The organism is Pseudomonas sp. URMO17WK12:I11, assembly GCF_007677725.1.
Taxonomy (GTDB): Bacteria; Pseudomonadota; Gammaproteobacteria; order Pseudomonadales; family Pseudomonadaceae; genus Aquipseudomonas.
The window spans coordinates 1-57,671 of sequence record NZ_VEDF01000001.1 but is presented as its reverse complement, the minus strand read 5'-3'; the positions used below and the strand labels follow the sequence as shown (position 1 = coordinate 57,671).

Below are 57,671 nucleotides of genomic sequence, written 5' to 3'. Positions count from 1 at the left end.
CGATCCGGCTATGGCGTTCGCTGGCCAGCAACTCGAAGCGCTGGCGCAGCTGTTGTTTGTAAAACGCCTGCGCAGCCATGGCCAAGGCCGCCGACAACAGGGCGCCGGCAACCAGCGCCACCAGCGCCACTGCCCAGGCAGCCATCGTCTCGCTGCAGAAACCCAACACCTTCGCACGCACGCCCCACTTCGACATAGATCAATCTCGTCACGTCAGCGTCCTGCGAATTCTCGGGCCCTGAGCTCAGTTATAGCTATTGGCCATTAGCCCCGCAATGCGCCTCGTCCAATCAGCGCAGCTGCAGGCGCCAGGCACGGTGGATACGGTTGTTGCGCGCGAAGTCCGGATCCAGGGTCTGCGCGCTGATTTCCTCCACCGCATAGCGCGTGCTGATGTGTTCATCGAGCTGGAACTTGCGGAAATTGTTGGAGAAGTACAGCACCCCGCCCGGCGCCAGACGCGCCATGGCCAGGTCGAGCAGCTGGACATGGTCGCGCTGCACATCGAACACGCCTTCCATGCGCTTGGAGTTGGAGAAGGTCGGTGGGTCGATGAAAATCATGTCGTAGCTGTCGCGATGCGCTTCCAGCCAGGCCATCACATCACCCTGCTCCAGGCGATTGCGCTCGGAGAACCCGTTCAGCGCCAAGTTGCGCCGCGCCCAGTCCAGGTAGGTTTTCGACAAGTCGACGCTGGTGGTGCTGCGCGCCCCGCCCTTGGCCGCATGCACGGTGGCCGTGGCGGTGTAGCAGAACAGGTTGAGGAAACGCTTGCCGGCAGCTTCGCGCTGGATACGCATACGCATCGGGCGGTGGTCGAGGAACAGGCCAGTATCGAGGTAGTCGGTGAGGTTGACCAACAGCTTGACGCCGCCTTCGCTGACTTCCTGGAAGCGCCCTTCAGTGGCCTGGCGCTCATACTGGCGGGTACCGCTCTGACGCTCGCGGCGCTTGAGCACCACGCGCTGCGGGTCGATGTTCAAGGCCTGGGGAATGGCCGCCAGGGCATCGAGCAGGCGTGCCTGGGCCTTGTCCGGGTCGATGGATCGCGGCGCAGCATATTCCTGTACGTGGACCCAGTCCTGGTACAGGTCGACCGCCAGGGCATATTCTGGCATGTCGGCATCGTACAGACGGTAGCAGCTGACCTGCTCGCGGCGCGCCCATTTGCCCAATTGCTTGAGGTTCTTCTGCAGGCGGTTGGCGAACATCTGTGCGCCTTCGGAAAGACGTGCCGGCTCGCTGGCCGGCGCGCCCTGTGGACGCTGCTGTGCGTGGTCGCCCTGGTTTTCGCGGCGCTCGCCGGTCACGAACTGGTCGGGCTGCACCTTGAACAGCAACAGCTTGCACGGCAAGGCGCCGTTCCAGAAGGCATATTGCTTGTGGCTGCGAATGCCCATGCGCTTGCCCAGCTCCGGGGCACCGGTGAACACCGCAGCCTCCCAGCCCATGCACGCCTGGCGCAGGCGCTCACCGAGGTTCTGGTAGAGGTACAGCAGGCTGGCTTCATCACCCAGACGCTCGCCGTAGGGCGGGTTGCTGATCACCAGGCCCTTCTGGTTCTGGTCCGGACGCGGCTCGAAGCTGGCCACCTCACCCTGGTAGATCTTGATCCAGTCGGCAAGGCCGGCACGTTCGACGTTGTTGCGCCCTGGCTGGATCAGCCGCGGGTCGGCTTCGTAGCCACGGATCCACAGCGGCGGCTTGGCCAGGCCCGCTTGGGCGCGGGCTTGGGCCTCCTCGAAAACCTTGCGCCAGGTGGCTGGCACGTGGCCCAACCAGGCAGTGAAACCCCACCGCTCACGCTTGAGGTTGGGCGCGATGTCGGCGGCGATCATCGCCGCCTCCACCAGGAACGTACCCACGCCGCACATCGGGTCCGCCAGCGCCCCGCCCTGCGCGGCCATGCGTGGCCAGCCGGCGCGGATCAGCACCGCCGCCGCCAGGTTTTCCTTGAGCGGCGCGGCACCTTGCTGCAGGCGGTAACCGCGCTGGTGCAGGCTGTGGCCGGACAGGTCGAGGGAGAGGATCGCCTCACCGCGATCCAGGCGCAGGTGCACGCGCACATCCGGGTCGATCTTTTCTACCGAAGGACGCAGGCCTTCGCGGTTGCGCAACTTGTCGACGATGGCGTCCTTGACCTTGAGCGCACCGAAGTGGGTGTTGTCGATGCCCGAGCCATGACCACTGAACTCCACGGCCAGGGTACCGTCGGCGGCGAGGTGATCCGCCCAATCGAGGGCGTGTACACCATCGTACAGATCGTCGGCGTTTTTCATGGCGAAGCGCTTTAGCACCAGCAACACGCGGTTGGCCAGACGCGACCACAAGCACAGGCGGTAAGCGGTTTCCATATCGGCGACGCCGCGAATGGCCGAGGTGTGCTCGCGTACATCGTCGAGGCCCAGGCCCCGGGCTTCATCAGCGAGCAGGCCTTCCAGGCCTTTGGGGCAGGTAAGGTAGAGTTCGAAACGGTCCGACATGAGTATTCCAGCGCCTTTGGCTTAAAGAGGTGACCAGGCGACGCATCGCCTGACCGATGTTTGCCCGAATGCCCTTTCAACAAGCATTCGAGTGGCTCTGCCTGTGCGTTGAGCAGCAGCAGAGCCGGGCCACCTGATCCATCCGCCGTTTGCCAGGGGGCAAAAACAGCTTAGATCATCAGGCAGTACCAATAATTTCTCGCAGCGACGGTGACAGCGTGACCCTTCGTCGCATTACCTGATATTTCTGCTAGGTAGCACCGACGCTGGCAAAATGACGCCAAGGATCGGCAAACCCCTGTGACAGCGGGACTATCGGTTAATAAGGTTGAGTCGCATTTATTTACTTATCCCCTCACCCTTGGAAAGGTTACGTGCTTATGACAAAACGATCATTCACAGGGTCACTTGCTTTGGTTAGAACTGGGCTCAGGCCGCTTCGCAACGAAACGGCACTTTCAGCCCGCCACGCCGGCAGCGGGCGCTACAACCGGCAGAAAGACTCTGCCCGGCCTCGGAGAGGTCGACGGGACATTACAGTCAACAAGTGAGGGCAACACCCTATGAGAAGACTTAAGCGTGATCCGTTGGAAAGAGCATATTCACGTGGCTACCAATACGGGGTAACCGGCAAATCCCGAGAACTGTGCCCTTTCAATCTTCCTTCTGTTCGCCAAGCCTGGATCAACGGCTGGCGAGAGGGTCGCGGTGATAACTGGGATGGCATGACAGGCACCGCGGGCATCCATAGACTCAACGAAAATCACGCCGTTGGCTGAACGAGGACACTGAATTCGAGTCACCATGCGCGCCCTATCCGGGCGGCGGGCTGCGGCCCAAGGGCCCCTTTTCAGGGGCCCTTTTTATTGCCGCGCTCAGGCCCTTGGCATTGCCGCGATGGCATCCACCGCCTCACGAATCAGCGCCGGCCCCTTGTAGATGAAACCTGAATAGATCTGCACCAGGCTGGCCCCTGCGGCGATTTTCTCAGCAGCGTGGCGACCCTCGGTGATGCCGCCAGCGGCGATGATCGGCAGCTTGCCCGCCAGCTCTGCAGCCAGCACCCTGACGATATGGGTGCTCTTCTGCAATACCGGCGCCCCCGACAGCCCACCGGCCTCCCCGCCCTGTTCCAGCGCTTCGACGCCTTCACGGCCCAGCGTGGTGTTGGTGGCGATAACCGCATCCATTCCCGAGGCCAGCAACGCGCTGGCGACGAGGGCGGTTTCCTCATCGCTCATGTCCGGCGCGATCTTGATCGCCAGCGGCACCCGCTTGCCATGGCTGACAGCCAGTTGCTCGCGGCGCTCGGCCAAGGCGTCGAGCAGCTGCTTGAGTGAGTCACCGAACTGCAGGCTGCGCAGCCCAGGCGTATTCGGCGAGCTGACATTGACGGTGACATAACTGGCGTCACCGTAGACCTTGTCCAGGCAGATCAGGTAGTCGTCGACGGCGCGCTCGACAGGCGTGTCGAAATTCTTGCCGATATTGATCCCCAGCACCCCGGCGTAACGCGCGGCGCGCACGCGCTCGAGCAGGTGATCGACACCGAGGTTGTTGAAACCCATGCGGTTGATGATCGCCGTAGCCTCGGGCAGGCGGAACAGCCGCGGTTTGGGGTTACCCGGCTGCGCACGAGGGGTCACGGTGCCGATTTCGACGAAGCCGAAGCCCAGCTGAGCGAAGCCATCGATCGCCGTGCCGTTCTTGTCCAGACCTGCCGCCAGCCCTACTGGGTTGGCGAAATTCAAACCCATGACCGTCACCGGCAGCGCAGCCGGCTGCTTGCAAAGCTTGCCGTTGAGACCCAGGCGGCCACCGGCACCGATCAGGTCCAGCGACAGGTCATGGGAGGTTTCCGGGGAAAGCTTGAACAGCAGCTGGCGGGCCAGGGTATACATGGGCGGGCAAGGCTCGGGGCAAGTGAGGCAGCGATTATAGCCAGCACGCGTGCACCATGACAGGGGCTTGGCACATCGGTTGCTACTTCCCTGGCAAAAGCCGATGGATTGCGAGGCCAGACTTACGTGAACACTGCACCACTTGCCTGGGTCAACGGCAGCGACGCGCCAGAGAAACCCAGCCTGGAGATCGGCTTCATGGCGTTGAGCGACTGCGCCTCGGTGGTGGTTGCGGCCACCCAAGGTTTTGCCCAACAGCACGGGCTGACGCTGAACCTCAGGCGCCAGGGGTCATGGGCCAGTCTGCGCGACAAGCTGGCCAGCGGTGAGCTGGATGCCGCCCATTGTCTATACGGATTGGTCTATGCCGTACACCTGGGTATTGGCGGCGTACCGGCACGCGAGATGGCGGTGCTGATGGGACTGAACCAGAATGCCCAGGCCATCAACTTGTCGCCCGCACTGCAGCGCCAGGGCGTGACCAGCCCTGGCGCATTGGCTAGACGCGTGCACCAGAGCGGCGCACGCCTGACCTTTGCCCAAACCTTCCCCACCGGCACCCACGCCATGTGGCTCTACTATTGGCTGGCCAGCCACGGCATCCATCCGTTGCACGACGTGCACAGCGTAGTGGTGCCGCCTGCGCAGATGGCTGCTCACCTCGAAGCCGGGCGCATCGATGGCTTTTGCGTTGGAGAACCGTGGGCGGGCGCCGCCGTGAGTCGCGGCCAGGGCTTCACCCTGGCGACCAGTCAATCGGTATGGCCAGATCACCCGGAAAAGGTACTGGGCTGCGCACGCGCCTTCATCGAGCAATACCCCAACAGCGCACGGGCGCTGATCAAGGCAATCCTGGCGGCCAGTCGGTTCATCGAACAAACCCCGCAGAATCGCCAAAGCACCGCCCGCTTGTTGAGCGGCGATGCTTACCTCGACATGCCGCTAGACACGGTCGAGCCACGCCTGCACGGCGATTATCAAGATGGCCTGGGCAACCGCTGGCATGACGCCCATCCCTTGCGCCTGCACGATGATGGCCGCGCCAACCTGCCGTACCTGTCCGATGGCATGTGGTTCATGACCCAGTTCCGCCGCTGGGGCCTGCTGCGCGACGACCCCGACTATGTGGCCGTGGCCGGTCAGGTGCAGCAACTGCAGCTCTACCGCGAGGCCGCCAGCGCCGTGGCGGTGCCCTGCCCTGCCCAGGCCATGCGCAGCAGTGTGCTGATCGATGGCAGCCACTGGGATGGCAGCGATCCGTTCGCCTATGCCCGCAGCTTCCGCCTTCACGCCATGAGCGACACGGGCGCTGCGCAGATCAGCCTATGAGGAGCCTGGCGATGCTGCGAATCCTGCTGATCGACGATACCCGGAATAAACTCGGTCGCCTCAAGGCGGCTTTGTGCCAGGCTGGCTTCGAGGTCATCGAAGCCCCCGAGCTGACCATCGACCTGCCCGCCTGCGTCGAAACAGTGCATCCGGATGTGGTGCTGATCGATACCGACTCCCCAGACCGCGATGTCATGGAACACGTGGTGCTGGTGAGCCGCGACCAACCGCGACCGATCGTGCTGTTCACCGACGAGCACGACCCGGCGATGATGCGCCAGGCCATCCAGGCCGGGGTCAGTGCCTATATCGTCGAGGGCATCCAGGCGGCGCGCCTGCAGCCGATCCTCGATGTCGCCATGGCCCGTTTCGAGAGCGACCAGGCGCTCAAGGCCCAGTTGCTGGCCCGTGATCAGCAACTGGCCGAACGCAAGCGCATCGAGCAGGCCAAGGGCTTGCTGATGAGAATGAAAGAGTGCAATGAGGAGCAAGCCTACACCTTGATGCGGCGTCAGGCCATGAGCCGCCAACAGAAGCTGATCCAAGTAGCCGAGCAGATCATTGCCATGCACGAAATGCTCGGCTGATCGGCCGGACACTGCCCAGGCAGGCGAGTTGGCCCGGCTCTTGCTGAACATATACCACTGGTAGCCAACGGCGGTTGCCGCCAAGCCCCCCCGACAAAGACGTCGCTCACCCTCCACGCCAGTGGCCCGGGTAGCGGCGTCTTTTCGTTTCCGTTGCAGTAACCAGTGAGGTGTTCAATGAGTGACAGTTTCTGGAAATCCGGACATGTGCCGACACTGTTCGCAGCGTTTTTATATTTCGACCTGAGCTTCATGGTCTGGTACCTGCTGGGGCCGCTGGCGGTACAGATCGCCGTTGACCTGGAACTCAGCGCCCAGCAACGCGGACTGATGGTGGCGACGCCTATTCTCGCCGGTGCCGTCCTGCGTCTGGTCATGGGCGTGCTGGTCGATCGGCTGTCACCGAAAACCGCCGGCCTGATCGGCCAGGTGATCGTCATCGTGGCGCTGACTGGCGCATGGTACCTGGGCATACAGACGTACCAACACGCCCTGCTGCTGGGCGTATGCCTGGGCGTGGCCGGCGCCTCGTTCGCGGTGTCGCTGCCGCTTGCCTCGCAATGGTACCCACCCCAGCATCAGGGCAAGGCGATGGGCATCGCGGGCGCCGGCAATTCCGGCACCGTGTTCGCCGCCTTGCTGGCGCCGCTGCTGGCCGCAGCGTATGGCTGGAACAACGTGTTCGGCCTGGCGGTGATTCCTTTACTGGTGGCCCTGGCTGTTTTCGCCCTGCTTGCGCGTAATGCGCCGCAACGGCCCAAGCCGAAGGCGGCAGCCGACTACTTAAAAGCCCTGGGCGACCGCGACAGCTGGTGGTTCATGTTTTTCTACAGCGTGACCTTCGGCGGCTTCATCGGCCTGGCCAGCGCGCTGCCCGGCTATTTCAGCGACCAGTACGCGCTGAGCCCGGTAACCGCGGGTTACTACACCGCTGCCTGTGTCTTCGCCGGCAGCTTGATGCGCCCGTTGGGCGGTGCGTTGGCCGATCGCTTTGGCGGGATCCGCACCTTGCTCGGGATGTACGCCGTGGCAGCCGTGTGCATCGCGGCGGTGGGATTCAACCTGCCCAGCGCCGCGGCGGCCCTGGCCTTGTTCGTCAGCGCCATGCTCGGCCTTGGCGCTGGCAATGGCGCCGTGTTCCAACTGGTGCCGCAGCGTTTTCGCCAGGAGATCGGCGTGATGACCGGGCTGATCGGCATGGCCGGCGGCATCGGTGGCTTTCTGCTGGCAGCGGGGCTCGGCGCCATCAAGCAGCACAGCGGTGACTACCAGCTAGGCCTGTGGCTGTTCGCCAGCCTTGGACTGCTGGCCTGGTTTGGCCTGCATGGCGTCAAGCAGCGCTGGCGCACTACCTGGGGCTCGGCTGCGATCACCGCGGCGCGTGTCTGAGCTAGCCCCATGCCCCTGCAACTGACTTTCGCCCAGGCCAGTGCCACCGGGCCTCGCCCTGAGAACCAGGACGCCCTGCGCCTGGTCACCCCGGCGCCTGAACTGGCCGCCAGCAAAGGCTACCTGCTCGCGCTCGCCGACGGCGTCAGTCAGTGCGCCGACGGCGGCCTGGCGGCGCGCGCAAGCTTGCAGGCGCTGGCCTTGGACTACTACGCCACCCCCGCCACCTGGGGCGTGGCGCAAGCGTTGGACCGTCTGTTGCTGGCGCAGAACCGCTGGCTGCGCGCCCAGGGCGGCCAGCCCTTGCTGACCACCCTCAGCGCGCTGGTGCTGCGCGGGCGACGCTTCACCCTGGCCCATGTCGGCGACTGCCGCGCCTACCGTTGGCACGCGCAACGGCTGCAGTGCCTGAGCACCGATCATGTCTGGGACCAGCCGGGTATGCAGCATGTGCTCAAGCGCGCATTAGGCCTGGACGAGCATCTGCTGGTCGACTACCTGGACGGCGAGCTGCAGGCCGGCGAATGCTACCTGCTGCTCAGCGACGGCGTCTGGGCGAGCCTGGGCGACCGGCACATCCAGGCCATCCTGCGCGATCAGCCCGACCTGCAGGTGGCCGCCGATACGCTGGTGGCCAGCGCTCACTTGAGCGGCAGCCAGGACAACGCCAGCGCCGTGCTGGTGCGCATCGACCAGCTCGGCGCGTCGGACCTCGCAGATTCGCTGGTGCAGGTGCAACAATGGCCGCTGCCCGGTGCCCTGCGCGAGGGTCAGCTCATCGATGGTTGGCGGGTCGAGCGGCGCCTGGCTCACAGCCGGCAATCACTGCTCTACCGCGTGCACGATGCGCAGGGCCGCCCATGGCTGATGAAAACGTTGCCAAGCGCACGCGAGCAGGAGCCGGGCGCCGCGCAAGGGCTGCTGTTGGAGGAGTGGTTTCTACGCCGCGTGGCAGGCCGGCATTTTCCTGAAGTGCATGCCGCCAGCCAACGACAACACCTGTATTACGTGATGTGCGAGCACCCCGGCAGGACGCTTGCCGAGCATTTCGCCGCACATGGGCCCCTGCCTGTGGGGCAGTGGCTGGAGGTGGCGCGCCAGCTGCTGCAAGCGGTTGGCGTATTACACCGGCGCAACGTGCTGCACCGCGACATCAAGCCAGACAACCTGCACCTGGGTGACGATGGGCAAGTGCGCTTGCTGGACTTTGGCCTGGCCTACTGCCCCGGCCTGTCCGAAGCGGGTGGGCAGCCATTGTCCGGTACGCCGTCCTTCATCGCCCCGGAAGCATTCGAAGGTCAGCCACCTTCGCCTCGCCAAGATTTGTACGCGGCCGGTGTGACGCTCTATCACTTGCTCACTGGGCATTACCCCTACGGCGAAGTCGAAGCCTTCCAGCGCCCGCGCTTCACCCAGGCACATAACCCGGCACGCTATCGTCCCGACTTGCCCGAATGGCTGCAGCACAACCTGCTGCAAGCGGTGGCGGCGAATCCAGCGCTGCGTTTTGAAACCGCCGAGCAATGGTTGCTGCTGCTTGAACGCGGGGAACGTCAGGAACTACCGGGCCGCCCTCGGCCTTTGCTGGAACGCGAGCCGTTAAGGGTGTGGCGCACGGTAGCGCTGGTATCACTGCTGATCAATCTGCTGCTGCTGATCGTTTGAGGTGATGGCCAAACCGGTACAGGCTAAATTGCAGGCAAAGAAAAACCCGGCCGGAGCCGGGTTTTTCTGTGGAAGCTTTAAACCAAATTACTTGGCTTGGGCTTCGACCTGAGCTTCAACGCGACGGTTGACAGCACGGCCTTCTTCAGTGGCGTTGTCGGCAACTGGACGGGTTTCGCCGTAGCCAACCGAGTCAACACGGCTCGATTCTACGCCGTACTGCTGGGTCAGCACCTGCTTGACAGCGTTGGCACGACGCTCGGACAGCTTCTGGTTGTAAGCGTCTGGACCTACGGAGTCAGTGTGACCTTCAACCACGGTGGTGGTTTGTGGGTACTGCTTCATGAAGTCAGCCAGGTTCTTGATGTCGCCGTAGCTGTTAGGCTTGACGACCGACTTGTCGAAGTCGAACTTGACGTCCAGCTCAACGCGAACGACTTCGGCAACAGCCGGGCAGCCATCAGCGTCAACAGTTACGTTGGCTGGGGTGTCTGGGCACTTGTCGACGTTGTCGCACACGCCATCGTTGTCGGAGTCGGAGCAAACTTCAGCAACTGGAGCTGGAGCAGGAGCTGGTGCTTTGCCACCGCTACCACCGAAGTTCAGACCAACACCCACGCTTGGACCCCACTCGGTCTGGTGGCTGTCGATGTTGTACATGGCTTCAACGCCGGCACGGGCGAAGAACATGTCGGTGATGTACCACTTGGCGCCAGCGCCGATGTTGGCGAAGGTGGAGTGGTCACGGCCGCTACGAGTGGCCTGACCCAGGCTCTCGTGAGCGAAACCAGCCGAAACGTACGGACGCAGAGCGTCGCCAACGGTACCGAAGTGGTAGGTGGCGTCCAGCTTGGCCTTGGAACCTTTGATGTCTTTGTTGAAGACTTCGCCACGAGCGTTGTGGGTCTCGTTGTAGCCCAGGTCCAGGGAAACGTCGTCAGTCAGGAAGTAACCGAGGCGAACACCAGGGTTGGTGCCGTCGTTCTTGAAGTTACGGTTGCTGTCGTAGTACTGCTTGGTGACGTTGCCTTCGATTTCGACCGCGCCTTGGCCTTGAGCCAGAACGCCGAACGAAGTAGCAGCGACGAGCGAGCCAATGGCCAGGCCCAAGGTGTTTTTCAGTTTCATCCGTTAAATCCCCATCTGGTGATAGTTAAGCAGTCCCACCAAATCCTGGGGGACAACTCGACGGCAAGTCTAGCAGAACTCACCGATCCGTTAGAGATATTTGCAAGGGACTAAGTTTCATCCAAACCTGCAAATTTCTCGCGAAGCTTGTCTAACGCACGCTTGTAACGCATTTTCGTTGCGCTCAGGCCCATGTGCATGATATCGGCGATTTCCTGGAATTCTAGTTCTGCGACGAAACGCAACACCAGAATCTCCCGATCGATCGGGTTCACATGCACAAGCCACCTGTCCAGCCCGCCTTTCTCCTCCGGTTTCGGTGCCTTGTCTTCGGACGCCTCTTCAATAGGGTCCAGACTCAAGGCATCCATCAGCCGGCGTTTACGACGCTCCTTGCGATACTGCGTGATGCACTCGTTGTAGGTGATGCTGTAAAGCCAGGTCTTGAACTTGGACTTACCCTCGAAGTTCTTCAGGCCATACAGCACCTTCAGCATCACTTCCTGACAGACATCGTCAGCGTCGCGGTCGTTCCCTAAATAACGTGCACAGACGTTGAACAGGGTCCGTTGGTAGCGCCGCATGAGTTCCTCATAGGCGCGGGTCACGTGGTACAGCTCCTCATGCGAACGCGCCACCAACTCCTCGTCGGTGAGTTCGCGGGGGTCGTAACGCATGGGCGGCGAATGCACTTTATTCAAAACGGATCTGGCCGACAGTCAGGTCAATGTCGCCGCTCAGCCCCCTCGGGGCCGATTTCGCGGCGGCATACATTAACAGCTTTGTGCGGTTAGCGGCTATCGACGCGCTGCTCGAGGAGCACGCGGTTGGACAGCGAAACCAACTCGCCCGCGTCGGTCAACAGCGTCGTCTTGACCGTACCGATTTCCTCGATCATGCCCTCGACCTCGCCAACACGCACCTGCTGGCCGACCTGATACAGCTCGCGCACATAGATGCCCGCCAGAATCTGCCCGGCCAATTCGCGACTGCCAAGGCCCATGGCAAGCGCAACGGCCAGACCAACGGTAATCAAGCCGATCACGATCACATGGTTGAGCAGGTCGGTCTTGACCTCGAGCTGACTGATGGCCACCGAGATACTGATGATGATCACCAGACCTTGGGTGATGCGCCCCAGCCCTGCCGAATACTCCAGGCCAATGCCTTCTGCCGCGCCGCGCACCAGGCCGTTGGCGACCTGCGCCAACAAGACGCCGGCCAGCAGCACCAGCGCCGCGCCGAACACCTTCGGCAGGTAGAGCGCCAGCATGTCGAGGGTGGCCGAGACCCGTTCCAGACCCAGCGACTCAGCGGCAGAAACCAGGAAGATCAACAGCACGAACCAGTAGACGATCTTGCCGATCAGGGTCGAGATCGGCACCTGGATGCCGACCCGGCCGAGCATCTTGGTCAAACCGGTGCCCGCCATCAGGCGGTCCAGGCCAAATTTGGCCAGCAGCTTGGACAACAGGGTATCGAGCAGCTTGGCCACGACGAAACCGAGCAGCACCACGACCAAGGCGCCGAACAGGTTGGGGATGAAGTTGGCTACCTTGGTCCATAGGGCGGTCATGGCGGTGACCAGGCTCTGGGTCCAGAGATCGAGTTCCATATTCAATCGGCCTTATCTGCTTTGCTGCCGCTGGCAGCGTTGCGGGGGGAATGTCGGCGCACCGGCGCAACATGCGCCGAGCCATTGTTCACGGCGATCAGCAACGCCTGGCTCCAGCGGCCAAGCAGGCTGAACAGATCGCCGACGCCAACCTGGCGGTTGGCCGTTTTCAGCACGCGACCCAGGCATGCGGCATCGTCTCGATCCTCACCGGACGGCGACGCCTTGAGCAGGTCACGCAAAGATTCTTCGAACGGATCGTGCATGGGCACCTCACGCAGTGTCAGTCAGAGACGAGGTGGCCGAGCAATCGGTCACACTCTGCAGCGCCGTCTTCATACCCAGCGCAGCCGCCTGAACATCCACCATTGCCCGACCGCCAGCGCCAGCACGATCAGGCAGGCGACCAGAAAGCCATACGGGCTGCTCGCACCGGGGATACCGCCGACATTGATGCCAAGCAACCCGGTGACAAAGCTCATCGGCAGGAAGATGCAGGTAATGATGCCGAACCGATACATGGTGCGGTTCATGCGCTCGCTGCGGCGGCGGTCTTCGCTCTCGAGCACCAACGCCGCGCGCTCACGGGCCAGCTCGAGCTCTTCGAGGTAGCGGATCAGGCTGTTGTTCAGCTCGTTCCAGTAGTCGGCGTCGGCGTCGCAGAACCAGCTCCATTTGCTGCGCGACAATTGCGCATAGATGTCGCGCTGCGGGGCCAGAAAACGCCGCAAGCCGGCAGCCCGGCGGCGGATCTGCTGCAAGCTGCCCTGCTCGGGGGTATAGCGCTCGTCGGACTCGACCTTTTCTTCTTCGAGGTCGACCCACTCGGCCAGATCGCTGACCAGCCCCTGAACCTTCTCGGTGAGCAACTCGCCCATCAGCAACAACAGCTCGGACGCCGACTTGGGCCCTCGGCCCTCCTCCAGCTGCTGCAAGATCTCGTCACTGGCCCGCAACGGCCGCAGGCGCAGCGAAATGACCCGCTGCGCCTGCGCGTGAATGCGCACCGAGACCATGTCTTCGGGTTCGGCGCCGGGGTTGAGGTTGACCCCGCGCAAAAACAGCAACAATTGCTCGCCCGCCTGAGGCAGCAGGCGTGGCCGGGTGTTTTCCTCCAACAGCAGGTCGCAGGCGAATTCACTCAGGCCACTTTGCTGCAACAGCCAGCTGCGCGTCTGTGGGTGGCTACGATCCCAATGCAGCCAGAGGCTTTCATGGGGTTGCAGGTGCAAATCGGCCAGCGCGGTCCTGGCGAGCGGACGCGCGCCGCCTTGGCCATCGAGCACCAGGGCATGCACCAGCCCCCACTGCGCGTTGTCTTCCTCTAACATCAACACTCCATCAGCGCATGCGGCGCACTACTGCGGCATAGCCAGCGGGCTGGGCGAGACCAACACGCCATTGTTGTCGGCATACAGGTACTCCCCAGGGCGGAAGGTGACGCCGGCAAACGTGACCGCCACGTTGAGGTCGCCAACGCCGCGCTTGTCGGTCTTCATCGGATGGCTGGCCAGGGCCTGGACGCCGACGTCGGTCTGGATCAGCACATCGACATCACGTACGCAGCCGTAGATCAGCAGGCCTTCCCAGCCGTTGCTGGCGGCTTTTTGCGCGAGCATGTCGCCGAGCAGGGCACGGCGCAGCGAACCGCCGCCATCGACTACCAGGACCTTGCCCTTGCCATCGAGCTCGACCTGCTCCTTGACCCGTGAGTTGTCCTCGAAGCACTTGATGGTGACGATCTGACCACCGAACGAATCACGGCCACCGAAGTTGCTGAACATCGGTTCGAGCACCTGAACCAGGTCAGGATAGGCATCGCACAGGTCGGGCGTTACGTAATGCTGCATGGCAAGCTCCTGTCAGTCATAACGAAAGCGGTTATGGGCCAAGGCTACACCGTCCAGGTCGTTGCAGTCATCCGAGACCGTTCAGTCAGTTCAGCGCCAGCGGTTGGGCCTGCGCCGTGGCGACATGCACGGCCAGCGCAGGCTCGCGCAACCAGCGCTCGACCAGTGGCCATACCTGCACCTGGGCCGCTTTGCTGACCAGCATGTCGACATGGCCAAACGCCTCGAAGCCCTCTTCGCGGCCCAAGCGCAAGAACTGCTTGCACGCCCCGCCCCACTGTTCATAGAGCTTGCGACACGCCCACACCGGGTCTTGCGCATCGCCGGCGCCAGCCACCGCCAGCAGCGGCGTGGACACCTGCGCAAGGCCCGCCCACCAGTCGTTGCGCGTGTCGCCGAAGCGGCCGAACAGCCCGTGCCAACGCAGGCTTTCGAACGCCAGGCCAAGGGGTTCGTCTTCTGGCCCGCGCTTGAAGCGCGGCCCGGAAATCTGCCCCCAGCGCTTGAGGATCAGTTTCGCCCCCCACACCAGTGGTGGCACTTTCAGCAGCCAGTACCTGCGGCTCACCTGGGTCCCGAACAGCGCCACGCTGGCGACCAGTTGCTCGCCCAGGAACCCACCACCCAACGCCGCCGCCAGCGTCGTTCCGCCCAGCGAGTGACCTATCCAGTGCGGGGCCTGGCCCGATTGCTCACGCACGAATGCGCCGATCACCGGCAGATCGTCACGGGCGTAGTCGGCGACGCAATTGCGCTGCCATTGCTGGTTGCGCGGCGACAGGCCGTGGCCGCGCATTTCGGCGATCCACACATCGAAACCGGCGCGCGCCAGGTACGCGCCAAGGCCAATCCCCTTGGGTGAGTACCAGAAACGCCGGTTGGAGAAACTGCCGTGCAACAAGATCACCGGCACGCCCTGGGGCTGCTCCTGGTCGGCCAGGCCCAGACGGGTTACGGCCAGCTCGACACTGGGGTCGGCAGCATTGCCGGCCTTGATTCGATAGACATCTTCACTGAGATCACCGCGACGCTCGGCACTGAGCAGGGCCACGGGAAACAAGTTGCTACTGCTTTGCATAAGGTTGCTTAACGCACAAAAAAGGGCGGGTTCCATTACTGGAGCTCGCCCTGGAAAAAAACCAGGCGAGGGTGCGCCAGATGCACCCTCGCATTTCACCGTATCACGCTGCGCCTGGGCCTTCGGCTAGGAAGAACCAGGTTTCGAGCACCGAGTCCGGGTTCAGCGACACGCTTTCGATGCCTTGTTCCATCAGCCACTTGGCCAGGTCCGGGTGGTCCGACGGGCCCTGGCCGCAGATGCCGATGTACTTGCCCGCCTTGTTGCACGCGGCAATGGCGTTGGCCAACAGCTTCTTGACCGCAGGATTGCGCTCGTCGAACAGGTGCGCAATGATCCCCGAGTCGCGGTCCAGGCCCAGGGTCAGCTGGGTCAGGTCGTTGGAGCCGATCGAGAAGCCGTCGAAGTACTCGAGGAACTCTTCGGCGAGGATGGCGTTGGACGGCAGCTCGCACATCATGATCACACGCAGGCCATTGTCGCCACGGGCCAGGCCGTTCTCGGCGAGCAGGTCGACGACCTGGCTGGCCTCGCCCAGGGTGCGCACGAACGGCACCATGATCTCGACGTTGGTCAGACCCATCTCGTTGCGCACGCGCTTGAGCGCACGGCACTCGAGCTCGAAGCAATCGCGGAACGATTCGCTGATGTAACGCGAGGCACCGCGGAAGCCCAGCATCGGGTTTTCTTCTTCGGGCTCGTAGAGCTTGCCGCCGATCAGGTTGGCGTACTCGTTGGACTTGAAGTCCGACAGGCGCACGATGACCTTTTTCGGGTAGAAGGCCGCCGCCAGGGTGCTGATGCCTTCGACCAGCTTCTCGACATAGAAGCCGACCGGGTCGTCGTAGCCAGCGATGCGCTTGTCGACGCTTTCTTTCAGGTCGGCCGGCAGGCCGGCGTAGTTCAGCAGCGCCTTGGGATGCACGCCGATCATGCGGTTGATGATGAACTCCAGGCGCGCCAGACCGACGCCTGCGTTGGGCAGCTGAGCGAAGTCGAAGGCGCGGTCGGGGTTGCCGACGTTCATCATGATCTTGAATGGCAGCTCGGGCATGGCATCGACCGAGTTCTGCTTGACGTCGAAGCCCAGCTCGCCCTCGAAGATGAACCCGGTGTCGCCTTCGGCGCAGGAAACGGTCACGCCCTGGCCGTCTTTGAGCACCTGGGTGGCGTTGCCGCAGCCAACCACGGCTGGAATGCCCAGCTCACGGGCGATGATCGCCGCGTGGCACGTACGCCCGCCACGGTTGGTGACGATGGCGCTGGCGCGTTTCATCACCGGCTCCCAGTCCGGGTCGGTCATGTCCGACACCAGCACGTCGCCTGGCTGGACCTTGTCCATCTCGGACACATCGTTGATCACGCGGACCTTGCCGGCGCCGATGCGCTGGCCGATGGCGCGGCCTTCGACCAGCACGGTGCCTTTTTCCTTGAGCAGGTAGCGCTCCATGACGTTGGCACTGGCGCGGCTCTTGACCGTCTCGGGACGTGCCTGGACGATGTACAGCTTGCCGTCGTCACCGTCCTTGGCCCACTCGATGTCCATCGGGCGCTGATAGTGCTGCTCGATGATCATCGCCTGCTTGGCCAGTTCGTTGACTTCCTCGTCGCTCAGGCAGAAGCGCGCACGTTCGGCGCGGTCGACCTCGACGGTCTTGACCGAGCGGCCGGCCTTGGCTTCGTCGCCGTAGACCATCTTGATCGCCTTGCTGCCCAGGTTGCGGCGCAGGATCGCCGGGCGACCGGCCTGCAAGGTCTGCTTGTGCACATAGAATTCGTCAGGGTTGACCGCACCCTGTACCACGGTTTCGCCCAGGCCGTAGGCGCCGGTGATGAACACCACATCGCGGAAACCCGATTCGGTATCGAGGGTGAACATCACGCCGGCAGTGCCGGTTTCCGAGCGGACCATGCGCTGCACGCCGGCCGACAGGGCCACCAGCTTGTGGTCGAAGCCCTGGTGCACGCGGTAGGCGATGGCGCGGTCGTTGAACAGCGAGGCGAACACTTCCTTGGCCGCGCGGATCACGTTGTCGACGCCACGGATGTTGAGGAAGGTTTCCTGCTGACCGGCGAACGAGGCGTCCGGCAGGTCCTCGGCGGTGGCCGACGAGCGCACGGCCACCGCCATGTTGTCGTTGCCTTGGGCCATTTCGGCGAACGCGCTGCGGATCTCGGCATCCAGGCGCGCCGGGAACTGCGCTTCCATCACCCACTGGCGGATTTGCGCGCCGGTCTTGGCCAGGGCGTTGACATCGTCGACATCCAGCGCATCGAGCGCGGCATGGATCTGGTCGTTCAGGCCACTTTGTTCGAGGAAATCACGATACGCCTGAGCCGTAGTGGCAAAGCCGCCCGGCACCGATACACCAGCACCGGCAAGGTTGCTGATCATCTCGCCCAGGGATGCATTCTTGCCCCCCACATGCTCCACATCGTGGACGCCGAGCTTATCGAGGGAAACTACGTACTCTACCAAGGTGATCTCTCCACTAACTGTATTGGAAAAGCTCAAGGGCGCCCGCCTGCCTGATCTGACTGGGCCGGACGCTTGTGGCCTGTACCTGGAAATTAGGTTCGTAAAATATGGCAGAATGCAAACTGCCGCATTCGGCAAAGCGAACTTATCATATCCAAGAAACGTCATCAGCTTAAGGCCCAGATCGCAAATGAAACGAACCGCGTTCTTCATCTCCGATGGCACCGGTATCACTGCCGAAACCCTGGGTCAGAGCTTGCTCGCTCAATTCGAGAGCATTCCATTCAATAAATTCACCCGTCCCTACATCGACTCGCCGGACAAGGCGCGGACCATGGTGCAGCAGATCAACGCTGCCGCCGAGCGCGACGGCATGCGACCGATCATCTTCGACACCATCGTCAACCAGGACATCCGCGAGATCCTGGCCACCTCGAACGGGTTCATGATCGACATCTTCTCGACCTTCCTGTCGCCGCTCGAACAGGAACTGACCGCCCATTCTTCCTATTCGGTGGGGAAATCCCACTCGATCGGTGGCAATTCCAATTACATGGAGCGCATCGAGGCGGTGAACTTCGCGCTGGACAACGACGACGGCGCGCGTACCCACTACTACGACAAGGCCGACCTGATCCTGGTTGGCGTGTCGCGGTGCGGCAAGACCCCGACCTGCCTGTACATGGCGATGCAGTTCGGCATCCGTGCGGCCAACTACCCGTTGACCGAGGACGACATGGAGCGTTTGCAATTGCCGGCGGTGCTGAAGAAGTACCAGCACAAGTTGTTCGGCCTGACCATCGACCCCGACCGCCTGACCGCCATCCGCCACGAACGCAAGCCCAACAGCCGCTATTCGAGCTTTGCCCAGTGCGAATTCGAAGTGCGCGAGGTCGAGAACCTGTTCCGCCGCGAAAACATCCCCAACATCAACTCCACGCATTTTTCCGTGGAAGAGATTTCAGCGAAGATCCTGGTCGAGAAAGGCGTGGAACGCAGGTTCAAGTAGCAGCGGCAAGCTGCAAGCTGCAAGCAAAACCCACAGGGTCAGCTTGCAGCGTGCAGCTAGCCATCGGCAGCTAGCTGCCAATGGCTCAGGAAGGCACGACCGCCGCCTGCCCGCTCATCGCCAGGTCGACCAGCTCGCGGTTGGCCACTGCGTACATCGCGTAGTCATTGCCCGTGGCGTTGCGCAGGTCATCGAGCATGGCGCGCCAGCGCTCGACCATCACCCGGTGCTGCTCGGCCCACAAGGCCACGCGCGCGTCCATGTCCTGCGGGGCGTCGGCCATCTGCAGGACAGAGATGGTGATGGCACGCTGCTGCAAGTCGATGTCGTCGCGGAACGCCTCACGGGCCAGGGCCTGCCAGTTGTTCTCCACCGGCAGGTTGCTGATCTCCTGCAGATACCAGGTCAGGTCCAGGGCGCTGCCAACGGCGAAGAACGCCTTGGCCACCTGCGCCGGGTCATGGCCGGTGACATCCGAGGCTTCGATGATCGGCAGCAGCGTGTACAGGTGGGTAGTGCCGGCCACCATGCGCGCCAGCAACTCAGGCACACCGGCATCGACGAAGCTCTGATAGCGCACCATCCAGCGCTCGCGAGTCGGGCCTTCGAGCAGCTCGTCGAGCTTCAGGCCCAACTGCGCGATCTTCGGCCCAAAGTGCGCGCTGTCGCGACCGGCATCCTGCTCGTTGCGGCGGCTGCGCAGGAACCAGCGGGTGGCGCGGCGGCCCAGGCGCATCAGCTCGTCCATCAGGGTCAGCTGAATTTCTGCGGGCACCTGATAGTCCAGGGACTCGATCTGGCGGAACCAGTGCGGCAAATGGAAGATGTCGCGCACGATCACATAGGCCCCGGCGACATTGGCCGGGCTCATGCCCGTGGACTCCTTGAGCCGCTGCACGAAGGTGATGCCCATGTTGTTGACCAGGTCGTTGGCGATCTGGGTGCTGACGATCTCACGCTTGAGGCGGTGGCGACGCATGGCCTCGGCGAACTTGCTGACCAGTGACGGCGGGAACGCGGTTTCCATGTCGCGGGTCAGGTAGTCGTCGTCCGGTACCTGCGACTTGAGCAACTGTTCCTTGAGGTCGATCTTGCTGTAGGAGATCAGTACCGACAGCTCGGCACGGGTCAGGCCATGGCCTGCCGCCAGGCGCTCGGCCAACTGCTCTTCCGAAGGCAGGAACTCGATGGCGCGGTCGAGCTTGCCTCGGCCTTCGAGGTCAGCCATCAGGCGCTTGTATTCGGCGATGCGTTCGCGGGCACGGCGGTGCGCCAGCGACAGCGCCTGGGTCTGCTTGTAGTTGTTGCCCAGCACCAGGGCGCCGACTTCGTCGGTCATGCTGCCCAGCAGCTGGTTGCGCTGCTTCTCGGTCATGTCACCACCCTGCACCACTTCGTTGAGCAGGATCTTGATGTTGACCTCGTGGTCGGAGCAGTCCACGCCACCGGCGTTGTCGATGAAGTCGGTGTTGGTGGCGCCGCCATTGAGGCCGAACTCGACGCGGCCGAGCTGGGTCATCCCGAGGTTGCCGCCCTCGCCCACCACTTTGCACCGCAGCTCATTGCCATTGACGCGCAACGCGTCGTTGGCCTTGTCGCCGACATCGGCGTGGCTTTCGCTGCTGGCCTTGACATAGGTGCCGATGCCGCCGTTCCAGAGCAGGTCGACCGGGGCCTTGAGCAGTGCGTGCAGCAGTTCGGTCGGGGTCAGCCGATCGGCTTCGATGGCGAAGCGCTGCTTCATCTGCGGGCTGATGGCAATGCTCTTGGCGCTGCGCGGGAAAATACCCCCGCCCTCGGACATGATGCTGCTGTCGTAGTCGGTCCAGGCCGAGCGCGGCAGGTCGAACAGGCGCTTGCGTTCGGCGAAGCTGGTGGCCGGATCCGGATTAGGGTCGATGAAGATGTGCAGGTGGTTGAAGGCCGCCACCAGTTGCAACTTGTCGGACATCAGCAAGCCGTTGCCGAACACGTCACCGGCCATGTCGCCGACGCCGATCACGGTGATCGGGTCTCGTTGCACGTTGATGCCGCGCTCGCGGAAATGGCGCTGCACGCCAACCCAGGCACCGCGGGCCGTGATGCCCATCTTCTTGTGGTCGTAACCGGCCGAACCGCCGGAAGCGAAGGCATCACCGAGCCAGAAGCCGTAGTCGATGGCGATGCCGTTGGCGATGTCGGAGAAGGTCGCGGTGCCTTTGTCGGCGGCGACCACCAGGTACGGATCGTCATCGTCATGCCGCACCACGTTGGCCGGCGGCACCACGCCGCCTTCCTTGAGGTTGTCGGTGATGTCGAGCAAGCCGGAGATGAAGATGCGGTAGCACGCCACGCCTTCGGCGGCGATTTCGTCGCGGCTGCCGCCCAGTGGCAGGCGCCGTGGCAGGAAGCCGCCTTTGGCACCGACCGGCACGATCACCGAGTTCTTCACCTGCTGGGCCTTGACCAGACCCAGCACTTCGGTGCGGTAGTCCTCTTCACGGTCCGACCAGCGCAAACCACCACGGGCAACATTGCCGAAGCGCAGGTGCACGCCCTCGACCCGTGGCGAGTAGACGAAGATCTCGAACTTGGGCACCGGCTTGGGCAGCTCCGGGATCAACCGCGGGTTGAACTTGAAGCTGAAGTACGACTTGCTCTGGCCGTTGGCGTCAGGCTGGTAGAAGTTGGTGCGCAAGGTGGCCTTGATCAGGTCCAGGTAGCGGCGCAGGATGCGGTCTTCGTTGAGCACCTGGACCTCGTCCAGGGCATTGAGGATCGCCTGCTCCAGACGCTGCTGCTTGTCGTCCAGGTCGTCGTTGGTCAGTTTGCGCGCCAGGTAGAAACGGGTCTTGAACAGCCGCGTCAACTCGCGAGCGATATCGGTGTGGTTGTTCAGGGTACTGGCGATGTAGCCCAGGTCGAAGCCCAGGCGGATCTGCTTGAGGTAGCGCGCATAGGCGCGCAGCAGCGCCACATCGCGCCACGGCAGGCCGGCAGTGAGCACCAGGCGGTTGAACGCGTCGTTCTCGGCGTCGCCCTGGACGATATGGATGAAGGCATCTTGCAGGGTGTCGTTGAGCTGCTGGATATCCAGGTCCAGGCCTTCGCTGTAGGTAAAGGCGAAGTCATGGATCCAGTACTCGCGGCCATTGGCGTGGCGCAGCCGGTAGGGGAATTCGCCAAGCACGCGCAAGCCCAGGTTTTCCAGGATCGGCAGCACGTCCGACAAGGCCAGCGGCGTGTCGGCATGGTACAGCTTGCAGTGCAGCAGGCGCTCACCCAGGCGGGTCAGCGGCTGGTAGAAGCTCATCGCCAGTGGTTTGCTGTCGGACAGTGCAACCACGTGCTGCAGGTCGACCACGGCCGAATGCGCCGGGAAGCGCTCGCGGTAACCGGCCGGGAAGCCTTTGGGGAAACCAGCGAGGATGTTGGTGCCCTGGGCCTCGCCAAAGTTCTCGACGACCAGCGCCGAGTAGTCGTCCTGCCAGGAACGGCAGGCCTGGATGACTTCTTTTTCCAGCTGCTGAGGGTCGATGTCGATACGGTTTTTCGGGTCGACCCGCAGAATCAGCTGCACGCGCGCCAACACCGACTCGGAGAAGAATGTCCAGAACTCGCAATCGCTGGCTTTCAGGCGCTCCATCAGCACCTGCTGGATCTTCTGCCGGACCTCGGTGGAGTAGATCTCGCGCGGCACGTAGGCCAGGCAGTAGCAGAAGCGCCCGTAGGGATCCTTGCGCAGGAAGACGCGAATCTTGTTGCGTTCCTGAATCTGCACAATGGCCATGACCGTGGTGTACAGCTCATCGACCGGGGTCTGGAACAGGTCGTCACGCGGCAGCACTTCAAGCACCTGGGCCAGCTCCTTGCCCAGGTGCGCCTTGGCGTCGAACCCGGAGCGGCGCTCGACCTCGGCGACCTTGACGCGGATGTAGGGGATGGCGTGCACGCTTTCGCCGTACACCGTGGAGGTGTACAGGCCCATGAAGCGATGTTCCTTGATGACCTTGCCGGCGCTGTCGAGCTGGCGGATCGACACGTAGTCCGGATAGCCCGGACGATGCACGCGGCTGGGCAGTGCGGCCTTGGCGAACGACAACAGCAACGGCTCGTTGAGGTAGGCTACGGCGTAGTCTTCGATACGCAGTTCTTCGGCCGTCAGGCCTGCGCGCAGGCGCCGTGGCAGGCCCAGGAAGGACTGTTCGTCATACACCATCTGGCCGCCGGCGCTGTCGGCCTGGACGGTGAATTCTTCATAGCCGAGGAAGGTGAAGTGGTTGTCCAGCAGCCACTCGAGGAACGCCTTAACCTCGCCCTTCTCATGCTGGGCCGGGCCGTAGGCGGTGTCTTCCACCAGCGCGACGACTTCACGCAGCTTGGCCTTCATCGGTTCGAAATCGGCGACTGCCACGCGCACTTCGGCCAGCACCTGCTCGATCTCGCGGGCCAACACGTTCAGCTCGGCGGCATTGGCGGTGCGGTCGATTTCCAGGTACATCAGCGATTCATGGGCAACACCCTCGCCCTGGCTGCCCTTGGGCAGCAGCTCGAGCAATTGGCCATCGGCGCCACGGCGCACGCTCAGCACCGTGGTCTGCAGGGTGTGAATGCTGTAGCCGCGACGGTTCAGCTCGGTGCGTACGGAGTCGACCAGAAACGGCAGGTCGTGGTGCAGCACTTCGACCACGCTGTGGGTCGACTGCCAGCCGTTGCGTTCATAGTCGGGGTTGTAGACCCGGACCTGCGGGTGCTCGGGGTCGAAGCGCTCGACGATGCGCCAGGCCGACAGGGTGCAACCGGCCAGGTCAGAGAGCCTGCGCTGCGTGAGTTCGTCCAGAGGGATGATGCCGAAGAACTGCTCGGCGAACAGTGCCACTTGTGGCAGGGACTGTTCGCTGATGTGCTGGGCCAGGACCGCTTGCAGTTGATGCTGGAAGTCGGCTTTGCTGGCTGCGGTGAAGAACGCCATCTGTGGTACTCCGCTTGGGCTTTGTAATAGTTGAAGCGTCGCGCGCGTGCGCCATGGTCACGGGTCAACGATAGCCAAGCCGTGCCAGGGCGAACGGTGAAAAACCAGACGTTGAGCGTGCCAGGCACGTTCAGGGCTCGCCGAAGCTTAACGACTGAGCGGTCATTACCGCTTGCGAGGCTGCGACAATTTCGGTCAAGGGCTGGCAACTTTACGTTTATGGATGCCCGCAAGGCTGTCAGAATTCCCTCCCATCACAGAAAACCCGAGTCGTAGCCATGCAAATCCACACCGCCGTGCTGTTCGCCACCCCTTGCGATGATGAGGAAGACAACATGGCGACGCTGTGCTGCCACAGCGACAAGGGGCAGATGTTCCTGCTCACCCGCTACCCCGACGAGGACACCGTGGACCTGACCCTGGACGATGAGCCCTCGACGCTGGACGGCTTGAAAGCGACCTTGAGCGCCCAGCGGCTGCTGATCGAGGTGGCGGCCGGTGATCGCGATGCGCTCAAGGGTGATGAAACCCTGGAGATCCTCCTGACCTCGGCGGCGACCGACCTTGAGGAGGTAGCGCTGACCTTGCGCAACATTCTCGACGGCACCGGCACGTTCGTCAGCGAGCTATAAGCACGCTCGACCGCCGGCAGGCAACCCGGCAAAGGTCACGCGCAGATTTCGACGCGGCATCGCGGATAGATTAAAGTAGGCTCCCCTGCCAGGCTGCCCGCACCCTGGCGCAGACCCAGGAACCGTCGCCGATGGAACACCGTGAAGCGCTCAATGCGCTACGCACCTTTCTTTCCTCCCAGATCCTAGGCCAGGAGAAACTGGTCGAGCGGCTGCTGATCGTGCTCCTGGCGGACGGCCACATGTTGGTCGAGGGCGCGCCGGGATTGGCCAAGACCAAGGCCATCAAAGAGCTGGCAGAAGGCATCGAGGCGCAGTTTCACCGCATCCAGTTCACCCCCGACCTGCTCCCAGCCGACATCACCGGTACCGAGATCTACCGTCCGGAAACCGGCAGCTTCGTGTTCCAGCAGGGGCCGATCTTTCACAACCTGGTCCTGGCCGACGAGATCAACCGGGCGCCGGCGAAGGTGCAGTCCGCGCTGCTCGAGGCCATGGCCGAACGTCAGGTCAGTGTCGGGCGCAGCACCTACGACCTGTCGCCGCTGTTCCTGGTGATGGCGACGCAGAACCCCATCGAGCAGGAAGGCACCTACCCACTGCCCGAGGCACAACTGGACCGCTTCCTGATGCATGTGAAGATGGGCTTTCCCGACGCGGCCGTGGAGCGACGCATCCTCGCCCAGGCCCGTGGCGAAGCCCTGGGTGGCGAGGTCAAGCCCGAGCGCCGTGTCAGCCAGCAGGCGATCTTCGCTGCGCGCAAGGAAATCCTTGGCCTGTACATGGCCGACGCGGTGGAGGAATACCTGGTGCAACTGGTCATGGCCACGCGCACGCCGGCCAAGTTCGATGCCGAGTTGGCCGACTGGATCGCCTACGGCGCCAGCCCACGCGGTTCGATCGCCTTGGATCGCTGCGCGCGCGCCCACGCCTGGCTGGCCGGGCGCGACTTCGTCAGCCCCGAGGACATCCAGGCGGTGCTGTTCGACGTACTGCGCCACCGCATCATCCTGTCGTTCGAAGCCGAAGCAGCAGGCGTCGACCAGGACCGCGTGGTCCAGCGCATCCTCGACGTCGTTGCCGTCGCCTGAGCCATGCCCACTCGCCCGCAGGCCGAACCCGGCATCCGCATCGGCCTGGCCGAGCTGATCGACATGCGCCACCGCGTGCGCGAAATCCAGCTGTTTTCACGGCCCGGCCAGCGCAGCCCGCTGGTGGGCCTGCACCATTCCAAGCTGCGTGGGCGCGGCGTGGACTTCGACCAGGTGCGGGTTTACCAAGCTGGCGACGATGTGCGCAACATCGACTGGCGGGTCACCGCGCGCACCCAGGAACCGCACACCAAGTTGTTCCATGAAGAGCGCGAGCGGCCGATCTTCATCCTTGTCGAGCAGAGCCAGCGCCTGTTCTTCGGCTCCGGCCAGGTATTCAAGTCGGTGCTGGTCGCCCAGGCGGCCGCGTTGTTCGGCTGGGCCGCGCTGGGCCACAACGACCGGATCGGCGGCTTGGTGTTTGGCGACAACGAACACCACGAGATCAAGCCACGGCGCAGCAAGCAAAGTTTGCTGCAGCTGCTCAACCGTCTGGCCAAGGTCAATCAGGCCTTGCACACCGAAGCCACGCCTCAGGCCGACAGCCTCGGCCTAGCCCTGCGCCGGGCGCGCGAGGTGCTGCGCCCCGGCAGCCTGGCCATCGTCATTTGTGACGAGCGTTCCTTGAGTGCCCAGGCCGAACAGCACTTGGCCATGCTTTCGCGCCACTGCGACCTGCTGCTGATGCCGGTGTCCGACCCCCTCGACCATGCGCTGCCCGCGGCCGGCCTGCTGCGTTTCGCCCAGCGCGGTGCACAGCTGGAGCTCGATACCCTCGATGCCAGTCTGCGCCAGGCCTACCGGCAACAGGCCGAAGCGCGCGTCGAGCGCTGGGAGCTGATGGCGCAGAAGCTGCGGGTACTGCTGATGCCGCTGAGCACCCAGAGCGAGATGCTCGAACAGCTGCGCGAATACCTCAACGCCCAGCGCCCGGGCAATGCCCAATGAACCCGTTGGACCAACTGCAACCCCTGATCGAGCCAGCGCCGATCGGCCTCTGGCCGCCGGCACCGGGCTGGTGGTTGCTGCTGGCGCTGTTGCCGGTGCTGGGCTGGGGGCTGTGGCGGCTGCGGCGCTGGCGCCCTGGCAAGCGCCCAGTGGTGCGCAGCGAGTTGCCGCTCGACCCGGTGCGCGCCGAAGCCTTGGCCGAGCTTGCCCGCCTGCCCCGCCCCTTCGACGGGGCGCCGGCCGGCGCTTGGCTGCAACAGATCAATGCATTGCTCAAGCGCCTGTGCCGTAATCATTACCCCGGCGCCAACAGCCATACGCTCAACGGTCGGCAGTGGCTGGCGTTTCTCGACAACCGCTGCCCGGCCGCTGGCCTGACTCGCTGGATGGTACTGGTCGAGGGCGCCTACAAGCCCGAGTGCAAGCTGGACGACAAGGCCATCGCCGGGCTCAGCCAGGCGGTGGAAACCTGGATTCGCAAACATGTTTGAATTGGCCTGGCCATGGATCTTCGTGCTGCTTCCCCTGCCCTGGCTGGCACGCCTGCTGCTGCCCGCTGCCGACAGTGGCGAGCCGGTGCTCAAGGTGGGCTTTCTCGACGAGCTCGAAGGCCTGGCCGGGCGCCGTGCTCGCCTGAACTTGCCGACTTTGCGCCAACAGGCGCCGTACGTGCTGATCTGGCTGCTATTGCTGGTGGCTGCAGCGCGCCCGCAGTGGCTGGGCGAGCCGGTGCCGGTGGCCGCCAGCGGTCGCGACCTGATGGTGGCGGTGGATGTCTCAGGCTCGATGGACTTTCCCGACATGCAGTGGCATGACGAGGACATCAGCCGCCTGGACCTGGTCAAGGCGCTGCTGGGCGATTTTCTGCAGGAGCGCAAAGGCGACCGGGTCGGCCTGATCCTGTTCGGCAGCCAGGCGTACCTGCAAGCCCCGCTGACCTTTGACCGGCGTACCGTGCGCACCTTCCTCGATCAGGCGCAGATCGGCATCGCTGGCAAGAACACGGCGATCGGCGACGCCATCGGCCTGGCGGTCAAACGCCTGCGCGAACGGCCGGCGCAAAGCCGGGTGCTGGTGTTGATCACCGATGGCGCGAACAACGGCGGGCAGATTCACCCGCTGACCGCTGCCCGCCTGGCGGCCCAGGAAGGCGTGCGCATCTACACCATCGGCATCGGCGCCAACCCCGAAGCCAGCGGCACCCCGGGCTTGCTTGGGCTGAACCCGAGCCTGGACCTGGACGAAGCCTCGCTCAAGGAGATCGCCGACATCACCCAGGGCGCTTACTTCCGGGCCCACGACGGCGCCGAACTGGATGCGATCGGCAACACCCTCGATCGCCTCGAGCCGGTCGCCCAGCAGCCGACCCAGGCGCGCACGGCCAAGGCACTGTACGCCTGGCCGCTGGCCCTGGCCCTGCTGCTCAGTGTGCTGCTGGTGGCGGCGGTGCAGTGGCCGGACAACCTGCTGCTCAAGGCCATGCGCAAGCCCCGCTTCCTGCAACCCCATCCAGAATGGCGGCAGCGTCTCAAACGCCTGCGCCTGCGGAGGCGGCGATGATCGACCTGTGGCCGCAATGGTTGCGCCCGCTGTGGCTGCTGGCTGTGCCGCTGCTGGGCTGGCTGCTGTTCAAGCTCTGGCACCGCCGCAAACGCGCCGGGCGCTGGCAGGTGATTCTGCCGGTGGCGTTCCACCCGGTGCTGCTGGGCGGTGGTAGCGGCAACCAGAACAAACTGCCGTGGGTCGCCCTGGGGCTGGCCTGGCTGCTGATCGTGCTGGCGCTGCTCGGACCCAGCTGGCAGCGCCTGGAAGAAACCCGCCAGCGCCCGGCTGACCCGCTGGTGATTCTGCTGGAGTTGACCCCGCAGATGCTCGCCGAGGACGTCGCCCCCAATCGCCTGCAACAGGCCCGGCGCAAGATCCTCGACCTGCTCGAACACCGCCGCGATAGCCAGACTGCGCTGATCGTCTACGCCGGCAGCGCACATACGGTGGTGCCGCTGTCCGATGACCTGGGCACCACGCGCAACCTGCTGGAGTCGATCGACCCATCGATCATGCCCAAGGCAGGCCAACGCGCCGATCTGGCGGTGCAGAAGGGCCTGGCGCTGCTGGCCCAGAGTGGCCTGGGCCAGGGCCGCTTGCTGCTGGTCGCCTCGGCGCTCAGCGCAGGCGAGCGGCAGGGCATCAGCCAGGCCCTGGGGCGCCATGGACCGAGCCTATTGATGCTGGGCATCGGCACCAGTGACGGCGCCCCCGTACGCCAGGCCAATGGTGAATACCTCAAGGATGATCAAGGTGACATCCTCGTGCCCCGCCTCGACGGCGCTGGGCTCAAAGCCTTCGTCAATGCCACCGGCGGTCGTTACCGCCATGCCCGCCTCGATGACCTCGACCTGCGCGGCCTGGGCCTGTTCGATAACCCGCGCCAATTGCGCGACGCCGGGCAGACCCTGCAACTGGACAGCTGGGCCGACCAAGGCTATTGGCTGCTGTTGCCGCTGCTGCTGCTGGCGGCCTGTGCCGGACGTCGCGGCTGGCTGTTCTGCCTGCCATTGCTGCTGGCCCTGCCGCAGCCAAGCCAGGCCTTTGAACTCGCAGACCTGTGGCTACGCCCCGATCAGCAAGGCCAGCGCCTGCTGTCGCAACAGCAACCGGCCCGGGCAGCCGAGCGCTTTCACGATCCGCAATGGCGTGGTGTGGCGCTGTACCAGGCCGGTGACTATACAAGAGCCGCCGAGGCGTTCGCGCAGACCGACAGCGCCGCCGCGCACTACAATCGGGGCAATGCCCTGGCCCGCAGCGGTGAACTGGAAGCGGCGCTGGATGCCTATGAGCAGGCGCTGGAGCGCCAACCCGATCTACAACCGGCGTTGGCCAACCAGGCCTTGGTCGAGCAACTGCTGCTGCAGCGTCAGGGCGAGGCACAGGAGCAACCGGCCAACGGCGACGCCCAAGGTTCGCCCGGCAATGACACCGATGGCAACAGCAGCTCGGCCAGCAGTGCCGCGCCTGGCAGTCCAGGCGAGCAAAGCGCGGCCAATGCCGAACAGGCTGGCGACGGCAATGGCAAGAGCCAGGGCGCGCCGGGTAACCAGGCCGGCGACGATGACAGCCTCACCCAGCCGCCGCAGCGCCCGGCCTCGACCAGCCTCGACGCCGAACAGCGCCAGGCGCTGGAACAATGGTTGCGCGAGATCCCAGACAACCCGGCGCAGTTGCTGCGGCGCAAATTCTGGTATGAACAGCAATTGCAACAGGGAACCCCACCATGAGTCGCCTCGGCGTCTTTCTCTTGAGCCTGCTATGGACCTTGATGGCCCAGGCGCTCCCGACCCTGCAGGCCAGCGTCGACCGCACCCGCGTAGAGGCCGGCGAATCCCTCGAGTTGACGCTCGAAAGCCAGGACGTCACGCAGTTCGGCAAGCCCGACCTGAGCGCGCTCGAAGGCGATTTCGAGGTTCGCGGTACACGCCAGCTGAACAGCCTGCACACCCTCGATGGTGAAACCCGTGCCAGCACCCGCTGGATCATCACGCTGCTGCCACGGCGCAGTGGCAGCCTGCGCATCCCCGAGTTGCAGCTGGGGCAATCGCGCAGCCAGGCCATCGACTTGCAGGTGATGCAGGCCGACCCCAGCCGTGCGGACAGCGCCTCGCAAGTCTTCATCGAGGCAACGCTCGATACGCAGGAAGTCTACGTCCAGGCCCAGGCTGTCCTGACCCTGCGTATCTATCACTCGGTGTCGCTGTACGACGACAGCAACCTCAGCCCCCTGCAGCTGGACAACGCCAAGGTCGAACCGCTGGGTGAATCGCGCACCTACGAGAAGGAAATCAACGGCGTGCGCCATGGGGTGATCGAAACCCGCTATGCGCTGTATCCGCAGCAGAGCGGCAGCCTCGATGTGCCGTCGCTGACCTTCACGGCCACCGCCGCCGACACGGCCCAACAACCCGCCGGCAGCTCGCGCGTGGGCCGGCAGGTGCAAGTCCGCTCGCTGCCGCTGCGCCTGACGGTGCGGCCGATTCCGCCAGCGTGGCCGGCCAACGCGCCCTGGCTACCGGCCCGCGGCCTGAGCCTGGAGGAGCACTGGAGCCCCGACCCAGCAAGCCAGCAACCGCAGATCGGCGACTCGTTGACCCGCCGCGTCACGCTGCGCGCCGAGGGCCTGTCGAGCACCCAGTTGCCGCAGTTGCCGGCCACCGAAATCGCCGGCTTGCGGCGCTACCCGGACCAACCGCTGCTGCGCAACGAAATCAGCGAGCGCGGCATGACCGCCAACCGCGAGGAACGCGAAGCGCTGGTGCCGGTGCACAGCGGCGCACTGGCCCTGCCATCGCTGGAAGTGACCTGGTGGAACACCCGGGAGGATCACCTGGAGCACAGCAGCTTGCCAGCGCGCACCCTGAACGTGCAGGACAACCCGGCATTGAGCGCGCAGGCGCCGGTGGGCGACAGCAGCGGCACGCCGTCCCTGCTCTGGCCGTGGCAGCTGGCCACCCTGCTGCTGGCCCTGACCACGCTGCTGGGCTTTGGCCTATGGTGGCGCGCCCGCTCGCAGCCGGCGGTGTTGCGCGCCGCGCACAGCGGGCCGAGCCCGCGCACGCTGCTCGACGACCTCAAGCGCGCCTGCCAGGCTAACGACCCGCAAGCCACACGTCAGGCGCTCGATGCCTGGGCGCGCCAGCAACCGCAGACGCTGGCCGAGATGGCCGCGCGCTTCGTGCCGCTGTCCGATGCACTGGATGGCCTGAACGGGGCGCTGTACAGCGAAAGCGGGCAGTACTGGCAAGGCGAGGACCTGTGGCGGGCAATCGGCACCATTCCGCCCGCCGAGCAGGTCGAGCTGCCGGTCAGTGAGGGCGGCAGCTTGCCGCCGCTCTATCCGAAATGACGACAATGTCGACTTGCAGCGCCGCCTGCAACAACTGCTTATAGCCACTCTGTGCCTTGTCTGATCACTTCCACATCACCTAACTGGTTCTGCTTCACAAGCGGGCGCCACTTCTCAGCTAACAGTGCGTACATCAGAGGGGTATTCTGCGGACTGATCATGTTTTGCTTTTCAGTTGCCAGGCGCATCAAAAATTGCAGGGGTGCTTGATGTAACTGCTTGGCATCGAGCGGAGCCCCCCCCAGCTCCGCGTTGACCGCTGCAGAACCCAGTTCGTTATAAGCGCCCACTCGTGCAGCATCGACGAAAGGCTTTATTGTTTTGGGCGGATGCATTGTGGAGAAGTGAGCAGCGCCACTGACAGGAATTGAACGAGCGAAAGGCGCGGGGCGAGACGCGACGAAAGGCGGGGCAGCAGGCCTGTTGGCAGGGGGGCCGAGGACTGGCCGAGGCATATGCCCGTCAGGATCCACCTGATTGACTGGATCATTCGAACAGTAGCCATAGCAATTGATCCCTCCTGCCCCAAAAGGGCTTGCGTTGTCCGCAGACAGAAACCGCATCAGCACTGGGCTGAGCGCGCGATACCCGTTACCCAGGAAATACTTCGCTACTTCGACGGACAGTAGCTCGCCAGTGAAGCCGAGTGTCGTCCAAAGTGCGCAGGTGTATCCGTATACCGAATACGCTTGTGTCGCCATAGCAGGCCTCGTACAGGTTGACTAAGGAACCGCTGGTGCTTCCAAAATGATTCTGGCGCCACTGCACAGTGCTGTACAACTGATGAAAATGCTAGGTGGACCAGGTCAGCCTTGAGCCAAAATCCGGTGTCGTCGAGCCCAAGGCCTCCTCGAAGGGGCATCTCACAATTTCCTCCCTGCCCACTTGCGCTACCATAGCGCCCCACTAAACCGGCTCTTCCAACAGGTTCTCCATGCGTCTGTTTCACACCTCCGACTGGCACCTGGGCCAAAGCCTACACGGCCAGGAGCGCGACTTCGAACACGCCTGCTTTCTCGACTGGCTGCTGGGCCAGCTACAGCTGCGCCAGCCTGACGCGCTGCTGATCGCAGGCGACATCTTCGACACGGTCAACCCGCCGGTCAAAGCCCAGGAGCGGCTGTACGAGTTCATTGTCCAGGCCCACGAGCAGCAGCCCAAGCTGGACATCGTGATGATCGCCGGCAACCACGATTCCGGCTCGCGCATCGAATTGCCCGCCGCGCTCATGCGCCGCTTGCGGACCCACGCGCTGGGCCGGGTGCATTGGCTGGATGAAGGCCGACTGGATGCCGAGCGCCTGCTGATCCCGCTGACCAATGGTCGCGGCAAGGTCGCCGCCTGGTGCCTGGCCCTGCCCTTCCTGCGGCCGGCGGAAGTCACTGGGCCGCTGCTGGGCGATGATTACCTGCAAGGCATCACCCAGGTGCACCAGCAGCTTATTGGCGCGGCGCTGCAAAAGCGCAAGAAGGACCAGGCACTGATCGCCATCAGCCATGCGCACATGGCTGGCGGTGCGGTGTCCGAGGACTCCGAACGCAGCCTGATCATTGGCAATGCCGAAGCGTTGCCGGCCAAGCTGTTCGACCCAGCCATCAGCTATGTCGCCCTCGGCCATCTGCACAAGCCGCAGAAGGTCAACCGCGAGAGCCGTATCCGCTACAGCGGCTCGCCGATCCCGCTGTCGTTCGCCGAGATCAATTACCCGCATCAGGTGCTGGAGGTGGAGCTGCAAGGCAGTGAACTGCTCAGCGTCGAAGCCCGCCCGGTGCCCCGTGCCGTCGCGCTGCAGCGCCTCGGGCCCGCGCCACTGGGCGAGCTGCTCGAACAACTGGCCGAGCTGCCGGTGGTCGATCTGCTCGAGGACCCCAACCGCCAGCCCTGGCTCGAAGTCCGGGTGCGCCTGGATGAGCCACAACCAGACCTGCGTCAGCAGATCGAAGCGGCGCTGCAGGGCAAGGCGGTGCGCCTGGTGCGCATCAGCGCCGAGTATGCCGGCGCGGGCCTTGGCGAGCAGGCGCTGGAGTTCGTCGAACTGGCGCAGATGACCCCGCAGGACCTATTCAGCCGAGCCTGGGAGCAGGCTTACGGCAACCCAGTGGATGAACAAACACTGGCCGACTTCGCCTTGTTGCTGCAAGACGTCCAGTTGCAGGAGGAGCAGCCATGAAGATTCTCGCCATCCGCCTGAAGAACCTGGCCTCACTCGCCGGCCCAGTGGACATCGACTTCACTGCCGAACCGCTGGCCAGTGCCGGGCTGTTCGCCATCACCGGCCCCACCGGCGCCGGCAAGAGCACCCTGCTCGATGCCTTGTGCCTGGCCCTGTTCGGCACGGTGCCACGGCTCAACGCCATCGGCCGTGAAGCCAAGGTGCCGGACGCCGAGGGCGACATTCCCACCTCCGACCCACGCAACTTGCTGCGCCGCGGCACTGGCAACGGGTTTGCCGAGGTCGACTTCGTCGGCATCGACGGCCACCGCTACCGCGCGCGTTGGGAAGCCAACCGAGCGCGTGACAAGGCCAGCGGCAAGCTGCAACTGAGCCGTCAGAGCCTGTACGACCTGGACAGTGAACAACTGCTGGGCAGTGGCAAGCAGGAGTACAAGCAGCTGATCGAAGCGCGCCTGGGCCTGAACTTCGAGCAGTTCACCCGGGCGGTGATGCTCGCCCAGAGCGAATTCAGCGCGTTTCTCAAGGCCGATGACAAAGACCGCAGCGAATTGCTGGAAAAGCTCACCAACACGGCCATCTATACCCGCCTCGGCCAGCGCGCCTTCAGCAAGAGCCGCGAGGCTGGAGAGGCGCACAGCGCCCTCAAGGAGCGCGCCAGTCATCTGCTGCCGATGCCGCCTGAGGCCCGCGCCGAGCTCGATCAGCGCCTGGAGCAGGCGCAACAGCAATTCAAGGCCGACCAGGCCGGCGAGCGCCAGTTGCAGGCGCAACGCACGTGGCTCGAGCAACGACGCCAATTGCACGCCCAGCTCAGCGAAGCACAAGCAGCCTTGCACGCGGCCGAGCAGCAATGGCAGCAATTGGCCGAACAGCGCACCGACTTGCAGCGCCTGGAACGGCTTGCCCCGCAGCGTCATCAGTTCCATCGCCAGCAGGTGCTCACCGCGCAAATGACGCCCTTGGCCGCGCACATTGCCGAGCAGCAGCGCCTGCTCACCACGCTGCAAGGCCAGAGCCACGAATCGGAACAGGCGCTGATAACCGCCCGCGCAGCCCTGGCGCAGTGCCAGGCCATGCAGGGCGAAAACGCGCCACGGCTGCGTCAGGCCTTCGCCACGCAGGACACGCTGGCGCGTCTGGAGCAGGAGCTGGCGAGCCAGCGCAGCAGCGTCGAGCAGGCGCAGGCGACACTGGCCGAGGCTCAGCAGCACGTGCAGGGCACCGAACAGCAACAACAGCGCAGCGAACAGCAGCTGTTGCAGATCGACACCGCCCTGGCCGACAGCCAGCACCTGGCGGAACTGGCCAACGCCTGGCAAGCCTATCTGCCGCAGCTCAAACAGGTAATGCTGGTGGGCGGCCGCCTGGCCAAGGGTCGCGAGGAACTGCCGAGCCTGCAAGCGCGCGCCAGCCAGGCCAATGCCCAGTGGCAGGCCCAGCGCGACCAACTCGATGTGCTGTTTCGCGAGGCCAAGGCCGAACCGCAAGCGCTGGCCGAACAGATCGACCTGCTGGGCAGCATGCTGCAGGACAACCGCAAGCAGCATCGCGCCGTCGAAGAGGCTTCGCGCCTGCATGGGCGCGAACTCGAACTGCGCCAGCAGCTCGACGCCCTGCAGCAGCGCCAGCAGCAGGGCATGCAGCAACGTAAGCAGCTGATCGCCCAAGGCACCGCGGCCAAGGCCGAGCTCGAGACGGCCGAGCAGGCCCTCAAGCTCACGCGCCAGCTGCTGGAACGCCAGCGCCTGGCGCGCAACACCAGTGTCGAAGAACTGCGCAGCCAGTTGCGCGATGGCGAACCGTGCCCGGTGTGCGGCAGCGCCGAGCACCCGTTTCATCAACCTGAAGCGTTGCTGCAGAGCCTTGGCCGACACGACCAGGCCGAAGAGCAGGCGGCGCAGCAGCAGGTGCAAACGCTCAACGGCAACTTGGTCGAACTGCGCACCCAATTGGGCGTGGTCAACGCCCAGCTCAAGGATGCCCAGCAGCATCAGCAGCACCTGAGCGAGCAGTTGCAGGCGGCGACCTCGCAATTGCAGGCTCACAGCCTCTGGCCTGCCCTCGCCACGCAGGATGACCAGGGCCGCAACGCCTGGCTCGATAGCCAGCTGCGGCGCCTTGACGAAGAGATCGGCGCGGACGAAAAACGCCAAAGCGCCCTGCTCACCTTGCAAAAAGACGCCGCGCGCCTGGCTCAGCAGCTGCAGGCAGCAGAGCAAGCGCAGCAGCAGGCGCAGCGCCAACTCGAGCAGCAGCATCAAGCCTTGGCCAGCGATCAGCAGCAGCTCGAGCGCGGGCTGGCCGATCTGGCAGAGGTATTGCCGGCCGATGTCCTCGACGCGCTGAGCAACGATCCTACCACCGCGTTTCTGGCCCTCGATCAGCAGATTGCCCAGCGCCTGCAGCAGTTGCAGCAGCGCCGTGACGAAGCCCAAGAGCAACAGGCCCGCCAGCTGCAGTTGGACAAGCTGCGCGATCGACAGCAGGCCCGCGATCAGCAGCTGCAGCAGCTGCAGCAGCAGCTGGCCACACTCGACGTCCAGCGCCAGCACGCCCAGGCGTCGCTTGCCGAGTTGCTGGGCGAGCAGCCCAGCGCAGACGCCTGGCAGCTGCACCTGGACAGCCAGCTCGAGCAGGCCCGCGCCTTGGAGGCCGATACCGCCCAGCGCCTGCAAGCGCTGCAGACCGACGGCGTACAGCTGAGCAGCGAGCTCAAGGCCAACACCCAGCAACTGCAAGCGCTGGGCGCTGAGTGCCAGCAGCTACAGGGCGACATCGAGCGATGGCGTGCAGCGCATCCTGAGCTCGATGACGCCGGGCTCGATCGGCTGCTGGCTATCGATGAGCAGCAGATGGTCACCTTGCGCCAGCACCTGCAGGGCGCCGAAAGAGCCATCGAGCAAGGCCGTGTGCTGCTCGCGGAGCGCGAGCAGCGCGTGCAGCAACATGCGGCCCAGATGAACGTCGAAGCTTCGGTCGAAGACCTCGAACAGGCACTGCTCGCGCTGGGTGAGCGGCTCGCCAGCCAAGAGCAGCACTGCGCCGAACTGCGCGCCCAACAAGCCGATGATCAGCGCCGACAGCAAGCCAGCGAGGAACTGGCGGCGCACATCGAACAGGCCAATCAGCAGTGGCAACGTTGGGCGCGACTGAACGCGCTGATCGGCTCAGCGTCGGGTGATGTGTTCCGCAAGATCGCCCAGGGCTATAACCTCGATCTGCTGCTGCACCATGCCAATACGCAACTGCGCCAGCTGGCCCGCCGCTATCGCCTCAAACGCGGCGGCAGCGCCCTGGGCCTGCTGGTGCTGGATACCGAGATGGGCGATGAGCTGCGCTCGGTGCATTCGCTGTCGGGTGGCGAGACCTTCCTGGTTTCCCTGGCATTGGCCCTGGGCCTGGCGTCGATGGCGTCGAGCACCCTGCGCATCGAGTCGCTGTTCATCGATGAAGGCTTCGGCAGCCTGGACCCGGAGTCGCTGCAGTTGGCCATGGACGCGCTGGACGGCCTGCAGGCCCAAGGCCGCAAGGTCGCGGTGATCTCTCACGTGCAGGAGATGCATGAGCGTATTCCGGTGCAGATCCAGGTGCGCCGTCAAGGCAACGGCCTGAGCGATGTACAGGTGTGTGGATGATCCTCTATTCGTTCCGCCGCTGTCCGTGGGCCATGCGCGCGCGCCTGGCGCTGCGCTACGCCGGCTGTGAGGTCGAGATTCGCGAGGTGGCGATGAAGAACAAGCCGGCGCACTTGCTGGCCCTCTCGCCCAAGGGCACGGTGCCGGTGCTCGACACCGGCACCGAAGTTCTTGAGGAAAGCCTGGATATCATGCGCTGGGCGCTGGCATGCAACGACCCGCAGGACTGGCGCTTGACCGGCGACCCGCAGGCAGCGCAACAAGGTGATGCGCTGATCGCGCGCAACGACAGCACGTTCAAGGCGCAGGTGAACCTCTACAAGTATGCCGAGCGCCACCCCCAGCACAGCCGCGGGTTTTACCGCCAGCAGGCAGAAGCCTGGCTGGCGGAACTGGAGCAGCTGTTGGCGGCGCACCCCTACCTGCTGGCCGAGCATCCCAGCCTGGCCGACGCAGCGCTGCTGCCGTTGATGCGCCAATTCGCCGGGGTGGAACCGCAGTGGTTCGCCCAGGCCCCCTACCCGCGCTTGCGCGGCTGGTTGCAGGCCTGGTTGGCCTCGCCCCTGTTCACCGCGGTGATGGCGAAACCCCAGTGACGGGCGCAGGCCGACTCAGTCGAGAAACTTCAAATCCGACGGTGCTGGCTGATTGAAGGTCTGTACCGTCTCCCCCAGTTTGCCGGTGCGCGGATCACGGCGCATGACGACGATCTGGTTGCTCTTCTGGTTGGCTACCAGGACGAAATGATCGGTGGGATCCAGGGCGAACTCGCGGGGATGATCGCCCTCGACCGTGCGCCGTTGCAACAGGGTCAGCTGGCCATCGTCCTGGCCTACGCTGAACACCACGATTTCGTTGGCCGTGCCGCGGTTGCTGACGTACAGGAACCGCCCATCCGCCGAGAGGTGCAGGCCACCGGACGCCTTGGCAGCCGCATCCGCCTGGTCGGTCAAGGCCAGGCGCTGACGCTGCTGCAGGGCGTCGTCCTTGACCTCGAACATGACGACTTCGCCACTCATCTCGAGGGTCAGGTAAGCATGGCGTCCCTTGGCATCGAACAACAGATGGCGCGGCCCGCTGCCTGGCGGCAAGTCGACCGAAGCCGGGATGGCAGGGCTCAACGGGCGATCGGCACTGGCTCCGTCATAGCGGTAGATGAACACCTTGTCAGCGCCCAGGTCGCTGGCATAGACATGCTGGCCATCGGGTGAGAGCACCAACGAGTGCACATGGGCGCTGGCCTGGCGTTCGGGGTTCACGCCGCTGGGCGTATGGCGCAGCTGCTGGACCGCTGGCTTGAGCGTGCCGTCCTTGGCCACCGGAATCACCACCAGACTGCCACCCGGATCGGGCGCAACGGCATAGTTGGCGACGAACAGGTAACGCTGATCGCGGCTGAGGCTGGCGTGGGTGGGCTCGTCGCCGCGGCTGCCGACCTGGTTGAGCGGCTTGATCTCGCCGTTGCTGCTGAGGCTGAAACTGCTCACCTTGCCGTCGGGTGTTTCATTGACACTGAACAGCTGGCGCTGGTCGGCCGACAGCACCAGCCACGACGGGCTGACACTCTTGACCACCTGCAGCGGCGTCGGCTCGATCTTGCCGCGCTTGCTGTCGAACTGGTAGCGGTAGATGCCCTGGCTCTGGCCATAGGTGTAGCTGCCCACCAGCAAGGTTGCAGCCTGCGCGGGGATCATCGTACTCATCAGGCTAACGCTCAGCAGGCAGGTTTGGGTCCACTTCTTCATCATCTTCATCCGGGGCGCGAAAGGCACTCATACAGACTAGCCGATGCTCGCCCTGTTCATCGGCGAGTTGCCATTGGTCGTGCTCGCCAACGGCGGCAGCGATCTGCTCGGGGGTAAACGACCAGCGCCGCAGTTGGCGGCCGTCCATGCACTCGATGCTGAGGCCGGATTCGTCGCAGGTGAAGTCGAAGGCGTGCAGGCCATCGATCAGGAGCATGTCGCAGGAGGCGAGCGCAGTGGCGAGAGGAGACATGGCGATACCGTGAAAAAAATGAGCCGGCAGTATAGCCGGCTCATTGGCAAGCACGTGCAGTCAGTGGGCGAAGATCGAACCGCCCTGCTTGCCGGCCATCTTTTCAGGCTTGATCAGGAACCGCGCCAGGGCCGGCAACAGCCACAACGCACCGAACATGTTCCACAGCAGCATGAAGGTCAGCATCAAGCCCATGTCGGCCTGGAACTTGATGGCCGAGAAGATCCAGGTGCAGACGCCGATCGCCAGGCACAGACCGGTGAACAGCACCGCCTTGCCGGTCGAGCGCAGGGTCTGGTAATAGGCTTCCTGCAACGGCAGGCCGGCACGCAGGAAGCTTTCCAGGCGGCTGTAGATGTAAATGCCGTAGTCCACCCCGATCCCCACGCCCAAGGCCACCACTGGCAAGGTAGCGACCTTGACGCCAATGCCCATGAACGCCATCAGCGCGTTGCCCAGCACCGAGGTCAGCACCAATGGCAGGACGATGCACAGGGTAGCGGCGAATGAGCGGAAGGTGATCATGCACATCACCGCCACGCAGATGTACACCAATATCAGGATGGTCAGCTCGGCCGACTTGATCACCTCGTTGGTGGCCGCCTCGATACCGGCGTTGCCCGCTGCCAGGAGGAACTGCAAGCCGTCCTTGTTGTGGCTGTCGGCGAACGCCTTGGCTGCTGCCGTGACGCGCTCCAGGGTTTCGGCCTTGTGGTCGTTGAGGAACACCAGCACCGGCGCCAGTGAACAGTCGCCGTTGTACAGGCCGTCGGCACGGGCGATGGAATTGTTGAGGATGTCCGGGTTGCGCGACAGGGTTTCCCACTTCAGGTTGCCCTCGTTCATACCCTTGATCACTTGCTTGGACACCGTGACCAGTGAGATCGCCGATTGCACCCCGGGGGTGTTCTGCATGGTCCACATCAGCTCGTCGATCGGCGCCATGGTCGAGTGAATCGAGCAGCTCTCAGGCGGCGTCTTGACCATGATCACCAGCACATCGGAACTGGTCGAATAATTGCTGATGATGAAGTTGTTGTCCTGGTTGTAGCGCGAATCCGGACGCAGCTCCGGCGCGCCCTGGTCGAGGTCGCCGATCTTGAGGTTCTGGCTGTACCACAGGCCGCCAGCAAAAGCGATCAGGGCCAGGGCAATGGACACCGGCGCGACCTTGGCGCTGGCGAAGTTCGACAGCAGGCGCCAGAACGGATGCTCGCGGGTCGCGTCTTTCTTGCTGCGCTCGATGGCTTTCTTGCTGATGCCGACGTAGGAGATCGCCACCGGCAGCAGGATCAGGTTGGTGAAGACGATCACCGCTACGCCGATCGAAGCGCCGATGGCCAGTTCGCGGATCACGCCGATGTCGATGATCAGCAAGGTGATGAAGCCTACGGCATCGGCCAGAATGGCGATCATGCCCGGCAGGAACAACTGGCGGAAGGTGCGCCGCGCCGCAGTCAGGGCGTTGTCGGCGTCACTGGACTGCAAGGCGATGCCGTTGATCTTCTGTACACCGTGGGAGATGCCAATGGCGAATATCAGAAACGGCACCAGCATCGAGTAGGGATCCAGACCGAAGCCGACCGCATGCATCAGGCCCAGCTGCCAGACCACCGCGACCAGGGTGGTGATGAGCACGGCGACGGTGCTGCGGATGCACCAGGTGAACCAGTACAGCAGGATCCAGGTGATGATCAGGGCCACGCCGAAGAACATTGCCACCATCACCAGGCCGTCGATCAGGTCGCCGACCTTCTTGGCGAAGCCGACGATGTGGATTTTCACGTTGGGGTTCTGCGCCTGGAACTTGTCGCGGATCTTTTCTTCCAGTTGGTGGGAAAACTGCTGGTAATCCAGCTTGACCTGCTTGCCGGGGTCCTGCGGGTCGGGGAAGCTTTCCAGCAGCGGCACATCGACGATGCTGGACCTGAAGTTGTTGCCCACCAGACGGCCGACCTGGCCCGACTTGAGCACGTTGTCGCGCAAGGTATCGAGACTTTGCTGGGAGCCGTCGTAGGTATTGGGGATGACTTCACCGCCAGAGAAACCCTCTTCGGTCACCTCGCTCCAGCGCACGCTGGGACTCCACAGCGACTTGAGGCCGGCGCGGTCGACACCGGGGATGTAGAACACCTCGTCATGGATCTGGCGCAGGGTTTCCATGTAGTGCTTGTCGAAGATGTCGCCATCCACCGCTTCGACCGAGATGCGGATGGTGTTGCCCAGGTTGGCCAGGTCATTGCGGTGCTCCATCATCTGCTCGATGAAGGGATGCTCCAGCGGGATCATCTTCTCGAAGCTGGTGGAGGGCCGTATCTGGGTGGCCTGCCAGAACAGGAAAATGCTGACCAACACGCACAAGGCGATGACGACCGGGCGGTTGTTGAAGATCAGGCGTTCGAGCAGGGTCGCCTTGTCCTGGTTGTGCGGCATGTCGATGCTCTCCCGGCTGGTCATGGACGCACCTCCTGGGCAGGCTGATCGGCGCCTTTCGCATCAGCCAGGTGAATACCGCCCTGCCCGACCAACAGCAGTCCGCCATCGGCCAGGCCACTGACACCGGCCAAGGCGATGCGGTCGCTGCGGTTGTAGATGCTGAAGGTCTGACCATCATCGTCGCTGCGCAGCACGCTGCCACCGTTGCCCACCAGGATCAGGCTGCCATCGTCTGCAAGGGTTGCGCCTGCCAGGCCGAATTCGAGCGTCCCGCGCGCTGCAGTGAGGGCGATGGGCTGCCAGGTGTCACCGAAGTCGCCGGAGCGGAACAGGTTGCCGCGCAGGCCATACACCAGCAGCGTATTGGCCTGGGCGGTGCCGATCACACCGAACAGTGAGCCCTCGTAGGTGCCCTGGACGCTGTCCCAGGTCTGGCCGTCGTCGCTGGAGCGGAACATGCCGCCCTGCTCGCCGACGATGAACAAACCCGCATCACGGACTTTGTTGATGCCATTGAGGTGCAACTGATCAGGGTTGTCCAGGCGCTCGGCGACGTCTTGCCAATGCTGGCCGCCGTCACGGGTTTCCAGCAGTGCGCCATAGGCGCCCACGGCAAAGCCGTGCTGGGCGTCGAGGAAGGTGATGTCGAGCAGCGGCGCTTCGCGGGCAAGGTCTTCGAACTGCTTGGTCCAGGTGGCACCGCCATCGGTGCTGGCGAGGATCTGCGCATCGTGACCGACGGCCCAGCCGCGTTTGTCGTCGAGGAAGAACACTGCGGTGAGCAGTTGCCGGGTCGGCACACGTGCCTGGGTCCAGGTGTGGCCTTGGTCGTCCGAAAACAGGATATGCCCCCGGTCGCCCACCACCACGAGCCGTTTACCGGCGTGGACGGCGTCGATCAACAGGCTCTGACTGGCCTTGGCCGATTCGGTCGAATATTCGTCGGCTGGCGCGGCCTGCACCCCGCTTGCCATCCCCAATGCCAGCGCCAGCATCGCGCCGGCCGCCAACGGCCAGGCCGCACGCCTGGCCCGCGTCATCACCCGCTCCATCATGACCATCCCCTGTTGTGTTCTTGTTGGTGGGTCTGTGCTGTGAAAAGCCTGCGTTAGAGGCCTGGAGGGATCGTATCGGGGAACGTTGCGCGATGACAACGCGCTGCACGTTATGTTTTGTTAACCGCCCTGGGTGGCGAGCTGCAAGCCGCAAGCTGCAAGCAGAAGCAGATCTGCTTTTGCTTTCAGCTTGCAGCTTGCCGCTTGAGGCTCAGGCGAGGCTCTTGCTGACCACTTCGTAGACGTCGCTGGACAGCTCGCCGGACGCGCGAATCCGCTCCAGCTCGGCCTTCATCAACGCCTGGCGCGCCGCGTCATATTTGCGCCAGCGGGTCAGGGGTGCCAGTTGACGCGAGGCGATCTGCGGATTCAACCCATTCAGCTCAATGACCAGGTCGGCCAGGAAGCGATAGCCTGAACCATCGGCGGCGTGGAAGTTGACCAGGTTCTGCCCGGCGAATGCACCCACCAGTGCTCGAACCTTGTTCGGGTTCTTCAGGGTGAAGGCCGGGTGCTGCATCAACGCCTTGACCCGCGCCAGCCCGCCCGCCAGCGTGCTGGCGGCTTGCACACTGAACCACTGGTCCATGACCAGCGGGTTGTCCTTGAAGTGCTCGGCGAAGCTTTCCAGCGCCTTGGCACGTTCGGCCTCGAACGGCGAATTGACCAGCACCGCCAGCGCGGTCAGGCGCTCGGTCATGTTGTCGCAGTGCTCGAACTGCTCCAGGGTCGCCTCCAGCACCTGCGGCTTGCCGCTCAGCATCAGGTACGACAGGGCGATGTTCTGCAGGCTGCGGCGAGCGAAGTGTTCGGCGGCGGCCACGTAGGCGGTGGTGCGCGACACCTCACGGTGAGCCTGGTAACGCGCCCACAGGGCGTCGAACAGCTGTTCGGCGATCTGCTGGCGAGCGAACTCGCGGGCGGCGTGGATCGCATCCACGTCGGCCACCTGGCTGATCTCGGTGAGGTAGGCCTCACCTGGCAGCGAGAGCATTTCGGCGACCATGGCCGGGTCCAGCGACTGGTTGCCCAGCACGGTGCCAAGCGCGGTGATCAGGCGCTGGTCGAGCTTCAGCGCCTCGCCGCGCTGGTGCTGGCCGATCAATTCCTGCAGCACCTGGACCGACAGCTGCTGGCCCGCTTCCCAGCGGTTGAAACCGTCGCTGTCGTGCTGCATGAGGAACATCAACTGGTCGCGGTCGTAGGGGAAGCTGAGCTTGACCGGCGCACTGAAACCGCGCAGCAACGACGGCAGCGGCTTGGCGGCGATGCCCTGGAAGGTGAAGGTCTGCTCGGTTTCGGTCACCGACAGCACGCGGTTGGTGCCGCCAGCCGAGCTCTCGCCAGCCAGTTGCAGCGGCAGGTCATTCCCGGCGGCATCCAGCAGGCCCAGCTCCACCGGGATCACGAACGGCAATTTTTCGGCTTTGTCAGGGGTCTGCGGGCAGCTCTGGCGCAAGGTCAGGCTGTAGGTCTGCGCGGCCGCGTCGTAGGCTTCGCTGACCTCCAGGCGCGGCGTACCGGCTTGGCTGTACCAGCGCTTGAACTGCGTCAGGTCGACACCGTTGGCGTCTTCCATGGCCTTGATGAAGTCGTCAGTGGTCACCGCCTGGCCATCGTGGCGCTCGAAGTACAGGTCGCTACCCTTGCGGAACCCTTCGGCGCCCAGCAGCGTGCGCACCATGCGCACCACTTCGCTACCCTTCTCGTACACCGTCAGGGTGTAGAAGTTGGAAATCTCGATGAAGCTGTCCGGGCGTACCGGATGCGCCATCGGCCCTGCGTCTTCGGCGAATTGATGTGTGCGCAGGTAGGCGACGTCCTCGATGCGCTTGACCGTGCGCGAGTTCATGTCGGCACTGAATTCAGCGTCGCGGAACACCGTGAAGCCTTCCTTGAGCGACAACTGGAACCAGTCGCGGCAGGTGACCCGGTTGCCCGACCAGTTGTGGAAATACTCATGGGCAACCACCGCCTCGACGCGCTGGTGGGCGGCATCGGTGGCGGTCTCGGCGCGGGCCAGCACGCAGCTCGAGTTGAAGATGTTCAGGCCCTTGTTTTCCATGGCGCCCATGTTGAAATCATTGACCGCGACGATCATGAAGATGTCGAGGTCGTACTCGCGGCCATAGACTTCTTCGTCCCAGCGCATGGACTTCTTCAGGCTGACCATGGCGTGGTCGCACTTGTCGATGTTCTCGGGCTCGACGTAGATGCGCAGGGTCACGTCGCGTCCGGACTGGCGGGTGAAGCGGTCTTCCACGCACCACAGGTCGCCGGCGACCAGGGCGAACAGGTAGGCCGGCTTCTTGAACGGATCTTCCCAGGTCGCCCAGTGCCGGCCGTCTTCGGCCGGGCCGCTGCCGATCGGGTTGCCGTTGGACAGCAGCACCGGGTAGCGATGTTGTTCGGCGATCACCGTGGTGGTGAAGGTGCTCATCACATCGGGACGGTCGAGGTAATACGTGATCTTGCGAAAGCCCTCGGCCTCGCACTGGGTGCAGAACATCTTGCCCGACTTGTACAGGCCCTCGAGCGCGGTGTTGCGCTCGGGGTGGATCTTCACGCTGGTATCGAGGGTGAAACGCTCGGCCTTGGGCTGCACGATCAGGCGGTCGGCATCGAGCTGGTAGTCGCCCGCTTGCAGTTGCTGATCGTCCAGGGCGGCGCGCAGCAGCTCAAGGTGCTGACCGTCGAGCTCCAAGGGCGGCAGGCCGGCGCCGCGCGCCGGGTTGCGGTGCATCACCAGTTGCGCGTGGACCAGCGTGTGGTCCTCGAACAGCTCGAAGGTCAGGTGCGTCTCGTCGATCAGGTACTCGGGCGCCTGGTAATCCTTGAGGTAGATCACTTGCGGTTGTTCGGTACGCATGTGCAGATCCTTTTACTGGAGCACGGCCAATTGATAGGCGGTGTACTTGCGAATATTGATCACGCCGGTATCGAAGATCAGGTACTGGCCCTTGATACCCAGCAGCGTGCCTTCGACGACGGGATCCTTGTCGAGGTTGAAGCTGACGATCTTGGTCGGGTAGGCCTGGACTGGATAGCGCATCTGCACCACCTCGGCGTCTGGCAGCGGCTGGACCGCCTGCAGGCCGAAGCGGCCTTGCAGCAAACGCAGGCCTTCGGCGCAGGCATCGAAGATCTGATCGCGCACGGCGGCAAGGTCGAGCGCTTGCGCATCGCCCTTGAGCAAGGCGCGCCAGTTGGTGCGGTCTGGCACCTGGCTGCGCAGCAGGTCTTCGACCAGGCCCGATTGCTGGCGGGTGGACACGCGCAGAATCGGCAGCGCCTGGCTGGCGCCCTGGTCCAGCCAGCGCGTGGGCAGCTGGGTGGCGCGGGTGATGCCGACCTTGATCCCGGACGAGTTGGCCAGGTAGACGATATGGTCGGTCATGCAGAACTGCTCGCCCCAGGCCGGGTCGCGGCAGGTGCCTGCATCGTAATGGCAGCGTTCCGGGGCCATGATGCACATGTCGCACTGTGCCAGCTTGGTCATGCAAGGGTAGCAATAACCCTGGCTGAAGCTGGTCTTGGTGCGCTTGCCGCAATGGCTGCAATGAATCGCGCCAAGGTATTCCAGGCGCAGCCGCTGGCCGATCAGCGGGTTCACCGGAACCTGGGTTTCACCCAGGCGAAAACTGTACTGGACCACCGGCGCCTGCAGGCTGACGGCCATCTTGCTCAGAGAGCCACGAGCGAGTTCGATCAATGTACCGAGTCCGACTTGAACAGAATGTTGGCGATCGGTGCGGACTTCGAGGCGCATTCCTGCGGGCCCATGTAACCGGTGCGCTGCTCTTCGGGCAGGTTCTTCATCTCCCAGGCGATCAGCGCCTGCAAGGACAGCTCCTTCTGCTCGGCGGTGAGCTTGCGCCCATCCGACCATTTGCCGATCTCTATCGCCAGCTTCAGGCTCTGGTAGATCTCGGGTGTGATGTTTTCGATCATTTGCGCGAAAGTGGACATAGTGTCTCCTGATTCAAGCCGACAGTTTACGCCGGGCCAGCGCCCCACCCAAGAGCCCGGTCAGGCATCCGATGAGCAGACCGCCCACGTGGGCGGCGTTGGCGATCTGGCCAAGGCCGAGCTGGCCCACCACGCCGGTCAGGCACACCACCAGCCAGACCAGCATCATCGCCAGGACGCCCCTGGGCAGCGTGAAATGCCGGTTCGGCGCCAGCCACTGGTACAGCCAGACGTGGCCGAGCAGGCCGTACAGCACCCCGGACAGGCCGCCGAACAGGCTTGGGCCGCTGGTGTAGTGCTGGGCCAGGTTGGACACCAGGCTGAACAGCAGGGTCAGGCCCAGCAACTGCCAAGGGCCCTGGCGCAGCTCGATGCGCTTGCCCAGCTCCCAATACCACAGGCCGTTCATGGCCAGGTGCAGCACGCCGAAGTGCAGGAGCATGGGCGACACCAGGCGCCACCACTGGCCTTCGGCCAGGCCCTGGGCCAACGGGGTGAAATGCAGGTATTCACCCTGCACGCGGAAATCCAGAAAGGTGAACCAGCTGATGGCGTTGAGGTTGTCACCCAGGCCGGTAAGGCCGGCGACGATCACACAGAGCAGTAAAACGCCAGCAGTGACTTTGCAGGCCTTGGCCTGCTCGGCCAGGGATGATTGAGCGGGCGCAGGCGCGGGCTGCTCGGCGGCGACTTCGGCGTTGCCATCGGGGAACCGCTGGTAAAGCTCGCGCACATCCCCGGCCAGGTCAGCGGGCGCCCAGAGCACCTGCTCGTCACCCTCCTCGCTGACCCTGTGCGGGACCTGCAGGCGCTGCAACAGGTCGACGAAGCCGCTGAGGTCGACCGACAGCGGCAGGCGCATCACTTCGATGATCGTCATGGATTGGCCTGCGGGCGTTCGACATCGACCCAGACGAACTTGCGCGGGTCGATGCAGGTTTCATGATCCAGCCGATAGGCTGCCAGCTTGCCGTACAGCACGGCGCTGTAGTCCAGGCAGGCGAGGTTCGCGCGGATCGGCGCCGGACGCCCGCTGCGCCAATAATGGCCGACGAACAGCAGCGGCTCGTCCTCGGCGTAGCGCAACAAGGCATTTTTCTCGGTATGGCTCAGCGGGGTACGGGCGACGTCGTCGGGTAACGCATCGGGCTGGAAGACGATATCGCCGTAAGTCTGCGGATCGTCTTCCCAGAACTTGGTACGGAAGAACGCGCGCGTCAGCCCGTCGCCCCCGGTCAGGGTCAGGCCATCGGGCAGGCGCATGTCGGTGCCGCGCAGCAAGCGGTTGCACACGTTCGCAGCGAAACTGCCGGAGACCGCCGAGGCCTGCAGGAAGTGCGCGTCGATGCGCCCGTCTGGATACTGCTGACGCAGCGGCTCGATCAGTTGCTTGTCCCAGCAGGCGTGGACCAGGCGAAAGCGACCTGCGTCAAGGAACAGGGGCAGCTCGAAGAACCATTGCACGAAGTCATGCCAGTCCGCAGGGTGCTGGGCGAACTGCGTGAGGGTCTCGTCGATCAGGCGGGCGTGGCGTGGCGTGTGCTCGCGCACGAACGACTTGCCGCTGCCGGGCAAGGCTGGGGTGACCCAACCCAGGGCGTTGTATTCATGATTGCCCATGATGCAGAACGCCTGCCCGTCTTCGACCATGTCGTGCACGATGTGCAGGGCCTCGCGGATGCGCGGGCCACGGTCGACGATGTCGCCAAGAAACAGCGCCTGGCGCCGCGGATGACGCCATACGCCCTTGATGCGTTGGTAGCCCAGGGCGTCGAGCAGGCGTTCGAGGGTCTGTGCGCAACCGTGCACGTCGCCGATGATGTCGAAACTACGCGCCGGATCGAGCATCAGTCGTCCCTGCCGCCCAGGCGGCTGCCCCAGCCGAGCTTGGTGCGGCACACCTCGTAGTAGTTATGGTCCAGCGGGTGGATCAAGCGCAGCTTCTGCGGCTTCTTGCTCACCGTGATGGTGTCGCCAGGCGCACAGGTGAAGTGGTTCTGGCCATCGCAGGACACTTGCGGGTAGATCTGCAGGTCCTTGGCCACCACGATCTTCAGCTCGCTGTTGCCATCGACCACGATCGGGCGGCCCGAGAGGGTGTGCGGGTACATCGGCACGATGACGATGGCATCGAGCTTGGGATGCATGATCGGGCCGCCAGCCGACAGGGCGTAGGCAGTGGAGCCGGTCGGGGTAGCGACGATCAGGCCGTCGGCCTTCTGACTGCAGACGAACTGGCCGTCGATGTAGATCTCGAATTCAATCATGCGCGTCGATTTGCCGGGGTGCAGAACGACGTCGTTGAGCGCATCGCCCTGGCCGATGGCCTCATGATGACGCCGCACTTCGGCCTGCAACAGGAAGCGGTTTTCCACCAGGTAGTGGCCGTCCAGCACCTCGGCGACTTTCTGTTCCAACTCATCCGGACGGATGTCGGTGAGAAAGCCCAGGTTGCCGCGGTTGATCCCCAACACCGGCACGTTGTGCCGGGCCAAGGCGCGAGCGGCACCGAGCAGGCTGCCGTCGCCGCCGACCACGATGACCAGGTCACAGACTTCGCCCAGCAGCTTGCGCGTCGATGTCTGCAGGCCGTGGCCAGGCAGCACTTCGGCGATGGTGTCCTCGAGGATCACGTGCAGGTGGCGTTCGAGGAGGAATTTTTTCAGTCGGCGAATGGTGTCGAGCACCTGGGAGCTGCCAAGGCGGCCGATGATACCGATATTGCGAAATTGCTCCATGGGGCTCCTGCAAAGCGTTGCGGCGGTGACTATGGCGCGATTATGGCGAAACCGCCGGGCAGCGGCAAACCGGCTATGCTCGCAGCATGACGCCTTTTGCCGAACTCCACACGCTGCCACGCCAGCTGAGCAGCCCCGCCGTGCGTGACCTGGCCTGGACGCTGCTGTCGCCGCCGCTGCTGAGCGCCCCGCCGTGCCCCCAGCGTCACCCCCTGGCAGGCAGCGCCTGGGCCGACGACCCGCAGCGCTTGCAGGCCTGGCTGCAAGCGCTCGACGGCGACGACCGGGCACTGCAGCAATGGCTGGCAACACGCACCAGTCGCCGTCTGGGGCTGTATTACGAGAGCCTTTGGCAGTTTGCCTTGCAGCATGCGCCGGGCGTCGAGCTGCTGGCCTCGAACCTGGCCATCCGGGCAGGCGGGCGCACCCTGGGCGAGTTGGATATCGTGCTGCAAGACGCGCACGGCACCCATCATCTGGAATTGGCCATCAAGCTGTACCTGGGCCCGGTCAGTCAGGCTGCACGCGACCCTGCGCAGTGGCTGGGGCCAGGCTGCGAGGACCGCCTGGGCAGCAAGCTTGCGCACCTGAGCGGTCACCAACTGCCGATGTCGGCCGCCAGCGACGGTGCCCAGGCGCTGGCGGCCTTGGGCGTAGGCCCGGTGCAGGCGCACCTGTGGCTCGCGGGCTACCTGTTCTACCCCTGGCCAGGCCACAGTGACAGTCCGACAGGCGCCAACCCTGCACACCTGCGCGGGCGCTGGATACGCCGACGCGACTGGCCGGTGACCGGGCAGCAGCGATGGCAGCCGTTAGCGCGGCACGCCTGGCTGGCACCGGCGCGTGTCGAGGCAGGCCAATCCTGGAGCGCGGGGCAGTTCCAGGCCTGGCTGGCAGCGCTCGATGCGCAGGCGCCGGCGCAGTTGCTGGCCAGGCTCGAGCCGGACGGCAGCGGTGCCTGGCAGGAAGTCGAGCGGGTGTTCCTGGTCGCCGATCGGTGGCCGCATCTGCCCGAGCGTTGAGGTGGCCCTGGGTCAGCGAAACCCCTTTCATCGACCTGGAGCAAAACGCGCATCGCCAAAGCGCTTACAGTTAAGGAACAGCGCCCCCAGAGCGCCACTTCGACCTGATGACGAGGAACAGCCATGGTCTTGTCGACCTCAACGCCCCATTACGCACGCTTGTCGATCGCCTTGCACTGGCTGATGCTGGTGCTGCTCGCCGCCGTATACGCCTGCATCGAACTTCGCGGCGTGTTTCCCAAGGACAGCGCTGAACGCAACCTGATGAAAGACTTGCACTTCATGCTTGGGCTGAGCGTCTTCGTCCTGGTATGGCTGCGCCTGGCGGTGCGCCTGAGCCGCCCGACACCACCGATCGTGCCGCGCCCGCCGGCCTGGCAGACCGGCCTTGCGCATCTTGTGCACCTGGCCTTGTACCTGCTGATGATCGGCTTGCCCCTGGCCGGCTGGTCGATTCTAAGCGCCGCCGACAAGCCAGTGCCGTTCTACGGCCTGGAACTGCCGCACCTGATCGCGCCCGACCCGGACTTGGCCAAGTTCATCAAGGGCTGGCACGAACGGATCGCCACCTGGGGCTACTGGTTGATCGGCCTGCACGTTATCGGCGGGCTCTACCACCACTATGTGCGGCGCGACAACACACTGCTGCGCATGCTGCCCTACAAGTAGCCGCGACGCCCTTGCAGCCCGCCGGTGTGCAGAAAGATCAGCCGGGTGCCTGGCGCGAACGCCCCGGCTTCGACCTGTTCGTGCAGCGCGAGCAAGGCTTTGCCAGTGTACAGCGCCTCCAGCGGCACGCCGCTGTGTCGCTCGCTGCGCGCGACGAAGGCCAGTAGTTCGTCATCGAATCTGCCAAAGCCGCCACGACAGGCGTCGTGCAATTGGTAACCGACGGAGCCGGCAAGCTGCTCGACAGTCTGCCCTACCCCGTGCCCGCGCGGCACCGCCAGCGCGCCATGCACGGCGTGCGCCCCGGCCTCGGCCACTACCAGCCCGGCCAGGGTAGTGCCGGTGCCGGCTGCCAGCCACCAGGCGTCGTAGTCCGCCCAGCCCAATGCCGCAAGCTGCGCCTGTGCCTGCTCGACGATCGATGCACAGCCTTGGACCCCATCGGCCGTGCCACCGCCTTCGGGAATGCACTGCCAGCCCGGATAGCGCGCTTGCCACGGTGACCAGAAATCCGCCTGGTGCCGCGCCCGGTAGCCGCCATAACCCAACCAGTGCAGGGTCATGCCCAGACGCTGCAGATCACGCACCGTCGGTGTGTCGTGTGGCTCGCCACGCAGCAGCCCTGCGGTCGCGAAACCGAAGCGCTTGCCGGCGCCGGCCAGGGCGTGCAGGTGATTGGAGTGATTGCCGCCCAGGCTGATCAGGCCCGGCGCCCGGTTGGCGTGGGCGTGCGCCAGGTGACCGCGCAACTTGAACCACTTGTTGCCGCTGATCAGCGGGTCGATCAGGTCCAGGCGCAAGATGGCCGCCTCGACTTGCGCGGCGGCAAGCCAGGGCAGCCTGAAAGCTTGCAGAGGTGCCTGCGGGAGGGTCAGGAATGAAGTGCGCATCGCCCAAGCTTACCCGACAACTGCTGCAGGCCCTATGGCGTCGCGCTCAAAGCTCGGCGGCGAGCCTCGAGCCTTGGTTGATTGCGCGTTTGGCATCGAGCTCAGCCGCCACATCGGCACCGCCGATCAGGTGCACCGACTGACCGGCTGCCAGCAGGCCATCGTGCAACTCACGCAGCGGCTCCTGGCCGGCGCAGATCACGACGTTGTCTACCGCCAGCACCTGCGGTTCATCGCCGCCCACGCGAATGTGCAGGCCAGCATCGTCGATGCGCAGGTACTCGACGCCGTTGAGCATCTGCACCCGTTTGTTCTTGAGCCCGGTACGGTGAATCCAGCCGGTGGTCTTGCCCAGGCCATCGCCGACCTTGCTGGCCTTGCGCTGCAACAGGTAAACCTGGCGGGCAGGCGCATGCGGCTGGGGCTGGATCCCGGCAACGCCGCCGCGCGCCTCCAGGTCAGTGTCGATGCCCCACTCCTTCCAGAACGTGTCACGGTCCTGGCTGCTCGCCGTGCCCTGATGCACCAGGTACTCGGACACATCGAAACCTATGCCGCCAGCCCCGATCACCGCAACCGCGCTACCCACCGGCTTGCGTTCGAGCAACACATCCAGGTAGCTCAACACCTTGGCGTGCTCGATGCCGGCAATGGCCGGCGTGCGCGCAGCGATGCCGGTGGCCAGGATGACCTCGTCGAAGCCACCGTCGAGCAGGTCGGCAACGCCCACCCGGGTATTCAAGCGCAGCTGCACGCCGGTGTTTTCGACCTTGTGGCGGAAATAGCGCAGGGTCTCGTAGAACTCTTCCTTGCCCGGGACGCGCTTGGCGACGTTGAACTGCCCGCCAAGCTCACTCGCGGCGTCGAACAGCGTCACCGTATGCCCACGTTCGGCCGCAACCGTGGCCGCAGCCAGCCCTGCGGGGCCGGCACCGACCACGGCAATGCGCTTGACCGCGCGCACGGGCAGGTAGTTGAGTTCGGTTTCGTGACAGGCCCGCGGGTTGACCAGGCAACTGGTCAGCTTGCCACCGAAGGTGTGGTCCAGGCAGGCCTGGTTGCAACCGATGCAGGTGTTGATCAGTTCGGCTTGGCCAGCGGCCGCCTTGTTGACGAAGTCTGGATCGGCCAGGAACGGCCGGGCCATCGACACCATGTCGGCATCACCTTCGGCGAGCACGGCCTCGGCCACTTCAGGGGTGTTGATGCGGTTGGTGGTGATCAACGGGATGCTGACCGCACCGCGCAACTTGGCGGTGACCTTGCTGAAGGCCGCGCGCGGGACCTTGGTGGCGATGGTCGGGATCCGCGCTTCATGCCAGCCGATCCCGGTGTTGATCAGGGTCGCGCCGGCGCCCTCGATGGCCTTGGCCAACAACTCGATCTCGTCCCAGGTACTGCCGCCCTCGACCAGGTCGAGCATGGACAACCGGAAGATGACGATGAAGTTCGGCCCCACCGCCTCGCGCACGCGGGTGACGACCTGTACCGCCAGGCGCATGCGGTTTTCGTAGCTGCCGCCCCAGCGGTCGGTGCGGTGGTTGGTATGGGCGGCGAGGAACTGGTTGATGAAATAACCTTCCGAACCCATGATCTCGACGCCGTCGTAACCCGCCTGCTGCGCCAGCACGGCGCAGTTGACGAAGTCGGCGATCTGCTTCTCGATGCCCGCCTCGTCCAGCGCCTTGGGCGTGAACGGGTTGATCGGTGCCTGAATCGCGCTGGGTGCGACCTGCCGGGGGCTGTAGGCATAGCGCCCGGCATGCAGGATCTGCAGGCAGATCTTGCCACCAGCCTGGTGCACGGCCTGGGTGACGATACGGTGCTGCTCGGCTTCCTCGGCGGTGCTGAGCTTGGCGGCGCCGGAGTAGACGCCGCCTTCATCGTTCGGCGCGATGCCGCCGGTCACCATCAGACCGACACCGCCCCGGGCACGCTCGGCGAAGTACGCCGCCATGCGCTCGAAACCGCCGGGACGCTCCTCCAGCCCCGTGTGCATCGAACCCATCAGGGTGCGGTTGCGCAAGGTGGTGAAGCCCAGATCCAACGGGGCCAGCAAATGCGGGTAACGGTCGGCAGCCATGGTACGGTTCTCAGGTAGCGTGATCACGGAATGCGGGCGCCTCGGCGGGTCCCGTCGTTTGTCTGTAGGCGACATTAAACAGCCGTTCGAACGCGCTCAATGATCGAAACTGACAACTTATTGATCCTGGCGTACAGCCGGACTACCCTAGAAAATCTTTGTTGCCAAGGCGCTGCACCGCTACATGCGAAAACTACTGGCAAGCGCGCTGGCGCTGGTGATGATCGCCGCGCTCTGCGGCTACGGCTTCTGGACCCAACAGCGCCCAGAAGGCCACTACCTTTCCGACTTGCGCATCGAGCTGGCGCTCAACCACGGCGCCCCAGGCGAGCATGGCAACGTGTTGGGCGTGGAGCCGCTGTTGTTCCCAAGCGATTACCAAAACCTGCAGCGCCTGCACCGCAAGTTGTCCGCCTACCTGCAACAGGCTCGTGAGCAGGGCCTGGTGGGGCCACGAACGGTCGTGGTGCTCCCGGAGCACATCGGCACCTGGCTGTGGGCGCGTGGTGAGAAGAACGCCCTGTACCAGGTCACCCGTAGCCGCGAGGCCGAACAGTGGCTGGAACTGAGCAACCCGCTGCGCTATGGCCTGGCGATGCTCGCTGCCACCGGCGATGACCGCCGCGCCGATGCCCACCTGCGCATGAAGGCCGAGCAGATGGCCAGCGACTACCAGGAGGTGTTCGGCGGCCTGGCCAAAGAGTTCGGCGTGACCCTGGTAGCCGGCTCCATCGTGTTACCGGCGCCGTATGTCGAACACGGCGTGCTGCGCGTCGGGCGCGGGCCGCTGTTCAACAGCAGCCTGGTGTTCGCAGGCGATGGCTCGGTGCTGGGCCAGCCGCAGCGCCAGCAGTACCCGGACAGCGAGGTGCGCCGCTATGTGCATCACGGCCGCCAGGCCCCATTGCAAGTGCTGCAGACCCCGGCCGGGCGCCTGGGTGTATTGATCGGCAGTGACAGTTGGTATCCACAGAATCAGCGTCAGCTTGAGCAGCAGCAGGCGCAACTGATCGTCAATCCCGTATTTCTCAGCGGCAAGCATAGCTGGGCGGCACCGTGGCGAGGCAATCGCCACCAGGATGCGGCGCAGCTCCTGCCGCTTGCGCGCGGCCAGGTCGATGAGCAGACGGCTTGGCAACAGCTGACTCAGCCTGTGGCTGCTGGTGTCAGCAGCGTGAGCGTGTTCATGCGCGGGCAATTCTGGGAACAGGCCGGCGACGGACAGGGTTTCGCTCACCAGGGCGGTGAACTGCTGGCTGGGCCGCCTAGCCCCGGCGCCCGTCTATTGAATGTGTGGCTGTAGGCATGAGCCGCCCGCGCGTGCGCCTCGGCGAGCTGTCGGTAGGCTTTGTCCAACCGCTGGCCCAGGCTTTGCGCGAACTGGGCCACGATCCAGCGCCGCTGCTTACGCGCTATGGCCTGAATGAGGCGCGCTTGGCCGAAGCGGGTGCGCGCTTGTCGATTCCACGCTACATGCATCTGGGCCACGCGGCCATCGAGCTCTGCGCAGAGCCTGCGCTAGGGCTGCGCATGGGGCGCTGGAGCCTGCTGTCGCAGGCAGGCCTTGCCGGCGTCGCCGCTGCCCAGGCGCCAACCCTGGGCGAGGCAGCGCGCACGCTATTGCGCTTCGAGGCGCTGTATGCCGCCAACTACCGGGGCCATTCTCGCTACCAGGAAGACGCTCACGGCGCCTGGCTGGCGTTCTATTCGATCAGCCCTTACAACGCCTACAACCGCTTCGTGGTCGATTCGCTGCTGTCAGGTTGGTTGGCGCAACTCACGGCGATGGTCGATCGCCCGGTGCTCGCCGAACGGCTCGAGGTGGAATTCACCGCCCCCGCCTACGCCGACGATTACCAGCCACTGTGTACCTCCCCCGTACAGTTCGGCGCCGAGGCCAACCGCTTGCGCTTGAGCCGCGCCACCCTGTCACTGAACAACCCGCAACATTGCCCGAGCACCTACCAGCATTTGCTGCAGCTCTGCGAAAGCGAGCTGTCGCAACGCACCCGCGTGCGCAGCGTGGGCGAGCGCATCACTCACCTGCTCGGCCCGCTGCTCAGCGGTGGGCGCGAGCCGGACCTCGAAGAAGTCGCTCTGCGCCTGCAACTGCCGCCCTGGACCTTGCGGCGCAAACTGGCCGAAGAAGGCACGCGTTTTCGCGACCTGCTCAACGACACGCGACGCGATCTCGCCGAGACCTACATCCGCGATACGGAGCTGGCGTTCGGCGAGATCGCCTATTTGTTAGGGTTTGCATCGGCCGAGGCCTTCCAGCGCGCATTCAAGCGCTGGACCAGCCTCACACCGGGGGAGTTTCGCCGCAGCCAGCGGCGAGAGGGTCAAAGCTCGGTGGCGTCTTCAGCCGGCTCCGGTGGGTCCAGCTCGTAAGCCTGAAATTCGAGCAGCTCTTCCTGATAGTCGTCCATAGCCCTGCGTCCTGTTTCTCATTGATCTTCAATCGTCATCGCTTGAGCCTAGGGGTGGCGTGTGAAGCGATGATGACAAGCTTATGAGTGGTAAACGTAGCAGGCGTTCAGGAAGTTATGCGGGTGCGTCTGTAACAGAGCGTGTGCGCACCTTTGGTGAGGTGCGCAATTCAGCGCCAGGAAACGCTGCAAGCTGCTTACGGCGTTGGAGGTGTAGCTTCCAATGGCTGGGCTTGCTGCTGCACCTCGATTGGCGCCGCTTCCGCTGGCGGGGCGATTGGCTGCGAGCCTTGGCTATCATCGAGCACCGGTGCACCTGCCTCGCTGGCGGGTGCAGACGCTGCGGGTGTCATTGCGCCAGCCGTGGCCGACGTCGACTCTGGCATTACGGCCTCAGCCGACGCAGGCGCTTGCAGCGCTGGCGCCGCAGCGGCAGGGGCGACCAACGCCTGCTCAGGCAAGCCCAACGCGGGCGCGGTTTGCTCAGGCTTGGCGGCTGGCTGTTCCACCTTGGCCTTGGCAGCCTTGCGGGCTTTAGGCAGGTAGCTTTCCACCAAGGCGAAGTAGCGGTCGTAGAACTGCGCCGCTGTCACGGTCTCGCTGGCGACCTTGACCATCGAATCGTCGCTCGAGCCGATCGGCATCGAGACCGAGCCAAGCACGCCAACCCCCAGACTTGCCGAGCTATTGGATTTCTTCAGGCCATAGCGGTCCTGCAGGGCGTTGGCGAACATGGTCGAACGCTGGTCATCGTTCACGTCAGGCGCACATGTCACGTTGAAGCTGATCTGCAGGTGATTGTCGCTGTTCTGCTGAAAGCTCTTGTTACCCACCACCTGGTTGGGACCGCTGCTGGTGATGATGTAGCCCTGGCTGAGCAAGGCGCGTCGGGCAGCCTCACAGGAACCGGCGTCGTTCACCGGGAAGCTGCGCGAGTAGGTGCCCGAGTCGTCGAAGTTCTCGTGCTCGTAGATGGCGGCTTTTTTCGAAGAGCAGCCGGTCATGCCTGCCAGCATCAGGGCTACCCCGAGCGCAGCGAAGACGGATGATCTGGCCATTGCGAATTCCGGTTGAGTCAAGAGAGGGCGCCTATTGTGCAACACAGCAGCCGGTCACAGGAACCGTAGATCGGTGAAGAGGCTGTTAGGTTCGAGTAAAACGGTAAACAAGCAAACCGCTGAAACGAAAAAAGCGACCCGAAGGTCGCTTTTTTGTAGCTCCGAGGCGTTCAAGGACCTCGAGGCGAAGATGGCGCAGCGGACGGGACTCGAACCCGCGACCCCCGGCGTGACAGGCCGGTATTCTAACCGACTGAACTACCGCTGCGTATCATTCGGGCTTACGCCCAATTGAAACTTGGGTCTCCCCTGTGGCAAACAAGCCCAGGGCAGGCACAAAAGAAACGACATAGATCGCGTCATTTGTGTGTGCTTCAAGGTGTTCTTGGGACCTTGAAACGAAGATGGCGCAGCGGACGGGACTCGAACCCGCGACCCCCGGCGTGACAGGCCGGTATTCTAACCGACTGAACTACCGCTG

The 57,671-nt window shown here is 64.2% G+C and carries 46 protein-coding genes and 1 tRNA gene (1 of these 47 running past the window's edge); 20 read left to right on the top strand and 27 right to left on the bottom strand.

Going from position 1 to position 57,671, the window contains the following annotated elements:
• Together FS665_RS00240 and rlmKL are read right to left on the bottom strand one after the other, a co-directional pair.
• Positions 1 to 196 carry the beginning of a diguanylate cyclase gene (locus FS665_RS00240; protein WP_145181600.1) on the bottom strand. Its footprint begins 2,198 nt before the window's first position, so 196 of the gene's 2,394 nt are visible here — the first part of the coding sequence; it begins with the start codon at positions 194 to 196; its stop codon lies beyond the left edge, outside the window.
• A gap of 94 nt (positions 197 to 290) precedes the next feature.
• Positions 291 to 2,483 (bottom strand): bifunctional 23S rRNA (guanine(2069)-N(7))-methyltransferase RlmK/23S rRNA (guanine(2445)-N(2))-methyltransferase RlmL, encoded by a 2,193-nt coding sequence (rlmKL, locus tag FS665_RS00235; RefSeq protein ID WP_145181598.1) that lies wholly within the window; start codon positions 2,481 to 2,483, stop codon positions 291 to 293.
• A 563-nt stretch (positions 2,484 to 3,046) separates the two neighbouring features.
• On the opposite strand from rlmKL, the gene rmf reads away from it, so the two are divergent.
• A complete protein-coding gene (gene rmf, locus FS665_RS00230; RefSeq protein ID WP_003248687.1) occupies positions 3,047 to 3,262 on the top strand; it encodes a ribosome modulation factor in 216 nt (71 codons plus the stop codon).
• Positions 3,263 to 3,358: 96 nt separating this feature from the next.
• Here the strand turns inward: rmf and FS665_RS00225 are convergent, their stop codons facing one another.
• Positions 3,359 to 4,384, bottom strand: coding sequence for a quinone-dependent dihydroorotate dehydrogenase (locus tag FS665_RS00225; RefSeq protein ID WP_145181596.1), 1,026 nt, complete (start codon positions 4,382 to 4,384; stop codon positions 3,359 to 3,361).
• Between the two features lie 126 nt (positions 4,385 to 4,510).
• On the opposite strand from FS665_RS00225, the gene FS665_RS00220 reads away from it, so the two are divergent.
• From FS665_RS00220 to FS665_RS00205, 4 genes are all read left to right on the top strand, one after another.
• Positions 4,511 to 5,713 (top strand): CmpA/NrtA family ABC transporter substrate-binding protein, encoded by a 1,203-nt coding sequence (locus FS665_RS00220; RefSeq protein ID WP_145181594.1) that lies wholly within the window; start codon positions 4,511 to 4,513, stop codon positions 5,711 to 5,713.
• Between the two features lie 11 nt (positions 5,714 to 5,724).
• The gene (locus FS665_RS00215; RefSeq protein ID WP_145181592.1) at positions 5,725 to 6,300 is read left to right on the top strand and encodes an ANTAR domain-containing response regulator; all 576 of its coding nucleotides are present in this window, start codon (positions 5,725 to 5,727) and stop codon (positions 6,298 to 6,300) included.
• 177 nt (positions 6,301 to 6,477) lie between these two features.
• Positions 6,478 to 7,689, top strand: a complete 1,212-nt coding sequence (locus FS665_RS00210; RefSeq protein WP_145181590.1) for a NarK/NasA family nitrate transporter — start codon at positions 6,478 to 6,480, stop codon at positions 7,687 to 7,689.
• A gap of 9 nt (positions 7,690 to 7,698) precedes the next feature.
• On the top strand, positions 7,699 to 9,354 hold the full coding sequence (locus FS665_RS00205; protein ID WP_145181588.1) for a bifunctional protein-serine/threonine kinase/phosphatase: 1,656 nt from the start codon (positions 7,699 to 7,701) through the stop codon (positions 9,352 to 9,354).
• 87 nt (positions 9,355 to 9,441) lie between these two features.
• On the opposite strand, the gene FS665_RS00200 is transcribed toward FS665_RS00205, so the two are convergent.
• The 8 genes from FS665_RS00200 to ppsA form a co-directional block, all read right to left on the bottom strand.
• Positions 9,442 to 10,482 (bottom strand): OmpA family protein, encoded by a 1,041-nt coding sequence (locus FS665_RS00200; RefSeq protein ID WP_145181586.1) that lies wholly within the window; start codon positions 10,480 to 10,482, stop codon positions 9,442 to 9,444.
• A 110-nt stretch (positions 10,483 to 10,592) separates the two neighbouring features.
• Positions 10,593 to 11,159, bottom strand: a complete 567-nt coding sequence (sigX, locus tag FS665_RS00195; protein WP_145181585.1) for an RNA polymerase sigma factor SigX — start codon at positions 11,157 to 11,159, stop codon at positions 10,593 to 10,595.
• A 113-nt stretch (positions 11,160 to 11,272) separates the two neighbouring features.
• Positions 11,273 to 12,097 carry a mechanosensitive ion channel domain-containing protein gene (locus tag FS665_RS00190; RefSeq protein WP_145181583.1) on the bottom strand — a complete coding sequence of 275 codons (825 nt, stop codon included), beginning with the start codon at positions 12,095 to 12,097 and terminating at the stop codon, positions 11,273 to 11,275.
• A 2-nt stretch (positions 12,098 to 12,099) separates the two neighbouring features.
• Positions 12,100 to 12,363: a CrfX protein gene (locus FS665_RS00185; RefSeq protein WP_145181581.1), complete on the bottom strand. Its 264-nt coding sequence runs from the start codon at positions 12,361 to 12,363 to the stop codon at positions 12,100 to 12,102.
• 69 nt (positions 12,364 to 12,432) lie between these two features.
• Positions 12,433 to 13,428 carry a zinc transporter ZntB gene (locus tag FS665_RS00180; protein ID WP_145181579.1) on the bottom strand — a complete coding sequence of 332 codons (996 nt, stop codon included), beginning with the start codon at positions 13,426 to 13,428 and terminating at the stop codon, positions 12,433 to 12,435.
• 27 nt (positions 13,429 to 13,455) lie between these two features.
• Complete coding sequence (gene rraA, locus FS665_RS00175; RefSeq protein WP_145181577.1) at positions 13,456 to 13,947, bottom strand: ribonuclease E activity regulator RraA; 492 nt, start codon at positions 13,945 to 13,947, stop codon at positions 13,456 to 13,458.
• Between the two features lie 85 nt (positions 13,948 to 14,032).
• Positions 14,033 to 15,025, bottom strand: a complete 993-nt coding sequence (locus FS665_RS00170; RefSeq protein WP_256674872.1) for an alpha/beta fold hydrolase — start codon at positions 15,023 to 15,025, stop codon at positions 14,033 to 14,035.
• A 103-nt stretch (positions 15,026 to 15,128) separates the two neighbouring features.
• Complete coding sequence (ppsA, locus tag FS665_RS00165; protein WP_145181574.1) at positions 15,129 to 17,504, bottom strand: phosphoenolpyruvate synthase; 2,376 nt, start codon at positions 17,502 to 17,504, stop codon at positions 15,129 to 15,131.
• Positions 17,505 to 17,694: 190 nt separating this feature from the next.
• Between ppsA and FS665_RS00160 the strand changes: the two genes are divergently transcribed.
• The gene (locus tag FS665_RS00160) at positions 17,695 to 18,513 is read left to right on the top strand and encodes a pyruvate, water dikinase regulatory protein (protein WP_145181572.1); all 819 of its coding nucleotides are present in this window, start codon (positions 17,695 to 17,697) and stop codon (positions 18,511 to 18,513) included.
• Positions 18,514 to 18,598: 85 nt separating this feature from the next.
• Here the strand turns inward: FS665_RS00160 and FS665_RS00155 are convergent, their stop codons facing one another.
• A complete protein-coding gene (locus tag FS665_RS00155; protein WP_145181570.1) occupies positions 18,599 to 23,464 on the bottom strand; it encodes an NAD-glutamate dehydrogenase in 4,866 nt (1,621 codons plus the stop codon).
• A 278-nt stretch (positions 23,465 to 23,742) separates the two neighbouring features.
• Between FS665_RS00155 and FS665_RS00150 the strand changes: the two genes are divergently transcribed.
• The 7 genes from FS665_RS00150 (at position 23,743) to FS665_RS00120 (ending at position 31,032) form a co-directional block, all read left to right on the top strand.
• Entirely contained in the window at positions 23,743 to 24,096 is a 354-nt protein-coding gene (locus tag FS665_RS00150) for a hypothetical protein (protein WP_145181569.1), read from the top strand.
• Between the two features lie 131 nt (positions 24,097 to 24,227).
• The gene (locus tag FS665_RS00145) at positions 24,228 to 25,187 is read left to right on the top strand and encodes a MoxR family ATPase (protein ID WP_145181567.1); all 960 of its coding nucleotides are present in this window, start codon (positions 24,228 to 24,230) and stop codon (positions 25,185 to 25,187) included.
• Between the two features lie 3 nt (positions 25,188 to 25,190).
• The gene (locus FS665_RS00140) at positions 25,191 to 26,135 is read left to right on the top strand and encodes a DUF58 domain-containing protein (protein ID WP_145181565.1); all 945 of its coding nucleotides are present in this window, start codon (positions 25,191 to 25,193) and stop codon (positions 26,133 to 26,135) included.
• Positions 26,132 to 26,626: a DUF4381 domain-containing protein gene (locus tag FS665_RS00135; protein WP_145181563.1), complete on the top strand. Its 495-nt coding sequence runs from the start codon at positions 26,132 to 26,134 to the stop codon at positions 26,624 to 26,626. The genes FS665_RS00140 and FS665_RS00135 overlap by 4 nt, the downstream gene beginning before the upstream one ends.
• A complete protein-coding gene (locus FS665_RS00130; RefSeq protein WP_145181561.1) occupies positions 26,619 to 27,695 on the top strand; it encodes a VWA domain-containing protein in 1,077 nt (358 codons plus the stop codon). The genes FS665_RS00135 and FS665_RS00130 overlap by 8 nt, the downstream gene beginning before the upstream one ends.
• Complete coding sequence (locus tag FS665_RS00125; RefSeq protein WP_145181559.1) at positions 27,692 to 29,410, top strand: tetratricopeptide repeat protein; 1,719 nt, start codon at positions 27,692 to 27,694, stop codon at positions 29,408 to 29,410. Before FS665_RS00130 ends, FS665_RS00125 begins: the two co-directional genes overlap by 4 nt.
• Complete coding sequence (locus FS665_RS00120; RefSeq protein WP_145181558.1) at positions 29,407 to 31,032, top strand: BatD family protein; 1,626 nt, start codon at positions 29,407 to 29,409, stop codon at positions 31,030 to 31,032. The genes FS665_RS00125 and FS665_RS00120 overlap by 4 nt, the downstream gene beginning before the upstream one ends.
• 38 nt (positions 31,033 to 31,070) lie before the next feature.
• Here the strand turns inward: FS665_RS00120 and FS665_RS23830 are convergent, their stop codons facing one another.
• Entirely contained in the window at positions 31,071 to 31,733 is a 663-nt protein-coding gene (locus tag FS665_RS23830; RefSeq protein ID WP_145181556.1) for an RHS repeat-associated core domain-containing protein, read from the bottom strand.
• 233 nt (positions 31,734 to 31,966) lie between these two features.
• On the opposite strand from FS665_RS23830, the gene FS665_RS00110 reads away from it, so the two are divergent.
• Genes FS665_RS00110 through FS665_RS00100 form a run of 3 tightly spaced genes read left to right on the top strand, consistent with a single transcriptional unit; the run spans position 31,967 to position 37,439 of the window.
• Positions 31,967 to 33,202, top strand: coding sequence for an exonuclease SbcCD subunit D C-terminal domain-containing protein (locus FS665_RS00110; protein WP_145181554.1), 1,236 nt, complete (start codon positions 31,967 to 31,969; stop codon positions 33,200 to 33,202).
• Complete coding sequence (locus FS665_RS00105) at positions 33,199 to 36,843, top strand: AAA family ATPase (protein WP_145181552.1); 3,645 nt, start codon at positions 33,199 to 33,201, stop codon at positions 36,841 to 36,843. Before FS665_RS00110 ends, FS665_RS00105 begins: the two co-directional genes overlap by 4 nt.
• Positions 36,840 to 37,439: a glutathione S-transferase gene (locus FS665_RS00100; RefSeq protein ID WP_145181550.1), complete on the top strand. Its 600-nt coding sequence runs from the start codon at positions 36,840 to 36,842 to the stop codon at positions 37,437 to 37,439. Before FS665_RS00105 ends, FS665_RS00100 begins: the two co-directional genes overlap by 4 nt.
• 15 nt (positions 37,440 to 37,454) lie before the next feature.
• Here the strand turns inward: FS665_RS00100 and FS665_RS00095 are convergent, their stop codons facing one another.
• From FS665_RS00095 to FS665_RS00050, 10 genes are all read right to left on the bottom strand, one after another.
• Positions 37,455 to 38,546, bottom strand: a complete 1,092-nt coding sequence (locus tag FS665_RS00095) for a lactonase family protein (RefSeq protein WP_371921209.1) — start codon at positions 38,544 to 38,546, stop codon at positions 37,455 to 37,457.
• 4 nt (positions 38,547 to 38,550) lie between these two features.
• A complete protein-coding gene (locus tag FS665_RS00090) occupies positions 38,551 to 38,841 on the bottom strand; it encodes a DUF5629 family protein (protein ID WP_145181546.1) in 291 nt (96 codons plus the stop codon).
• 60 nt (positions 38,842 to 38,901) lie between these two features.
• Entirely contained in the window at positions 38,902 to 41,298 is a 2,397-nt protein-coding gene (locus tag FS665_RS00085) for an RND family transporter (protein ID WP_145181545.1), read from the bottom strand.
• Positions 41,295 to 42,317 (bottom strand): WD40/YVTN/BNR-like repeat-containing protein, encoded by a 1,023-nt coding sequence (locus tag FS665_RS00080; protein ID WP_371921208.1) that lies wholly within the window; start codon positions 42,315 to 42,317, stop codon positions 41,295 to 41,297. The genes FS665_RS00085 and FS665_RS00080 overlap by 4 nt, the downstream gene beginning before the upstream one ends.
• A 226-nt stretch (positions 42,318 to 42,543) precedes the next feature.
• Positions 42,544 to 45,201 (bottom strand): aminopeptidase N, encoded by a 2,658-nt coding sequence (gene pepN, locus FS665_RS00075; protein WP_145181540.1) that lies wholly within the window; start codon positions 45,199 to 45,201, stop codon positions 42,544 to 42,546.
• Between the two features lie 12 nt (positions 45,202 to 45,213).
• The gene (locus FS665_RS00070) at positions 45,214 to 46,044 is read right to left on the bottom strand and encodes a DUF2797 domain-containing protein (protein WP_145181538.1); all 831 of its coding nucleotides are present in this window, start codon (positions 46,042 to 46,044) and stop codon (positions 45,214 to 45,216) included.
• A complete protein-coding gene (locus tag FS665_RS00065) occupies positions 46,041 to 46,301 on the bottom strand; it encodes a YeaC family protein (protein WP_145181536.1) in 261 nt (86 codons plus the stop codon). Before FS665_RS00065 ends, FS665_RS00070 begins: the two co-directional genes overlap by 4 nt.
• Before the next feature lie 13 nt (positions 46,302 to 46,314).
• The gene (locus tag FS665_RS00060; RefSeq protein ID WP_145181534.1) at positions 46,315 to 47,181 is read right to left on the bottom strand and encodes a rhomboid family intramembrane serine protease; all 867 of its coding nucleotides are present in this window, start codon (positions 47,179 to 47,181) and stop codon (positions 46,315 to 46,317) included.
• The gene (locus FS665_RS00055) at positions 47,178 to 48,149 is read right to left on the bottom strand and encodes a metallophosphoesterase (RefSeq protein WP_145181532.1); all 972 of its coding nucleotides are present in this window, start codon (positions 48,147 to 48,149) and stop codon (positions 47,178 to 47,180) included. Before FS665_RS00055 ends, FS665_RS00060 begins: the two co-directional genes overlap by 4 nt.
• On the bottom strand, positions 48,149 to 49,039 hold the full coding sequence (locus FS665_RS00050) for an NAD(+) kinase (RefSeq protein ID WP_145181530.1): 891 nt from the start codon (positions 49,037 to 49,039) through the stop codon (positions 48,149 to 48,151). Before FS665_RS00050 ends, FS665_RS00055 begins: the two co-directional genes overlap by 1 nt.
• Before the next feature lie 86 nt (positions 49,040 to 49,125).
• On the opposite strand from FS665_RS00050, the gene FS665_RS00045 reads away from it, so the two are divergent.
• On the top strand, positions 49,126 to 50,061 hold the full coding sequence (locus tag FS665_RS00045) for a DUF1853 family protein (protein WP_145181528.1): 936 nt from the start codon (positions 49,126 to 49,128) through the stop codon (positions 50,059 to 50,061).
• 123 nt (positions 50,062 to 50,184) lie between these two features.
• Positions 50,185 to 50,730 carry a cytochrome b gene (locus FS665_RS00040; RefSeq protein ID WP_145181526.1) on the top strand — a complete coding sequence of 182 codons (546 nt, stop codon included), beginning with the start codon at positions 50,185 to 50,187 and terminating at the stop codon, positions 50,728 to 50,730.
• On the opposite strand, the gene FS665_RS00035 is transcribed toward FS665_RS00040, so the two are convergent.
• Together FS665_RS00035 and FS665_RS00030 are read right to left on the bottom strand one after the other, a co-directional pair.
• The gene (locus FS665_RS00035; protein ID WP_145181524.1) at positions 50,721 to 51,620 is read right to left on the bottom strand and encodes a 1-aminocyclopropane-1-carboxylate deaminase/D-cysteine desulfhydrase; all 900 of its coding nucleotides are present in this window, start codon (positions 51,618 to 51,620) and stop codon (positions 50,721 to 50,723) included. The genes FS665_RS00040 and FS665_RS00035 overlap by 10 nt on opposite strands.
• A gap of 46 nt (positions 51,621 to 51,666) precedes the next feature.
• A complete protein-coding gene (locus tag FS665_RS00030; RefSeq protein WP_145183305.1) occupies positions 51,667 to 53,703 on the bottom strand; it encodes an NADPH-dependent 2,4-dienoyl-CoA reductase in 2,037 nt (678 codons plus the stop codon).
• Between the two features lie 184 nt (positions 53,704 to 53,887).
• On the opposite strand from FS665_RS00030, the gene FS665_RS00025 reads away from it, so the two are divergent.
• Positions 53,888 to 55,006, top strand: a complete 1,119-nt coding sequence (locus FS665_RS00025) for a nitrilase-related carbon-nitrogen hydrolase (protein WP_145181522.1) — start codon at positions 53,888 to 53,890, stop codon at positions 55,004 to 55,006.
• Positions 55,007 to 55,008: 2 nt separating this feature from the next.
• On the top strand, positions 55,009 to 56,094 hold the full coding sequence (locus FS665_RS00020; protein ID WP_145181521.1) for an AraC family transcriptional regulator: 1,086 nt from the start codon (positions 55,009 to 55,011) through the stop codon (positions 56,092 to 56,094).
• Positions 56,095 to 56,329: 235 nt separating this feature from the next.
• Here FS665_RS00020 and FS665_RS00015 read toward each other — a convergent pair whose 3' ends face one another.
• Entirely contained in the window at positions 56,330 to 57,190 is an 861-nt protein-coding gene (locus FS665_RS00015) for a DUF2242 domain-containing protein (RefSeq protein ID WP_145181519.1), read from the bottom strand.
• A gap of 191 nt (positions 57,191 to 57,381) precedes the next feature.
• A tRNA-Asp gene (locus tag FS665_RS00010) sits at positions 57,382 to 57,458 on the bottom strand.
• Positions 57,459 to 57,671: the final 213 nt, after the last annotated feature.

Coding starts and splice junctions, on each gene's coding strand:
- FS665_RS00180 (WP_145181579.1), bottom strand. CDS start 13,428: ATGTTAGAGGAAGACAACGCGCAGTGGGGGCTGGTGCATGCCCTGGTG.
- FS665_RS00090 (WP_145181546.1), bottom strand. CDS start 38,841: ATGTCTCCTCTCGCCACTGCGCTCGCCTCCTGCGACATGCTCCTGATC.
- FS665_RS00050 (WP_145181530.1), bottom strand. CDS start 49,039: ATGGAGCAATTTCGCAATATCGGTATCATCGGCCGCCTTGGCAGCTCC.
- FS665_RS00055 (WP_145181532.1), bottom strand. CDS start 48,149: ATGCTCGATCCGGCGCGTAGTTTCGACATCATCGGCGACGTGCACGGT.
- FS665_RS00025 (WP_145181522.1), top strand. CDS start 53,888: ATGCGAAAACTACTGGCAAGCGCGCTGGCGCTGGTGATGATCGCCGCG.
- FS665_RS00130 (WP_145181561.1), top strand. CDS start 26,619: ATGTTTGAATTGGCCTGGCCATGGATCTTCGTGCTGCTTCCCCTGCCC.
- rraA (WP_145181577.1), bottom strand. CDS start 13,947: ATGCAGCATTACGTAACGCCCGACCTGTGCGATGCCTATCCTGACCTG.
- FS665_RS00140 (WP_145181565.1), top strand. CDS start 25,191: ATGCCCACTCGCCCGCAGGCCGAACCCGGCATCCGCATCGGCCTGGCC.
- FS665_RS00185 (WP_145181581.1), bottom strand. CDS start 12,363: ATGCACGATCCGTTCGAAGAATCTTTGCGTGACCTGCTCAAGGCGTCG.
- FS665_RS00145 (WP_145181567.1), top strand. CDS start 24,228: ATGGAACACCGTGAAGCGCTCAATGCGCTACGCACCTTTCTTTCCTCC.
- FS665_RS00155 (WP_145181570.1), bottom strand. CDS start 23,464: ATGGCGTTCTTCACCGCAGCCAGCAAAGCCGACTTCCAGCATCAACTG.
- FS665_RS00210 (WP_145181590.1), top strand. CDS start 6,478: ATGAGTGACAGTTTCTGGAAATCCGGACATGTGCCGACACTGTTCGCA.
- FS665_RS00160 (WP_145181572.1), top strand. CDS start 17,695: ATGAAACGAACCGCGTTCTTCATCTCCGATGGCACCGGTATCACTGCC.
- FS665_RS00095 (WP_371921209.1), bottom strand. CDS start 38,546: ATGAGTACGATGATCCCCGCGCAGGCTGCAACCTTGCTGGTGGGCAGC.
- FS665_RS00110 (WP_145181554.1), top strand. CDS start 31,967: ATGCGTCTGTTTCACACCTCCGACTGGCACCTGGGCCAAAGCCTACAC.
- FS665_RS00080 (WP_371921208.1), bottom strand. CDS start 42,317: ATGACGCGGGCCAGGCGTGCGGCCTGGCCGTTGGCGGCCGGCGCGATG.
- FS665_RS00085 (WP_145181545.1), bottom strand. CDS start 41,298: ATGACCAGCCGGGAGAGCATCGACATGCCGCACAACCAGGACAAGGCG.
- FS665_RS00170 (WP_256674872.1), bottom strand. CDS start 15,025: ATGCAAAGCAGTAGCAACTTGTTTCCCGTGGCCCTGCTCAGTGCCGAG.
- FS665_RS00200 (WP_145181586.1), bottom strand. CDS start 10,482: ATGAAACTGAAAAACACCTTGGGCCTGGCCATTGGCTCGCTCGTCGCT.
- FS665_RS00105 (WP_145181552.1), top strand. CDS start 33,199: ATGAAGATTCTCGCCATCCGCCTGAAGAACCTGGCCTCACTCGCCGGC.
- rmf (WP_003248687.1), top strand. CDS start 3,047: ATGAGAAGACTTAAGCGTGATCCGTTGGAAAGAGCATATTCACGTGGC.
- FS665_RS00040 (WP_145181526.1), top strand. CDS start 50,185: ATGGTCTTGTCGACCTCAACGCCCCATTACGCACGCTTGTCGATCGCC.
- pepN (WP_145181540.1), bottom strand. CDS start 45,201: ATGCGTACCGAACAACCGCAAGTGATCTACCTCAAGGATTACCAGGCG.
- FS665_RS00020 (WP_145181521.1), top strand. CDS start 55,009: ATGAGCCGCCCGCGCGTGCGCCTCGGCGAGCTGTCGGTAGGCTTTGTC.
- sigX (WP_145181585.1), bottom strand. CDS start 11,159: ATGCGTTACGACCCCCGCGAACTCACCGACGAGGAGTTGGTGGCGCGT.
- FS665_RS00120 (WP_145181558.1), top strand. CDS start 29,407: ATGAGTCGCCTCGGCGTCTTTCTCTTGAGCCTGCTATGGACCTTGATG.
- FS665_RS00215 (WP_145181592.1), top strand. CDS start 5,725: ATGCTGCGAATCCTGCTGATCGACGATACCCGGAATAAACTCGGTCGC.
- FS665_RS00060 (WP_145181534.1), bottom strand. CDS start 47,181: ATGACGATCATCGAAGTGATGCGCCTGCCGCTGTCGGTCGACCTCAGC.
- FS665_RS00015 (WP_145181519.1), bottom strand. CDS start 57,190: ATGGCCAGATCATCCGTCTTCGCTGCGCTCGGGGTAGCCCTGATGCTG.
- FS665_RS00135 (WP_145181563.1), top strand. CDS start 26,132: ATGAACCCGTTGGACCAACTGCAACCCCTGATCGAGCCAGCGCCGATC.
- FS665_RS23830 (WP_145181556.1), bottom strand. CDS start 31,733: ATGGCGACACAAGCGTATTCGGTATACGGATACACCTGCGCACTTTGG.
- FS665_RS00150 (WP_145181569.1), top strand. CDS start 23,743: ATGCAAATCCACACCGCCGTGCTGTTCGCCACCCCTTGCGATGATGAG.
- FS665_RS00065 (WP_145181536.1), bottom strand. CDS start 46,301: ATGTCCACTTTCGCGCAAATGATCGAAAACATCACACCCGAGATCTAC.
- FS665_RS00190 (WP_145181583.1), bottom strand. CDS start 12,097: ATGGAACTCGATCTCTGGACCCAGAGCCTGGTCACCGCCATGACCGCC.
- FS665_RS00100 (WP_145181550.1), top strand. CDS start 36,840: ATGATCCTCTATTCGTTCCGCCGCTGTCCGTGGGCCATGCGCGCGCGC.
- FS665_RS00035 (WP_145181524.1), bottom strand. CDS start 51,620: ATGCGCACTTCATTCCTGACCCTCCCGCAGGCACCTCTGCAAGCTTTC.
- FS665_RS00205 (WP_145181588.1), top strand. CDS start 7,699: ATGCCCCTGCAACTGACTTTCGCCCAGGCCAGTGCCACCGGGCCTCGC.
- FS665_RS00030 (WP_145183305.1), bottom strand. CDS start 53,703: ATGGCTGCCGACCGTTACCCGCATTTGCTGGCCCCGTTGGATCTGGGC.
- rlmKL (WP_145181598.1), bottom strand. CDS start 2,483: ATGTCGGACCGTTTCGAACTCTACCTTACCTGCCCCAAAGGCCTGGAA.
- FS665_RS00225 (WP_145181596.1), bottom strand. CDS start 4,384: ATGTATACCCTGGCCCGCCAGCTGCTGTTCAAGCTTTCCCCGGAAACC.
- FS665_RS00045 (WP_145181528.1), top strand. CDS start 49,126: ATGACGCCTTTTGCCGAACTCCACACGCTGCCACGCCAGCTGAGCAGC.
- FS665_RS00125 (WP_145181559.1), top strand. CDS start 27,692: ATGATCGACCTGTGGCCGCAATGGTTGCGCCCGCTGTGGCTGCTGGCT.